Below are 51,774 nucleotides of genomic sequence, written 5' to 3'. Positions count from 1 at the left end.
TGCCCTTCATCCACTTCTTCGACGGTTTTCGCACCTCCCACGAGGTAAACAAGATCACCGCCCTGCATAGGGACGAAATTCGCGCCCTGATCGACAACGACTGGGTGCGGGCCCACCGTGCCCGGGCGCTCAACCCGGATCATCCGGTGATGCGCGGCACGGCCCAGAACCCGGATACCTATTTCCAGTCCCGCGAGAGCGTCAACCCCTTCTACGAAGCGGTACCGGCACGGGTGCAGCAGTGCATGGACAAGCTGGGATCCCTCACCGGCCGCCACTACCGGCTGGTGGAGTACCACGGTGCCAGCGACGCGACCGACGTCATCTTGCTGATGGGATCGGGGGCGGCCACCGCCCGCACGACTGTGGATTGGCTCAACCGGCAGGATCGCAAGACAGGGGTCCTGGTGGTGCGCCTCTATCGCCCCTTCCCTGTACAGGCGCTGCTCGATGCGCTGCCTGCCAGCGTGCGCCGGCTGGCGGTGCTGGATCGCACCAAGGAGCCGGGCGCAGGCGGCGAGCCGCTGCTGCTGGATGTGCAGAGCGCCCTGATCGATGGCTTGCAGCGCGGCCTTATCAAGCGGCTGCCGTGGCTCAGTGGCGGTCGCTACGGTCTCTCTTCCAAGGAGTTCACCCCGGCCATGTGCGCCGCCGTGTTTGAGGAGCTGGCATCCGATGCGCCGCGCCCACGTTTCACCGTGGGGATTGTCGATGACGTCTCGGGCCTCAGTCTGGCCTGGCACCCCATCGGCGATCTGGAGCCCGCCAGCCGGGTGCGGGCGCTCTTCTTCGGCCTGGGCGCCGACGGCACGGTTGGCGCCAACAAGAACAGCATCAAGATCATCGGCGAGCTGGAGGGCTTCCACGCCCAGGGGTACTTCGTCTACGACTCCAAGAAGTCGGGCTCGCGCACCGTCTCCCACCTGCGTTTTGGCCCCGAGTCCATAGACGCCCCCTGGCTCATCGAGCAGGCGAGCTTCATCGGTTGTCACCAGTGGAGCTTCACCGAATCGGTGGACTTGCTGGAGCACGCTGCGGAAGGGGCGACCCTGCTGCTCAATGCCCCCTATGAAGCAGACAAGGTGTGGGGCCAGCTGCCCGAGCGGCTGCGGGCCCGCATCCGCACCCTCAATATCCAGCTCTACTGCATCGATGGCGATCGGGTGGCCGAGCAAAACGGCATGGGCAATCGCATCAACACCATCATGCAGACCTGCTTCTTCGCGCTGGCCGGGGTATTGCCACGGGATGAGGCCATTGCGCTGATCAAGGAGAGCATCGAGAAGAGCTATGCCCGCAAGGGGCCCGAGGTGGTGGCGCGCAACTTCGCGGCGGTGGACGATACCCTGGCTCACTTAAGCAAGGTGGCGATCCCGGCCGGAGACGAGCAGATCAGCGATTATCCGCTGCCACTGGCACCGGGCGGCAGCGAGTTTGTCCAGCGGGTCACAGGCGAGATGCTGGCGGGGCGCGGCGATCTCATCCCCGTCTCCATGCTGCCGGTGGATGGCACTTATCCCACAGCTACCAGCCGCTTCGAGAAGCGGGATATCGCCCGCGAGATCCCTGTCTGGCAATCCGATATCTGCATCCAGTGCGGCAACTGTGTCTTCGTCTGTCCCCACGCGGCGCTGCGGGCCAAGTTCTACCATCAGGACTGGCTGGCGACCGCCCCCGAGGCGGCCCAGTCGGTGCCCGTTACCGCCAAAGGCTTCCCCGACAGCCGCTATACCCTGCAACTCTATCCGGAGGATTGCACCGGCTGCGGCCAGTGCGTGCAGGCCTGTCCGGTACGGGCCGGAGCGGATGCGGAACACGAGGGCGAGCGCGCCATCACCATGCTGGACAAGGCGCCCCATCTGGCCGGCCAAAAGCAGGCGCTGCGCTGGTTCGAGAGCCTGCCTTGGCCTGCCCGCGAGCGGGTGGACTTTTCCACCGTGCGCGGTGCCCAGTTCCTCGAGCCCCTGTTCGAGTTTTCCGGCGCCTGCGCCGGCTGTGGCGAGACCCCTTATCTGAAGCTGCTGACCCAGCTGTTTGGCGATCGCATGCTGGTGGCCAACGCCACCGGCTGCTCCTCCATCTATGGCGGCAACCTGCCGACCACTCCCTGGGCCAAGAACGGCGAAGGCAAGGGGCCGGCCTGGTCCAATTCCTTGTTCGAGGACAACGCCGAGTTCGGCTTTGGCTTCCGCCTCACGGCCGATCAGCATCATGGTCAGGCGGTGGCCGCCCTCAAGGCGATGAAGGGGGAGCTGGGGGGGGAGCTGGTCGAGTCGCTTATCAGTGCCCCGCAGCGGCTGGAGTCGGAGATCCGCGCCCAGCGGGGCAGGGTGGCGCAGGTGCGTGAACGACTGGAGGAGGTGAACTCGGGACCAGCCCGCGAACTGCTGTCCCTCATCGATCAGCTGGTGCGCCGCTCGGTCTGGATCGTCGGCGGTGATGGCTGGGCCTATGACATAGGCTCGGCGGGGCTCGATCACGTGCTCGCCTCCGGGCGGGATGTGAACGTGCTGGTGATGGATACCGAGGTCTACTCCAACACCGGTGGCCAGATGTCGAAATCGACGCCGCTGGGGGCCGTCGCCAAGTTCGCGGCGGGAGGCAAGACGCTGGCCAAGAAGGATGTGGCGCTGCAGGCCATCTCCTATGGCAACGTCTATGTGGCACGTATCGCCTTTGGTGCCAACCCGCAGCAGACGCTGCAAGCGTTGCGGGAGGCTGAGGCCTATCCGGGCCCGTCCCTCATCATCGCCTACAGCCACTGCATCGCCCATGGCATCGATATGGAGCTGGGGCTGACCCAGCAGAAACGGGCGGTGGACTCGGGCCACTGGCCGCTGCTGCGCTACAACCCGGTATTGCGCAGTGCGGGGCAGAACCCCTTCAGCCTCGACAGCCTGCGCCCCTCTATCCCCCTTGCCGAATACAGGGCAGAGGAGAACCGCTACCGGGTGCTGGCTCAGAGCCATCCAGAAGAGGCCGAGCGGCTGATGCAGGTGGCGCAGCAGGTGGCTTGGCAGAAGTGGGCCACCTACGAGGAGATGGCTACCCGTGAGGCCAGCGCCTTCCATCCTCCCGTCTGAGCCGGATCCTGAATGACGAAGCGGGCCTGTCGGCCCGCTTTTTTTATGACTGGAGAGAGGCGTGGTTCAGAGGCTGGTGGCACGCAGCACCTTGAGGTGCAGGCTGCGCTCCTGATGGGCCGCTATCTCCTGCTCGGTGAAGCGCATGGGCTGCCACTGCTGGCGGGCGAACTGCTCGGTCTGATCGGTGAAGTGCGGGCTCTCGGGGTCGTGGGACTGGCCGTAGCTCAGGAAGCGCTCCGCCTTGGGGCCGGCGGCATCGAACTGCAGGGCCAGCACGAAGCTGGAGCCGTAGTTGGCGCGATAACGCAGCTCGGGCTGGCCGTCACCGTCATCATCCAGGCTGCGCAGCGTGGTACCTGCCACGCTCTTGCCGGTCACTATGTTGGCGAGATCCGAGCTGCTGCGCGAAGGCAGATTGGTCTGCACCATGTTGAACAGCCCCTCGAACGAGTTGCCTCCCGGCAGCGGTATGGGGGTCAGCCCGGCCGCCTTTTGCACGAACTGCAGCGCGCCGAGCTCGGCATCCAGCGCGATACCGGCGGCCTGCAACCGCTGCTGGGCCTGAGCCTGTGCCAGCAGGGCGGGATCCTGATCCGGCGCGCCGCCCCAGAGGGCCAGTCCACTCGGGGTGGTGGCGCCTCGGGCCGGATCGAAGGGGATGGCAAACAGGGCATCCTTGATGTCTCTGTGGCCGCTGGTGCGAAACGCCGTCAGCCATTCGCGTATCAGGTGGGCGCCCCGGCTCTCCCGCTGATACTCGCCATCCCAGTTGGCGAGCGCATTGCAACTCGGGGTCAGGTCCAGTGGGCCGCTGGCCAGCTGGATCAGCGGATGGGCCTGGCAGCGGGCCAGCAGGGGTTCCCTCAGCTCGCGGGCAAACAGGGAGCCGTTGTGGGTCAGCACCCGTTGAAGCGCCGGCAGGGTGAAGCGGCGATCGGCCCCGGTCAGTCCCATGGTCTCTGGGGTGCTGATGAGCTGGGCGTTGTAGCGAGTACGCGGGCTGCGCACCGTCTGCTCCGGTCCGTAAAGGATGGAGTAACCCTCCAGCGGCGCCGCCAGGTTGGTCAGCCAGTGGCTGCTGTTGGCGTTGTAGACGTAGTCGCTGCGGGTCTGGCGGGGGGCCTGGCTCAGGGGGATAAGGCCGGGGGCCCGGGTCTGGCCGCTGTCGACCCACTCGAAGTCGGGATCGTTGCCCGGCAGCAGCACGCTGCCCTCGCCATCCAGCCAGACGGGGGCCAGCTGCGGGGTCTGGGAGGCTGCTCGCCACCAGGCTTCGGCCTTGGCGCCGAGGCGGGGCACCTGGGTGGCATCCACATAGCTGGCCTGGCCCGCCTTGTCGATCAGCAGGATATTGACCCAGGGTACCCCCTGATGCTCGGCCAGTGCGTCGAAGAAGGCCGGGGTACTCTGGGCCTTGGCCATGGCCAGCCACTGCTCCAGCATCTTGTAGTTGCCGGCATTGGCATCGCGGAAGCTGATGGCGCTGCTGCTGGTCCAGCCCAGGGTGGGCGAGAGGGAGGCGAGGTTGACCACGGGGCCGAAGTGGCTGGCATAGACGGTCTGGGCATAGGGTTGCAGGCTGCCATCTGCCTGACGCACTTGCAGCGTGACGGTTTTCTGGCTCATCTCCCGCCACTGGTCGCCGTAGCGGTAGCGCAGCGGATTGGCGGGATCCAGGGTGAGCTGATAGAGGGTGAAGCGCTTGGACTGGGAGACGGTATGGGTCCAGCCCAGCTGTTCGTTGAAGCCGATCAGGATGGCGGGAAACCCCATCATGGTGGCGCCGGTCACGTTGAGTTTGCCCGGGATCTGCAGGTGCTGTTCGTAGAACCTGAGCTCGCCATCCCAGGGGAAGTGGGGGTTGCCGAGCAGCAGGCTGTTGGCGTTGCTGCTGCGATCTGCCCCCAGTGCCCAGCCGTTGCTGCCGATCCCCTCGGCGGTGAGCAGCCACTCGGCTTCCGGGTCAGGCAGGGCGCGCGCCTGCGTCCCGCTGCCGGGGGGCTGGGCGCTCGCCATGGCACCGATGAAGCTGCGGCCGCTGGCGAGCTGGGCGAGATCCAGGTGATAGGCCAGCAGCTGGGTCGGGGTGATGGGCTCGACCCACTCGGCCCCACGGCAGGGGGAGGGATAGTCCGCCGGGCCGGCTCGTCCCGTGAGTGAGTGGTTGAAGCCTGCCACATAGCCCTCGATGAGATCGCGGGCATCCGGCGCCAGCTTGCCATACAGAGCAGCGGCCTGGGCGGGCAGATCCAGCGAGCGATAGCCCACGTCGGAGAGCAGGTTGCGCTGCTGCTCTCCCGCTCCCAGCCAGCGGGATTTTTCCCCCCGCAGCTTCATGATCTGCTCGCTCAGGGTGCAGAGGTTCTCCTCGGCATGGGCGTAACCTGCCCCGAAGCCGAGGCTGGCGTAGTCATTCGCCTTGATGTGGGGCACCCCCTGCTCCGTGTAGGTGAGGGTGACGTCATAGTGGCGAGCGGGATCCGGCTCGCTGCTGTTTTCCTGGCAGCCGGCCAGAACGAGGCAGCCGAGCAGGGTAAGGGGAAAGGGAGATCGCATTTGGGTTCCTTCTGTTGTCCGTGCTTGTTATGGTTCTGTTGCTTTTTGCCCGCAGGAGAGGGTATTTAAGAGCAGGGCGAGCTGGCTGTCGCTCCGCTGGATGGAACCGGTCATAGTTCCGAAAACAGAATAAAAACAAGGATAAACAGGTCCGTCTCGATGGAGCCGTACCTGGGGGAGCAAGCATATGCAGTGGGAAGAAGTGGCGGCCTTGCTCAGTCTGAGCCTGGCGGGCATGTTGTTGCTGGCGGCGCTCGGCTGGCAGTGGCGGGGACGCTGGGACTCAGCCTCCGGTTATCTGCTGGCCCTGCTTGCTCTGAGCAGTGTGCAGGCGCTGGAGTATCTCTACCATCAGCAGCAGCTGTTCGAACGTTGGCCTCATCTGCTCAAACTGGCGGATCCCCTGGTGGTGATGCTGCCGTTCTGCCTCTATGGCTATATCCGAGCCCTGCAGGGGGAGCTTGTACTCGGCCGCTGGCGTGACCGACTGGTGCACAGTCTGCCGCTGTTGCTGGTGGCCATGCTGGCGCTACCTTACTGGTTGCTGCCTGGCGCCGAGAAGGTGCGCTGGATCCTGCTCGGCAAGCATGGGGATGGGTTGTGGCCCGGCATCACCCTCTACGGCAATCGCTATCTGGCCATCATGGCCCTGCTGGGGCTGATCTACTGGTGGCGTCAGCAGCGGCTTGGGGTCGTCAGCCGCAAGCCGGCGCTGAGGGCCTGGGTGAGCCAGTTGCAGGGACTGCAGCTGTTGGTGGCCTTGTTGCTGTTGGGGCGGATCGCCCTGAGCTGGCTCGGCTGGCCGCTCTCCACCGTCTATCTGCAGGCCCCCGTCACCGCCTATCTGCTGTTGCAGGTGCTGGCCCATGCCCGCCTGCCACAACAGGCTGCTTCGGCAGAGATCACGCACCCCGGCGGGAGTGAGGGTCAGGCCTGCGTCATGAGCCCGGCACAGGACGCGAGCCAGCAGCCGCTGTTTGACGAGCTGGAGCGGCGGCTGAAGGAGGGGGCCTATCGGGATCCCGTGCTCTCTCTCGGCAAGCTGGCTGGCGAGTGCGGCCTGAGTACCCATCAGGCCTCCACCGCCATCAACGCCTGCTCGGGCGGCAATTTCTACGACTGGCTAAACCGTTATCGGGTGGAGGAGGCCAAACGGCTGCTACAGGCGGGAGACGAGACGGTGGCCAGCATCTGTTACAGGGCGGGCTTCAACAGCAAGTCCACCTTCAACACCGCCTTTCGCCGCCATACGGGGCAGACCCCGAGCGAATTTCGCCGTCAGGGCCTGCCAGTGTTTCGGACGGTTTCTCCATGACGAGACGATAAAAAGCCCGGCTTGAGCCGGGCTGGAGGGATAAGTTGCTTATCCGGGTATTCGTCGAGGCGTCTAATGTGGATGTTGTTTGAGGATGTCGTATATCTCCTCTTTCAGTTTGAGTTTCTGTTTTTTCAGATCCTTCACCTCGGAGCTGTAGTCGCTGGCATGATGCTTTTCCAACTTTCTAATCTCCGCATCCAAGTCGTTGTGCAAGTCAAACTTCTTCTGGAAATGGACATCACTGCTCTTCAGTTTCGAGATGAGATCTCTGTACTCTGGGAACATGTAATGAAGCCTCCTTGGTTTCGTTTGATTGTGCCTTCAAAACCAAAGTACCCCTTCCCCCCAGAGATAAATGTGATCCCGATCGAGTTCGGGACCAATGATTTGCTGCATGGGGAAGATGATTTTTAACTCATTGAATCACAAGCTGATAAGTCATTTGTAAGTAAGCATTTGAGCTTAAAACTGGAATCTCGATCACAGTTGTGACGGTTTGATGACGGCGGCGGGCTGGCAAGCGGGCAGCAAAAAGGGGCGCAAGGCCCCTTCTTGAGAACAGGCGTGGCGTTTACTCTTTTTTCTTTTTCTTCTCGGGCAGTGGCTTGCCATCGCGGGCGATGACCTTGCCCACTTCGAAGCCTATCTGCGCCGCCAGCTCTTCCAGATCCGGCGCCTTGGCTTCGTTGCCGATGGCGTACTGGTAGTTGGCTATGGTGATCTTCTCGGCCACAGGTGTGCCCGGCACTATGGGCTCACGCCAGCCCTGGCCGACATGCGCAACTAGCGTGCCGTTCATGATGAGCTCGCCGACGATTTCCTGGGTGGGAACGCCCTTGCCGTAGGTGAGACCCTGCGGGTGCTTCTTGCCGACCAGCGGCTCCGTGCTGGCAGGCATCAACTTGGTGCGGATCAGCCACTTGGGATCCTTGGTCTTGCCGAGTGCTTTGCCGGTCTGGTATTCGTTGATCTTGATGGTCTTGATCATCTGGGCTGTAAAATCTTTGGTCAGCGCCTTCTGGGCCTCGCTTGTCTCGTCGATGGCGATGGGTGCCACATACCAGGTTTTGGAGGCCTGCGCCTTGGGCGCTGCGGGCGCGGTTTGCGCCATGGCCAGCGGGCTGAGCAGGATGGCAGCCAACAAGAGTCCGATTTTCTTCATTGTGATTCCGCTTATGTTTCAACAAGAATTTTGTTTTGCCAGCGACGACTGCGCCAGCGCCAGAACATGGCCAGACCGCGTACCCACTCATCGCAGGCGAGCGCCAACCAGATGCCGACCAGTCCATAACCCTGCATGATACCAAGGAAATAGGCGAGCGGAACGGCAATCCCCCACATGGAGACGAGCGCCATGTAGAGCGGGAAACGGGCATCCCCGGTGGCACGCAGGGCGTTGATCACCACCAGGTTGAAGGTGCGGCCGGGTTCGAGGATGAGGCTGATGAGAAACAGCTGGGCCACCTGGGTGATGATGTCCGGATCATCGGTGAACATGCTGATGATGGCGCGGCCATTGAGGGCGGCAGCGATGGCGATCAGGGTAGTGACGATGAGGCCTAACTTGAGGCTCTTCATCAGCTGGTTGTAGGCCTGCTCGAAGCGGCGGGCCCCCGCCAGATGGCCGATGATGATCTCGTTGCCAAGGCCGATGGAGAGGCCGAACAGCAGAATGAACAGGCAGATCTGGAAGAAGTAGGACTGGGTCGCCAGCGCCTTGTCACCGAGCAGGCCGACGAAGGCGGTGACCACCATGAACTGCAGCATCCAGGAGAGGTTCTCCCCTGCTGCCGGCAGGCCTATGTGCAGCACCTTGTCCAGCATGACCTTGCTGGGGCGAACAATCTCGGGCAGACGCAAGCGGATGCCTGTCTTGCGCGCCACCAGCCACACCAGCAGCACCACGCCGACGATGCGACCCGCCACAGTGCTGATGGCGACCCCGGCCACCCCCAGCTGGGGCAGGCCGAACCAGCCGTAGAGCAGCAGCAGGTTGCCGACGAAGGTGATGAGGTTGACGGTCAGGGTCACGTACATGGCCTGACGGGTATGACCGTGGGCACGCAGGGTGGCTGCCAGGCAGAGCGCCGCCGCCTCTGGCAGCAGGCACAGGCCGATGATCTGCAGATAAAGGGTGGCATCGCCCATCAGATGAGCAGGCAGGTTCATCAGGGAGAGCATGGTGCTGGCGCCGGCGAGCACGCCGACCGCGGCCACCAGCCCCACCAGCAGGTTGAAGCCGATGGCGGTGTGGATGACGATGCGCGCCTTCTCCCGATCGCCGGCCCCCAGATACTGGGTGATCACCACGCTGGTGCCTATGCTGACGAAGCTGAACAAGGTGATGGCCAGATCGAACACCTGGTTGCCGACCGCCAGTGCCGCCACGCCCTGATAGGAGACGTGGCCCACCATGAAGGTGTTGAGGGCCCCGGTCAGAAAGTGCAGGGCGAGATCGATAAACAGCGGCCAGGTCAGGGAGAAGAGAGTGCCCGGGCCCGCGTGGGATTGAGTTTGCATGGGGTGTCCAAATACTGGGGATGGCCCTCGTCAGCGCCATCTGGACGGGCATTTAACACCAAGAGTCCGCAGGGTGCAATCCTGCCCTGAGCGGAGAGTGTGCCAAACCCTCCCAAGGAGAGTCTGGCGCCCGATCAGGCCGGGGTGGCGCCTGCCTCCTGCTCGGAGGGGAGCGTGAGCCGCGCCGAGTCCGGCAGCGCATCATCCTGGGGCCAGTGGGAGAGGATGGCGTCCGTGGTGCTCTCCACCACGGCATCATCCTTGAACACCGGCTCCCGGTAGCAGCGGGTCATGCGCAGCGCCTGATACATGTCGGGGCAGAGGATGATCCCCTCGTCGCCCACCCGGATCCCCGCCTGCTTGAGCCACTGGCTCATCTGGCCGTGGCGACCGGCCATCACCATGTGGATGCCGCGCCGTTTCAGATCCTTGTGCAGCTCCCCTACCATGCTCATCACGCTGATGTCCTGATGGGTGAAACAGGCCACCGCATCCACCACCAGGCATTTGGGGTTGTGGGGATCTTGTACCAGCAGCGCCAGCACCCGCCGCTTGAAGTAGGGGGCGTTGAAGTAGGTGAGCGGCGAGTTGAAGCGATAGACCAGGATGCCGGGAATGGCCTTGGCCTGCTCGTTGTCCCCCAGGGTGCGTACCACCCCCTCGTCATCCATGCCGAGCAACTGGTCGGTGGGGCGCATCACGTTGCGCAGGAACTGGAACAGACCCAGCAGCACGGCGAGGGTGATCCCCGGGATCACCCCCATGGCCAGCACGCTGACGAAGGTGATGAGCGCCAGCCAGAAGGCGGCCCTGTCGGAGTGGCGCAGGGCCCACAGGCCGCGAAAATCGGTGAGCGAGAGCGACGCCATCACCAGCACAACGCCGAGGGCGGCCGTGGGTATGTATTGCAGCGGCGCCGTCAGGTAGAAGGTGACCAGGGCGATGGCGGCGGCGGCTATGATGGAGACCAGCTGGCTCTTGCCGCCGTTGGCGTCGTTGACCGCGGTGCGCGAATCCGCCCCGCTGATGGCAAAGCCCTGGGAGGCGGCCGCCGCCAGGTTGGCCATGCCGAGAGCCCGAAACTCCTTGTCCGCATCGATCTCATAGCCGTTCTTGGCGGCGAAGCTGCGGGCGGTGAGCATCATGGAGACGAAGCTCACCATGGCGAGGTTGAGCGCCGGCAACACCAGCTCGCGCATCAGGCCAGGGGGAAATTCCGGCAACTGGAAGACGGGCATACCCGAGCCGATGGCACCCAGGGTGGCGATGCCGAACTGGCCGAGATCCAGTCCCCACACCAGGGCCGCCGTCACCACCATGGCCACCATGGAGGAGGGCCAGGCCGGCTTGTAGCGCTTGGCCAGCAGCAGGGTGAGCAAGGCGGTCAGGCTCATGGCCAGGGTCGGCAGATGGGTCTGGGTAATGTAGCTGGCACCGCTCGCGATCCGCTCTATGAGGTAGCGCTCGCTGAAGGTGAAGCCGAAGATCTTGGAGAGCTGGCCCACCATGATGGTGATGGCCACGCCGTTGAGCAGCCCCATCAGTATGGGGCGGGAGAGAAAGTCCGCCAGCACCCCCAGCTTGAAGCGGCTGGCGATGAGGCACCAGAAGCCGGTCATGGCGGTCATGGTCATCACCAGCTGCCAGTGGCGGGTGGCATCACCGGCGGCGAGCGGGGTCACCACGGCGGCGATCACGGCGCAGGTGGCGGCATCCGGGCCGACGATCAGCTGGCGGGAGGTGCCAAACAGGGCATAAACCAGCATGGGCAGTATGCAGGAGTAGAGGCCGACCAGGGGCCCCACGCCGGCGAGCTCGGCATAGGCGATGGCCACGGGCAGTGCCACGGCCGCCACCGACAGTCCAGCGCGCACATCCGGCATCAGCCAGGCCCGCTGGTATTGCAGCAGGGCGGCGAGGCCCGGTAGCCAGCGTTCGAGTGAGAAGAAGTCGCGCATTATTTAACCCATTGAGTTACAAACAGCTTTTCCCTAGTGTGCCCAAGGTTATCGAAAGATTGCAATCAGGTTATGGCCAGTTCACCACCAGGTCAGGCCACAGCCGTTGCCACTCCTTGGCCTTGACCCGCTCGGTAAAAACCCGGCTCTCCTGACGGCAGCGCGGGTTGGGATCCACCTGCAGGGACCAGTTGGGTGCAAAGCCGTAAGGGGCTAGCCACTCGAATCTATCATCTGTCAGCAGGCGGACCCCGATGCAGGTGGGCAGCTCCACCCAGTGGCTGAGGGCTTCCAGACTGCTGGCAAAGGGGGGAACCCGCTGGCGCTGGTGCATGCGGGCCTGATTGCGCACTTCCCAGCGCTGACCCGGCACCCTGGCGGCCAGCCAGGCCTCGTGATCCGCTTCGTGCAGCCCTTGCGGATCACCGCAGTCCAGATAGATGAGATCGATATCGTTGAGCGGGGTAGGGACTGATTTAGCGTGCTGATGATCCCAGACGAGGTTGCGGATAAAGCCGGCCCCCAGCGCCCAGTCGGGCAGGGCCAGCTGGCGCGCCGCCTGCAGGCAGGCCATGCGCTGGCCATTGGCCCGCAGCAGGATTTCGGTCTGCGCTTGCAGGCGGGCCTCTTGCGCGCACTGGCGATGCTGCGCGTCTTGCGTACTCTGACGCGTCTGTGCGTCAACCTGCATTGCGGCGCAGCCAGACGTCTATGTAGCTGCAGCTGGGCACTATGGTGAGCCCCTCCGCCTGGGTCCAGCTGTAGAAGGTGCGCGCCAGCTGATCGGCGATGCCCTGTACCCTGAGCTCCGGCGGGACGAAGGTGCTGTAGGCGTCTATGGTCTTGGCATCGAGCCGCCGGTAACGCAGTCTGGACTCCTTGCCGTCCACCACACAGATGAATTGTTGCTGGTTGGCCTGATGAATGATCTCGCTCATGCTTGCTCCTCGGTACGGGGAATGGGGTTATCTGACCACGTTGGCAGCCCTTTGCCAACTGCACGGGCTCGCTTACACTGCGAACCCGACCGGGTACATACCCGCTAGCCAAGGTATAGAACAGTTAACAGAGGATGGATCCCATTATGGCCTTCGCCACGCTGGAAGATCTGATTGGCAATACCCCCCTGCTGGCGCTGCGCCGCATCAATCCCTGGCCAGAGGTCACCCTGCTGGTGAAGCTGGAGGGCAACAATCCCGCCGGTTCGGTTAAGGACAGGCCGGCGCTGAACCTCATCAAGAGTGCCGAAGCGAGCGGTCGCTTGCTGCCGGGAGCCCGGCTCATCGAGGCTACCTCCGGCAACACTGGTATAGCGCTGGCCATGGTGGCGGCGGCGCGGGGCTACCGGATGCGGCTCATCATGCCGCGCACCATGAGCCAGGAGCGGCGCGATGCCATGCAGGCCTATGGCGCCGAGCTGGTGCTGGTGGAAGACGGCATGGAAGCCGCGCGGGATCTGGCGCTGGCCATGGAGGCACGCGGGGAGGGACTGGTGCTGGATCAGTTCAACAACCCGGCCAACCCGGATGCCCACTATCAATCGACCGGCCCCGAGATCTGGCGCCAGAGCGAGGGGGCGGTCACTCACTTCGTCTCGGCCATGGGCACCACTGGCACCATCATGGGGGTCTCCCGCTACCTCAAGGAGCAGAACCCGGCGGTGCAGGTGATAGGCCTGCAACCGGCAGAGGGGAGCCAGATCCCGGGCATTCGCCGCTGGCCCGCCGCCTATCAGCCCGCCATTTTCGAGCCGAAAAGGGTCGATCGGGTGCTGGACGTGACGCAAGAGGAGGCGCTGCTCATGATGCGCCGACTGGCGCGGGAGGAGGGGATCTGCTGCGGGGTCAGCTCCGGTGGCGCCGTGGCCGGTGCCCTGCGGGTGGCGGCAGAGATCAAGCAGGGGGTGGTGGTGGCCATCATCTGTGATCGGGGGGATCGCTACCTCTCCACCGGGGTCTTTACGCCGTCAGAGCAGGTAGACACCTAGCGTGACGCTTGGTGTTGCCTGATACTAAGGTGTTATTAATCAGTGGCTTGCTGATAATATTCTTCATGTACAGCTTGTAACAATCAATCCTGTTAGCAAGGTTGAATCCCTCCCTCTCCTGTCTGACACTCGGTGCCCTCTCGCGTTGAATCAAACAGGAGTTTCATCATGTCCGCTCGTTTCCTTCTGCCATCTTCCCTGCTTGGTCTTTGTCTGGCCCTGGTGTTGCCGGGCTGCACCGTCGAACCCTACGCCTACCAGTGCGGCGACAAGCACTGCGCCGTCATCGATCACAAGGGGGAAAAACATGAGCGGCCGCTGGATGAGATGAAACCCGTCTGGGAGCGCAACCAGGAGCGGGAAGAGGCCATTCGCCGCAACAAGGAGTCCATCTGGCGCGAGAAGACGCCGGAGGGAAAAGACAACTATGGCGCCGGTGCCACCATCAGCTGGTAGTAAGCGGCCCCGCCATGCGGGGCCTGGCCAAGCTGGCTATTCCCAGGCCAGCTCCAGCAGGCCGAGCAGCTGGGTCCGGTCGGCATCCTTGCGGTTGTAGAGCAGGGCGCCATCGTTGATGGCGAGATCCCGGATCTCGGGCAGCAGGGCCTTGTCGGTGACGCCGGCTTCGCGCAGGGTGCGCGGCAGCTTCACCGCCTGCCACAGGGTATCGCGCAAGGCGTACAGGGCCTGGATGCTGGCCTGTGCCCGCTCTGCGACCGGGGTCGCCGCGAAGCGCTCGGCGCCGACCAGGGGCAGCAGCAGGCGGGCCAGCTCCTCATCTATGCCCGGCCGGTTGTAGTCGAGCACGGTCGGCAGGAAGAGGTTCATGCACAGACCGTGGGGCAGGTGACAGCGGGCCCCCAGGCTGTGGCCGAGGGCGTGCACCAGCCCCACCATGGAGTTGGAAAACGCCATGCCCGCCAGGGTAGATCCTTCCGCCAGTTGCAACCGCAGGCGCTTGTCCTGCGGGTTGCTCAGCACCTGGGGCAGGGCACTGGCGATCTTCTCCACCGCCATCAGGGCCAGGGCGTCGCTGACCGGGTTTTTGGCGTTGCCGATGAAGGCCTCGATGGCGTGGGTCATGGCATCCATGGCGGTGGCGGCCGTGATGTTGAGGGGCAAGCCCTGGGTGAGGCGCGGATCCAGCACCGCCAGCTGGGGCAGCAGGAAGGGTGAGGTGAAGGGCACCTTGCGCCCGCTCGCCTCATCCTTGATCACCGCCACCAGTGTTACCTCGGATCCCGTGCCCGCCGTGGTGGGCACCACTGCCAGCGGCTGCAGGGGTTTGGTCAGGCAGCCTGCGCCGGCATAATCCAGCAGCCGATCCCCGCCCATGGAGGCGAGGATGTTGACCGCCTTGGCGGTGTCGATGACGGAGCCCCCGCCCAGCGCCACCAGGCTGTCGCATTTGAGCTCCCGATAGCGGGCCGCGATCCGCTCCACCACGGCGGTGGAGGAGTCGGCCGGGATCTCGTCCCAGATGTCGGCGACTGGCAGCTCCCCCTCGGCCAGCACATTGGCCAGCAGGGTGGCGAGTCCGGTGCCGCTGACCCCCTTGTCGGTGAGCAGCAGCGGGCGGCGCGCCCCCAATCCGGCCAGCTCGCTCGCGAGCTGCTCCAGTGCCTGTTCGCCCGCCATCAGCTTGACCGGGCAGAAAAAATCGTAATAGCGACTCATGGTGCTCATCCTCTTGTTCAGCCGGTCAACAGACCCAGGTAGATGTGGCAGGCGCGCGCCAGCTTGCGGCGCGGGTCAGGATAGTGGCGCAGCAGCGGTCGCGCGATGAAAGCGGGCAGGATCAGGGCCTGCAGCTGTTCCAGCGCCCGTACCAGGTGCATGGCGACGGTGAGATCCCCCTCTACCAGCAAGCGGTTTTCGCTGAATGCCTGATTGACTCCGAGCCGAAAGCTGAGGGCGCGAAAGGCGATGCCCGGATGCTTGAAACGCACTCGCAGCGGGTGCAGATCGCCGCTGGCATGGGCCGGTGCGCCGCACTGCCAGCGGCCTGCCGCCTTGTGGATGATCAGCGCCTGGCTGAGGCCCGCCACCTCCAGCCGTATGGTGAGGCCGTCGGGCAGGGGGGCGAGTTCTTGTCGCACCGCCTCATCGACCCGGGCGGCGCGGCACAGGGTGCGCCCTATGACCCAGAGCAGGGTGGCTATCCAGAGACGGCGGCCAAGGGCCGCCAGGGATTCAAGCGTCCGGTTTTGCATGAGGGTTCACTCCCGAGATGGCGGACCAGAACAGGGCGAAGGCACTGGCTTGCCAGTGAGCGTCCCGTCCCAGTTCAGGTTGGTCGACAAACAGGGAGGCGCAGGCCAGAAACTGGCTCTGGCACACCTCCAGCATCAGGGCCGGCGGGGCTTGCATCAGGGCTCCGCTGGCCTGGCCCTGGCTCAGCAGGCGCGGTAGAAAGCGCAGGGTATCGCTCAGGATTTGGCTGCGCAGGGGGCGCGCTAGCAGGGGGGAGTGGAAGAACCCCAGCACGAACTTGAGCTCGTTGGGATGGGCCAGCATCCACTGCATCGCCTGCTGCCAGTAATGGCTGGCCTGCTCGCGCAGGGGCAGGGCGGCATCCGCCTCCGTGATGGCGGTGCTGAGCCGCAGTTTGACATCCTGATAGAGGCACTGGATCAGCACTTCCTTGCTGGGGAAGTGGTGAAACAGGGTGCCGTTGGCCACCCCAGCCGCCTTGGCGATGCGGGCGGTGGCGGCGCCTTGCAGCCCATCCTCTGCGCACAGGGCGAGGGCGGCATCCAGGATCTGGCGGCGCTTGTCTGTCATGGGTTTGTGCATGCAGGTCTCCGGCGTCCGTCAGCGCAAAAACAGCGCCATCATCAGCCGCTGGTGCCAGCGCCGATAAGGGGGGTGAACCAAGGAGCCTGTGCTGAATCTGCCACGGCTCAACACGGTTTTCGCCTTGGAGAAGGTGAGAAAGCCTTCATGGCCGTGGTAGTGGCCCATGCCGGAGGCGCCGATGCCGCCAAACGGCACGTCATCGGCCGCCACCTGGAATAGACTTTCGTTGATGGCCATGCCGCCTGAGTGGGTTTCCCGGGTCACCCTGGCCTGCAGCGCCGGATCCAGGCTCATCAGATAGAAGGCGAGCGGGCGCGGGCGGGCGGCTATGTAGGCGAGCGCTTCGTCCAGGCTGTCGTAGGGCACCAGCGGCAACAGGGGGCCGAAGATCTCCTGCTGCATCAGCTGGCAATGGTTGGGCACCCCGGTCAGCAGGTGGGGCACCAGCCGGTGGGCGACGTCGTCCCGGGCCGGGCTGCCGCAGGGGTGCACCTGGGCACCTGCCTGCTCGGCCTCGGCCAGCCAGCCGGTGAGCCGCTCATATTGGCGCCCATTGATGATGGAGCCGTAATCCGGGCTCCCCAGCCCCTGGGGATAGAGGCGAGCGAAGTGGTTGCGGTAGGCCTCGATGAAGGCCTGCTCCTGGCCTCGTGGCAGCAGCACATAGTCGGGGGCCACGCAGATCTGGCCAGCGTTGAGGCTCTTGCCGAAGATCATCCGCTCCACCGCGAGCGCGATGGGCATGTCGGGGGCGATGAGGCAGGGGCTCTTGCCGCCGAGCTCCAGGGTGAGCGGGGTGAGCTGGGGGGCGGCGGCGGCCATTACCAGTTTGCCCACCGCGGTCGAGCCGGTAAACAGCAGATGATCGAACGGCAGGGCGCTGAATGCGGCAGCCACCTGGGCATCTCCCTCGACCACTGTGACCTCATCTTCATCGAACACCTGATCCAGCAAGGTGCGCAGCACGGCGTTGGTGTGAGGGGTGAATTCGGAGAGTTTGAGCATGGCCCGGTTGCCGGCGGCGATGGCGCTGATGAGGGGCCCCAGGCTCAGCATCACGGGGAAGTTCCACGGCACTATGATGCCGACTACCCCGAGCGGTTGATAGAACACCTCGACCCTGGCCGGGGCCAGCAGCAGCCCCGTGTGGCGGCGGTGCGGGCGCATCCAGCGCTTGATCCGCCGCTGGGTGTAGTTGATCTGCATGACGCTGGGAAGTATGTCGGCGATCAGGCTGTCATAGTCGCTGCGCTGGCCATAATCCCGGGCCAGGGCGTCACACAACAACTGCTTGTGGGCCAACAGGGCACGCTTGAGCTGGCTCAGATGGGCTCTGCGCTCGCTCAGGTCGGGCATGGGATTGGCCTGACAGGCCTGCCTGAGCCGGGCCAGCTTGCCCGGTAGCGACAGCTTGTCTGTGGTGGTGTCCTGCAACTGAACCGCTTCCATGGCATACCTCGCGCGTTAATTGACCGACTGATTGGTCGGTCTAAATCTAGCGGCTTGTTAATCGGCTGTAAAGTTTTGCCATCTGGCTTAGCATAGGGTCGCGGATGACTCACCTGTGAACTGTGCGACCCACCACAGTTTCGAGATTTGGTGGTTGGTGTCTTATCCAATTAGGGGTAGTTTTTTGGCCGTCAACCTACAAGGAGTGAACGACATGACCAGGGAACTGAACAGCTTGTTGGCCCGGCTTGATGATGTGGTCGAGCGGATGCCGGATTGCTTCAACACCTATGAATTTGCCCAGAAGCTGGCGCTGCAACACCAGCGCGAGTTCTTTGCCGCGGGTCACTCCCTGGCGGAGCAGGAGGGACGCTTGCTGCGGGTGCTGCATCAGAAGATTGCCGAGGCGCTGGCCAGCAGCGATACGGTGATCGAGGGGGCCTTGTTGCCATGCGTCACCCCCTGGGGCGAGAAAGCCACCTCGCCACGCTGGCATCGCAAGCACTGAGTCGGCAAACAGACAATGAGAAAGGCCCGTCACGGGCCTTTCTCATTTCTCATGGTGAGCGGGTCTCACTGCGTCAGACGGCGCGCCTGCCAGTAGCGGCTGTTCCAGTAGACATTGTCGAGGCGCGAGCGAATCACCCCCTTGCTGGTGGAGGCGTGGATGAACTCCCCGGCCCCCGTGTAGACACCGACATGGTATTGCTGCCAGCCGGTCTTGAAGAAGACCAGATCGCCGTGCTGCAAGCGGTAGCGATCGACCGGCGTGCCCAGGCTGGCCTGGGATTCAGTGGTTCTGGGGAGGTTGAAACCGAGCACCTGCTGGTAGGCAAGCTGGGTGAAGGCGGAGCAGTCGAGCCCGGCCCGGCTGGCACCGCCCATGCGATAGGGCACGCCGCGCCATTGCTGGTAGAAGCCGTCGAAGGCACTGCTCTGACGAGGTGGCGGCGGTTCGGGCGTGCTGGAACAGGCGGCCAGCAACAGGGCCAGCAGGGGCAGCAGTAACTTGCAATGCATGGGGGCTCCTTCGACTCGACGACCCGCTCATCATAAACGGGGTTTGGGGCTCGAACATAGCCTTGTTGGCAATAAACCACGCCTGAGCGGCTGGAAAGGGCATAGGCTGAGGGACGTCATATTATCGATTGTATTCATTTGAACAATATTTGGCGATTATCTTGAATGAGCATTTCAATATTAACGTAATTATTCTATTCAAGTTTAAATTATTTTATCATTAACGTTATTGACGTCATCGCGTGATCTGTGTCACGTTCTGATTTCAGGCTAATTCGTTATGATGAAATCGTATTACAGCTGGCAGCTAGACAAGCCACATCCGTCATCAATATGGTGGCAGAAAATTAGATATATATGGGTATATTCCCGAAACTGCCTCACATAATAATATTCGGTCAATGACTGGCGTTGGCTGACAATATCATCAGACAGAGGAGGGCAACCCCATGATATCGAGCCCATAGCAGTGAGTGTTTCCTCGCGGCAGAATGCCCAAGGCATCAGGCTCCCGCTGCATCGTTCAGGCCGATGAACAGGGACGCGAGGCTCAAGACAGGTGTCACCTGCATCCAAAGTGGGCAGTGCTATCACAGCGCGACAACTGTGTACTCGGCAAACAGTGTAATAGCATCGGCGAGCGCCGAATCTTCCACCTTAGACTGCATCTCAGTCCTTGTTTTGTCATATGAAATACTCGCCACGAACACGCTGTTAATTCACAGCGAGAAAAATGGTTGGCATTGATTGGCAAGCAAGCAGAATAACACCGTAATATAACCATCAATAATAGGGTTATGCTGTTCCACCTCATGGTGGAAATAGTCTGGTGTGATTCGACAAGGAGCTAACAATGAAAAACAAAAAACCACGCAAATTCATCACTCAGGCTCCCACTCTCAGTCTGCTCGCGCTGGCCTTGCTGGCAGGCAGCGTGCATGCCGAAGACATAGGCGAGCGTACCGATCAGGGCACCGCCATGCTGGCCAGCCTGCAATCGGAGCAGGGACTTCTCTACCTCAACGCCGGCGTCTGGCTGGATGAGCAGCAGGCCGCCAGCGTGCTGACACCTGATCAACTGCGCGAGCGCGTGCTGGGGCAGGGGGAGCGCGTCTTCATCGACTTCAGCGCCATCACTGACAAGGGCGAGCGGCAACAGGCCAGAAAGGCCATGGAGCAGCTGGCCGGCATCTCGTTCGATGCCGACTGGGTGCTGGTCTCCGCCTACAAGGGCGCGCTGCTGTTTACCCCGCTGGGGGGCGTCGATGATCCGGCCTTCTATCGGGTAATGGAGCGGGTCGAGAGTCTTGCGGGGCAGGGCAAACGCCACAAACGCTCCCTCACCCAGCCGGCCACTGCCGAGGCCGGCTTGCCGCACGTGGCCTTCTACCTCAACGTCAATCGCAAGATCAGCGATGCCGAGTGTACCTTCCCGCGCTCGCGCACCTGGGATCGGGGGGATCGGCTGTTCTGTGACTCGCCGAACATCTCGCTGGTCTATCGGGTGAACCTGGAGCGCTCCCTGCAATTTGGCAACACGGGCTCCGCCACGCCGGATGCCAAGATAGTGCGGATCTCGCTGGATGAGGAGTCGGCCGGTGCCGGCATCCAGCTCAACGAAGATCTCACCTGGAGCGAGAACTTTGCCGGTTACACCCTGCTCGACGGCTGGGCGCGGGACTATGCCACCGACGCCATCGCCCAGGACTACCGCTTCACCATCGAAGCCTCCAACGCCAAGGCGGCCGTGCTCAAGAGCCTGCCCACCAACCTCAACAGCAAGTATGAGCATCGCGAGATCTCCGGCTTCGAGGTGGGGGTGACCGGCGGGGTCGAAGTGAACAAGGACGGGCCCAAGGCCAAGCTGGAGGCCTCGGCCAAGTTCAGCCAGCAGCGCCAGCTCGCCTACAACACCCAGGACTATCGGGTCGAGCGCTCGGCTCCCAGCGCCCAGAAGGTGAGTTTCAGCTGGGTGCGGGATCAATACGCGACGGCGGAGTCTCTGCTCTCGTCCAAGACGGCCACAGTATGGGGCATGGGGTATGATGTGGATCACAATCGCATCCAGCCGCTGAGCTACAAGGGCTTCGTGCCGAATCTGGACGTCATCTACAAGGCGGCGCCCAACGAGCAGGGCAGCACAGAGTTCAAGATTGACTCCTCGGTCAACATCCGCCCCATCTACACCGGCATCTACAAGCACTATTACGTGGTGGGCGCCCATGTCTCCTTCCAGGGCTTCGAGGATGTCGACAAGCGCAGACGGGTGACCGCCTCCACCAGCTTCAAGGTGGACTGGAACCACCCGGTGTTTACCGGCGGTCGCCCGGTCAACCTGCAGCTGGGCGGCTTTGACAACCGTTGCCTGAGCGCCGATGCCCAGCAAGGCGTGAGCGCCGTGACCTGTGACGAGACCTCGGCCGCCCAGTCCTTCATCTATGACCAGTACGGCCGCTATGTCAGTGCGCTGGATACCCGTCACTGCCTGGATGGCAACAACCTGGGCCAGTTGCAGAGCTGCAGCCTGAGTCTGGGACAACGCTGGGAGTGGAAAGCGGAGAGCGATGCACTCAGCAACCTGAGCGCCCATCAGCTGCTGGGTCACGACAAGCAGACGGGCGCGCTGGCGCTCTATGACGAGAATGGCCAGCCTGGTGACGTCAGCCTGCGTACCCTGACCTCCTACACCCAGATCTTCGGGCCACCGACCGGCAACTGATTTAGTGTCAGAGTCATTGACCAATGAAAACGCCGGCAAGTTGCCGGCGTTTTCATGGAAGTCTGTCTAAGTTCAGGCCTTGGGTTCGATCAGCGGGGTGAGCAGCTCGGCCAACTTGTAGAAGGTCTGTACCCGAGTCGTGCTGGGGCGCCACACCAGCCCGATCTCGCGGTAGGGGTGCTCCCCTGGCAGGGGGATGGCCACCAGATCCGTGTTGTCGAGGATACCGGCATCTATGGCCATCTGCGGCAGGAAGGTGGTGCCAAGCCCGGCGCCGACCATCTGTACCAGGGTGTGCAGGCTGGTGGCGGCGAACGGGTTGATCTTGCTCTTGTCCCGCAACCGGCAGGCGCTGACCGCATGCTCGGTGAGGCAGTGCTCCCGCTCCAGCAGGAAGATGCTCTGATTGGGCAGCTCCTTGTAGTCGAACGGGGTGTGCAGACCGGCCGCCATGCTGGCGGGCATCACCATGTGGAAGGGGTCCTGGCCGACCATCTTGCAGTGGAAGCCGCCGATCTCCACCGGCAGCGCCAGGATCAGCAAGTCGAGCTGACCCTGCTCCAGCTGCTTGAGCAGGTTGGTGGTGGTGTCTTCACGCAGCAACAATTCCAGCTCAGGATAGGCTTTGCCACATACCTGCAGCAGCTTGCTGAGCAGGAAGGGGGCTATGGTGGGGATGCAGCCGAGCCGCACAGTGCCATGCATGACGCCGCCCTGATGCTGGCCGAGTTCCATCAGATCCCGTGCATCCGAGAGCAAATTGCGAGCCCGCTCGACGATTTCCATGCCGACCGGGGTCATAATGAAGCTCTTGTGGTCCCGCTCCACCAGTTGCAGATTCATCATGTCTTCCAGCGTCTGGATCCCGGTACTCAGGGTGGACTGGCTGACATGACAGGCCTTGGCGGCGCGGTTGAAGTTCTTGTGCTCGTCGAGAGCGACCAGATATTGCAGCTGTTTCAGGCTGGGCCAACGTTGCATAGGAAAACCCGATTAATGCTATCTATTTAATTTGATTTAACTAATCTACCACCGGGCCTATAGTTTGTCGCTTGAATTAGACGGACTTGGCTCTAGGTAGCCCAATCCTGACAGGATTGTTCACTTCACATAAAGAGGAATTGAATATGGTATTGGTAGGCCGTCCCGCACCCGATTTCACCGCTGCTGCCGTTCTGGGCAATGGCCAGATCGTTGACACCTTCAACCTGGCATCCCACATCAAAGGCAAGGCAGCCGTCCTGTTCTTCTATCCGCTCGATTTCACCTTCGTCTGCCCGTCCGAGCTGATTGCCTTCGATCACCGCCTGGAAGAGTTCAACAAGCGTGGCGTGGAAGTGATCGGTGTCTCCATCGACTCCGAGTTCTCCCACAACGCCTGGCGCAACACCAAGATCGAAGACGGCGGCATCGGCCCGGTCAAGTACCCGTTGGTTGCCGACATCAAGCACGAGATCTGCAAAGCCTATGACGTTGAGCACCCGGAAGCCGGTGTGGCTTTCCGTGGCTCCTTCCTGATCGACAGCCACGGCGTGGTTCGTCACCAGGTCGTGAACGATCTGCCGCTGGGTCGCAACATCGACGAGATGCTGCGCATGGTCGACGCCCTGCAATTCCACGAAGAGCACGGCGAAGTGTGCCCGGCTCAGTGGGAGAAAGGCAAAAAAGGCATGACCGCCTCTCCGGATGGCGTTGCCAAGTATCTGTCCGAGAACGCCGCTTCCCTGTAATAAGGTCTGCGTACCGGATACTGAAAAACCGATGCCTTGGCATCGGTTTTTTTATGTCTTTTTTTGCGCCGGTCTCGCTCCCGGCCAAATGCCAGCCATAAAAAAGCGCGCCCACAGGCGCGCTTTTGTTAATCAGGCCGTCAGGCTACTCGTCGAAGATACCGAAGTGATCCTTGGCGAAGTTGACTCGCTGCTCCACGTTCATCTTGACCTGGCCCAGCTTCTCTATGGTCTTGAGATTGGGCACCAGGCCGCGGCCGTTGGCAATCTGGATGGCGAGACCCGGCCGGGCGTTGAGCTCCAGCAGCATGGGGCCGCGGAACTTGTCCAGCACCATGTCGGTGCCGATGTAACCCAGGCCCGACATCTCGTAGCAGGAGGCCGCCAGGGTCAGCAGGGTGTCCCAGTGGGGCACCTTGAGCTCATAGAGATCGAGGCCGGTGTCCGGGTGGTGGCGCAGCGGGTTGCCAAACTGCACCGCCCGCAACGCACGGCCGGTACGCAGGCACAGGCCCACGCCCACGGCGCCCTGGTGCAGGTTCGCCTTGCCGTCGGAGGCTGCGGTGGAGAGGCGCATCATGGCCATCACGGGGAAGCCCTTGAAGATGATCACCCGCGCATCGGGTACCCCTTCGAATGAGTAGCCATCGAAGACATCATCGAAGTTGATGAGGCCTTCCACCAGCGCCACGTCGGGCTTGCCGCCCAGCGAATAGAGCCCGGCCAGTATGTTGGAGACATGGCGCTCCAGATCCTGACCATTGCTGGCGCTGCCGTTTGGCTTGTAGAAGAGGCCATCTTCCTGACGCAGGATCACCAGGATCCCCTTGCCGCCCGAACCGCGAGCCGGCTTGATGCAGAAACCCGGCCAATCCTTGACCAGCTGGGTGATGCGGGTCACGTCGTGCTGTTCGCGGATGGTGCCGATAAGCTCCGGCACAGTCACCCCCGCATCCAGCGCGATGCGCTTGGTCTGCAGCTTGTCATCCACCAAGGGGTAGAGGCTGCGCGGGTTGTAGCGGCTGATGTAGGAGTGGTTGCGTTTGTTCATGCCGAGGATGCCTGCCTGGGACAGGCTCCACGGACTGGTGTATTTTTCCCAGAACCACATCTGTTACTTGTCCTTACCCGGGGTGGCGCCAGACTTGATCTCGTTCACCAGCGGTTTGAAGCGCTTGAGCTCGCTCAGCTTGTAGCCGGTGTAGTTACCCAGCAGCAGCACGGTCGCCATCAGCACAAGTTGCAGGCCGAGGAAGTTGAAGGTCAGGTGACGGATCAGCTCGTTGTCCATGGCCAGGTAGGCGATGACCGCCACCAGCAGGGAACCACCGCCCTGACGGACGACCTCTTTCGGACCCTCTTCTTCCCACAGAATGGACATCCGCTCTATGGTCCAGGAGAGGATGATCATCGGGAAGAAGGTGATCTTCATGCCGTCGGTCAGCCCCAGCTTGAAGGCGAAGGCGGAGAAGATACCGATCATCGAGATCACCATGATGATGATCGCCGATATTCGGGCCACCAGCAGCAAGTTGAGCCGCGACAGGTAGGAACGGATGATGAGACCGGTGCCGACGATCAGCAGGAAGCCGATCAGACCCGTGATGAGGGAGGTCTGGATGAAGGCGACCGCGATCAGCACTGGCATGAAGGTGCCCGAGGTCTTGATACCGACGATGACCCGCAGGAACACCACCATCAGCACGCCGATGGGGATCAGCAGCAAGCCCTTGAACAGCGCCTGCTCTTCCAGCGGCAGACTGTGGATGGAGAAGTTCATCATCTCTGATTTTTCGAACTTCTGCGCCAGCGCCACGTTCACTGGTTGTTCCTGCTCGATCATCGAGAAGGTCACCTTGGAGTTGTGGCCGCCGGTCACGTCCAGCAGGGCGCCGGAGTTGTATTCCCACAGCAGCAGGTTGGCAGGGCGACCCTGTTCACCGGTTTGCGGGTTGAACAGCTTGTAGTCGGTCGGGCTGTTGAACACCTGCAGGTAATCCACCAGCTCCTGGCGACGGCGACCGTCTTCCAGGCTCAGGGCATGCACTACCCGGGCTGGAACCTCGGCGTTGTTGAGCAGTTCGGCGATCAGGTTGGCGCGGCTCTTGTGAGACTTCAGCAGCTCGGCGTTCTGCTCCTGCTTCTCGATCTCCTTGATGATCTCGCGGGTCAGGGTGTAGCCGTCGGCGGAGCGCTCCTGCGCCCGCTCGGAGATCTGCTTCATCGCGGTGGCGTAAGGCTCGCTCTCTATCTGCTTCTCGATGACGGGGGGCTGGGCCAGTGCCGCCGGTTTGGCGTGCTCGTCAGCCATCATGTCGACGCGGTAGTAAAGCTCCTGACGGCCGGAGGCGGTGCGAATGGACCACTCGGCACGGGCATCACCATCCTTCTCGACAAACGACAGGCCATAGCCCGGGCTCGCGGCATTCTCGTTCATCAGGGTGAAACCGGGCTGAGTGCCCGGAATGGCCAGGGAGGCGATCACCGGCTCGCCGGTGGCCTCGAACTCCAACTTGGCCTCGATGGACCAGATCTGGCGTTTTTCACCCGGCGTCAGCGGCACGTCCAACGCTATGTGGTGATAAAACGTCATCCCCAGGCCGACAATGTACAGCAGGGCGACCAGCAAATAGAACGGCTTACGGGAAACCATGGATTATTTCACATCCTTGAGCTTGGGTTTTGGTTGGATATATTCGCGGGCCACATCAACCACGGCGATGTCTTTCAAAAATTCGCGACCCAGCAGCACGGGGAAGGTCATGTCGCTGCGGTCTTTCAGGGTAAATTCAGCTTTTTCTGTCATGTCGCCGATCCGCACAGCCAGACGCACCACGGGACGACGGTCGAGATCGTCGGCGGACGCCTGACGCACCCGTACGTGACGCACCAGCGGCGCTTCGATCTGGATCTTGTCATCCATCTCCTGGTGGCTCAGGAAGAAGCGCACCCAGTTTTTGCCGTTGCGCTCGAAGATGGTGATGTCCTGGGCGCTGATGGAGGAGGTGGTGGCACCGGTATCGACCCGCGCCTGGAAGGCGTCATTGGCGGCGTCTACCCAGATCCACTCGGCTTCACCGACCAGCAGTTTGCCATCGACCGTGTGTCCCTGGCTTGGCGCCTGGCACTTCTCGGTCGGGATCGCCATGGGCTTGGGCGGCTCGGGCGGCAAGGATTCGAGCTTGCTGTCGACTTTTTTCACGGACTCTTTCATGTTGGTGACATCAGTGTTGAGCTGAACCAGCAGGTGCTGTTGCTGCACATACTGCTTCTGTTGCTGTTCCATGGATGTTTGCAGACGTTGCTCGCTCAGATTGATCTCGGTGCGAAGCTCGGCCAGCGTCAAGGTAGGTACCGGGGGCGCTTTCTCCATACTGACACACCCGCCGAGACTGAGCAGGGAGAGCAGGGTCATTCCTTTTAATTTGCTTTTCATGTCATTCATTTAACTGTGCTTCCTGGAATTGGGTCAGTGTAACTTCCACAGGCGCCATCGGCTAGTCTTTGGCCTTTCTGGCAATCAGTACGGCACGTTTCGGCGCCGGGTGTCCTTCCACCGTGAGCGCTGGATCTTGGGGGTCCAGATAATCGGTCAGGGATTCATTTATCATCCAGTCGGTACGACGCTGTTCGTCGGTGCTGGTCATATTCTCGTCGACAATCCGCACATCGGTAAATCCGCAGCGCTCGACCCAGAGCTTGAGGGCTGCGCTTGAGGGGATGAACCAGACGTTGCGCATCTTGCCGTAGCGATCGGTGGGCACCAGCACGTCGTTGACCCCACCATCGATCACCAGCGTCTCCAGCACCAGCTCGCCGTCGTCTTTGAGCTGGTTGCGCAGCTGCTCTATGTGCTCGATGGGGGACTTGCGGTGATAGAGCACCCCCATGGAGAAGACGGTATCAAAGGCGCGCAGCTCCGGCAGCTCCTGAATGCCGAGCGGCAACAGGTGGGCGCGCTGGTCGCCGTCGAGAAAGTGGCGGATGGCCTCGAACTGGCAGAGAAACAGCGGGCTCGGATCTATGCCGACCGCGAGTTTGGCGCCTTCCCCCACCATGCGCCAGAGGTGATAGCCGCTGCCGCAGCCCACATCCAACACATAGCGACCGGCCAGCGGGCTGATGTGGGGCAATACCCGATCCCACTTCCAGTCAGAGCGCCATTCTGTGTCGATGTGGATGCCGTGCACAGTAAACGGGCCCTTGCGCCAGGGCATGAAGTGGCGCAGCAGGCTTTCGACCTTCTTGCGCTCGCCCTCGCCCAGGCTCTCGGCATGGCCGATCTCGACCCCATGTTGCAGCTCGATGGGGCCGGGCGCGACCGTGGGCAGCTTGTTGAGGGCACGATTCCAGCGCGGCAGATCGCCGTGCTGGTTGTCATGCTGCCAGGCGTGCAACTGGGCGGGCAGGGTATGCAGCCAGTGGCTCAGCCGGTTTTTGGCGATCAGTTGATAAAAATTGGCAAAGTCGATCATGGCTTAGTTGGTGTCGCTGGATTTGATGGCAATCATTGAACCGAAGTTGAAGCACTGGAACCAGAGATCCTGGTGAACAAAACCGGCGTCCCGCAGGCGGGCTCTGTGTATCTCCAGGCTGTCGGTGCGCATCACGTTTTCGAGGGCGTTGCGCTTCTGGCTTATCTCCAGCTCGCTATAGCCATTGGCCCGCTTGAAATCCAGGTGCAGATCGATGAGCAGCTCGTTGACCGGCTCATCCTCGAAGCGGAACTTCTCGCTCAGGATCAGGATGCCGCCCGGGCGCAGCCCGTCAAAGATGCGCTGGATCAGGGTCATCCGCTTTTCGGGGTCCACGAACTGCAGGGTAAAGTTGAGCACCACCACGGAGGCGTTCTCGATCGCGACGTCGCAGATGTCCGCTTCCACCAACTCCACCGGCACCTCGGATTTAAATCCGGAGAGATGGGCGCGGGCGCGTTCGATCATGGGATGGGAGAGATCGACCGCCGTGATGTGGCAACCCGGCTGGGTCACGTGGCGACGCATGGCCTGGGTGGCGGCGCCCAGCGAACAGCCGAGGTCATAGAGCCGGCTCATCGGCTGGGCGTAGCGGGCGGCCATCATGCCGATGGCGGAGATGATGTTGCTGTAACCCGGCACCGACCGCTGGATCATGTCGGGGAAGACGTCGACGACCTGTTCGTCAAAGCAAAAGTCCCCCAATCGGGCGATAGGGGCGGCAAAAATCTGGTCTTTGGTATGCATGCTGGCGCAACCTGACAGCCGGTATGTGAACCGACTGCTTGTTCAATTGAGTCGTTGGGTGACACCCTTCTGGGTTGTTTTATCACCGGTTTACGAACGGGGTGGCTGGCCGTGAGATCCTTCGGGCCGGCCCTGTTCGCAATGGGCCATCATCCGTGCCCTTGATCCGGAGCTGCGCTGTTTGTTGCAACGAATTGCAGTGGTCAACGACAGGCCCCTTATATGGAGCCGCGCTGTTTGTTGCAATGAATTGCAGTGGTCAACGACAGGCCCCTTGCTTGGGGCGCTAGTGTAGAGGATTGATGGGCGTTTGTCTTGACGCCGAGCCCCGTCCAGCCACAAAAAAGCGGCTTTTTTTACGCATGCGCGATGGCCTGTGACATGGCTGACTAAAAGCGCAGCACGCCTTGGCGCGCGCGATCGTTTTCCCCTGGCCAGGGGGCCATCTCCTGCCCCAACAGGCGGGTTATCTGACGGGCAAGCTCGGGTGACTGGGCATTGTCGGCGGTATGTATAAAGAGGTAGAGATCCTTTCCCTCCGCCAGCCACTGACGCCAGTGGGGCAACCAGCTGGGCAGGAAGGGGTGATTGGCGGCCGGATCCGGCAGACCGATGAGCCGCACCACGGGGGCGCTGGCGGTGGCCAGTAGGTGCACCGGCAGTCTGGGCTTCTTGCCCTGGGCATCTATCATGGCTGCCGTGGTGGCTGGCACAGAGAACAGCGGCCGGCTGTCGAGCATGATGCGGTTGATGCCTTTTTCCATCAGCATCCGGTTCAGGCTGCGCTCCGCCTCGCCCTTGGCGAAGAAATCGGGGTGGCGCACCTCGAGGGCATAGCGAAACTGTGTCGGCAGCCGGTTGAAGAATTCAGCAAGGCGGGGAAGGCCGCTCGGGCCGAAGCGCGCGGGCAGTTGCAGCTTGAGCAGCCCCAGCTTGTCGTGAAGAGGGGCCAGCAGGCGAATGAAGTCGGTCACCTGCTTGTCTACGCTCACCAGATCGCTCTGGTGGCTGATTTCTTTCGGAAACTTGAAGCTGAAACGAAAGTGGGCAGGCACCGCATCGGCCCAGCGCTGCACTGTGTCAGGGGTGGGCGAGGCGTAAAAGGTGGTGTTGCCTTCCACTGTGTTGAACACCTGGGCGTAGTGGGCGAGATGTTCGGCGGGTTTGGCGCCCACACCCAATAATTGACCGGGCCAGGCCGGGTGCGACCATTGTGGCAGGCCCAAAAAGAGGCTCATGGCGGATCCTGTCTGCGGGTTTATCTCGGTTTATGCCCATTTTTTGCCTTGAGACGCAAAAAACAGGGCAAAGGAGGCTGCTGGCCATTTTACCCAAATGGGGGTTTTCCTCTATAATGCCAGCCCTTTTGTTTGCCAATTTGTTGTGACTCGCCCCGCTGTGCGCATATTGTGGCGACGGTAGCGGCCATGAATTGGCCAAACAACGATGCTTTCCGATGCCCTCTGACCGACTGCCCGGCCGCTTGCCAGCCGCCTCTGGTCGAGCCGATATCGGTGGCAGGTGTCCGATCCAGGGGGTCGGACGGTACGAGACAGATTTCAAACCGGGCAAGAACAAGACTCTGGCCAGCTGTGAGACGGACTGTGCTGCCAGTCGTGCCCGGCGGCTCAGGTTAACCGTCTCTCTACAATTTCGAAGGAAGAAGTCCATGCGCTCTATCTATTGCGGACAGGTCAATGAGGCCCATGCCGGGCAGACCATTACATTGTGCGGTTGGGTCCATCGTCGTCGTGACCTCGGCGGTCTGATCTTTATCGACATGCGTGACCGGGAAGGGATCGTGCAGGTGTTCTTCGATCCGGACAAGCCGGATGCCTTCGCCCTGGCCTCCGAACTGCGCGGCGAGTTCTGCATTCAGGTCTCAGGTGTGGTACGTACCCGTCCTGACACCCAGCGCAACAGCGACATGGCCACCGGCGCCATCGAAGTGTTCGCCCACGAGCTCACCATCATCAACCGCGCCGAGCCACTGCCGCTGGACTTCAACCAGGTCAACAGCGAAGAGCAGCGTCTCAAGTTCCGTTATCTGGATCTGCGTCGCCCCGAAATGGCCAAGTACCTGAAGACCCGTGCCAAGGCCAGCGCCTTCGTACGCCGCTTCATGGACGAGCACGGCTTCCTCGACATCGAAACCCCCATGCTGACCAAGGCCACCCCGGAAGGTGCCCGTGACTATCTGGTGCCGAGCCGGGTGCACAAGGGCAAGTTCTACGCCCTGCCGCAGTCCCCGCAGCTGTTCAAGCAGTTGCTGATGATGTCCGGCTTCGATCGCTACTACCAGATCGTCAAGTGCTTCCGTGACGAAGACCTGCGTGCCGACCGTCAGCCGGAATTCACCCAGATCGACGTGGAGACCTCCTTCATGACAGCGCCCCAAGTGCGCGAGCTGATGGAAGAGATGATCCGCAACCTGTGGCAACACGTGCTGGCCGTGGATCTGGGCGACTTCCCGGTGATGACCTTCGACGAAGCCATGCGTCGCTTTGGCTCCGACAAGCCGGACCTGCGTCTGCCGATGGAGCTGGTCGATGTGGCAGATCTGCTGACCTCCGTCGAGTTCGCCGTGTTCGCCGGCCCCGCCAACGACCCGAAAGGCCGTGTGGCGGCCCTGAAAGTGCCGGGCGGCGCCGAGCTGTCCCGCAAGCAGATCGACGAGTACACCAAGTTTGTCGGTATCTACGGTGCCAAGGGCCTGGCCTGGATGAAGGTCAATGCCGTGGCCAATGGTCTCGAAGGGGTTCAGTCTCCGGTTGCCAAGTTCCTCTCCGATGAGATAGTGCGCGAAATCCTGGCCCGTACCGGCGCGGCCGACGGCGACATCATCTTCTTCGGCGCCGACAGCAAGAAAGTGGTGGCCGATGCCATCGGTGCCCTGCGTCTGAAAGTGGGCCGCGATCTGGGTCTGATGGAAAACAGCTGGAAGCCGCTGTGGGTCATCGACTTCCCCATGTTCGAGGAAGACAGCGAAGGCGGCCTGGCGGCCATGCACCACCCCTTCACCGCGCCGAGCAACCTGGGCCCGAGCGAGCTGAAAGCCAACCCACTCAGCGCCTATGCCAACGCCTACGACATGGTCATCAACGGCTACGAAGTGGGTGGAGGTTCTGTGCGTATCCACAACAGCGAGATGCAGGCCACCGTATTCGACATCCTCGGTATCACACCTGCCGAGCAGCGCCTCAAGTTCGGCTTCCTGCTGGATGCGCTGAAATACGGTACCCCGCCGCACGCCGGTCTGGCCTTCGGCCTGGATCGTCTGAGCATGCTGCTGACCGGTACCGACAACATCCGGGATGTGATTGCCTTCCCGAAAACCACGGCGGCCGCTTGTCTGATGACAGACGCCCCCAGCTTTGCCAACCAGGCGCAGATGAGCGAACTGGCAATTGCGACGACCGTCAAGGGTGATGAATAAGCCGGCATCCGGCACAGTCCCGGCCGCGCCCAGCGCGGCCTACCCGGTCACTTTGTGTTATTGAAATCTAAAAAATATAACGGAGAGTCTCTATGGCAGGTCACAGTAAATGGGCCAACATCAAACACCGCAAGGCAGCTCAGGATGCCAAGCGCGGCAAGATCTTCACCAAGCTGATCCGTGAAATCACTACCTCGGCTCGTATCGGCGATCCGGATCCTGCCAACAACCCGCGCCTGCGTGCGGCGGTGACGGCAGCCCTGACCAGCAACATGACCCGCGAAACCATCAACCGCGCCATCGCGCGTGGGGCCGGTGGTGGCGACGGTGAGCAGCTCGAGACCATCGTTTACGAAGGTTACGGCCCGGCAGGCTCCGCCGTGATGGTGGAGTGTCTGACCGATAACCGCAACCGTACCGTGGCGGAAGTGCGTCATGCCTTCAGCAAGAGCGGCGGCAACCTGGGCACCGATGGCTCGGTCGCCTACCTGTTCAGCAAGAAAGGGCTGCTGACCTTCGTCGGTGTCGACGAAGATGCCCTGATGGATGCGGCACTGGAAGCGGGCGCCGATGACGTGGTGACCGAAGAAGATGGTTCCATCGAGGTGTACACCACCCCGAACGATTTCGGGACCGTGCTGGATGCGCTGGAAGCCGCCGGCTTCAAGGCACAGAACGCCGAAGTGACCATGATCCCTTCCACCGAAGCAGAGCTGGATGCGGAAACCGCACCCAAGCTGATGCGCCTCATCGACATGCTGGAAGATCTGGACGACGTGCAGGAGGTGTACCACAACGGCTCCATCTCCGACGAAGTCGCCGCGACCCTGTAATCCGGTCCGTGAACACTCAGGTGGCGACGCTCTGTTCGTCCCCGCTAAAACGGCAGCCTCGGCTGCCGTTTTTCTTATGATGAGCTGGCACCTGAAGATCGTGCCGACCATGGCATTGCCCGCCTTAATTTTCCCTTAAGTTTGGCGACTTAAGCTGCCTGCCGTGTCCGGGCGCCCCAGCCCCTTGCCGCGCTTGCCCTCAGGAAGAGGTGCGCGGCAAGCGAGCACTCACAACGGGTGCCCCCATGCAGGGGCCCCAGTCCTGCCTGGTTTGTCGGAGTATCGTTATGCGCATCACCCTGGGTGTGATGAAGGTGAATCTGTTGCTGGTGCTGCTGTTTGCACTGGTATTTAACTGGCCCATCTTCCTGCACTTTTACCGCATTCTCACCCAGTTGGAGCACGTCAAGGCGGGCTTTGCCCTCTCTATCCCCTTGGTGCTGCTGGCCGCGCTCAATGCGGTGTTTCTGCCCTTTACCTTTCGCTATCTGCTCAAGCCCTTCTTCGTGCTGCTGATCCTGATGGGCTCTGTGGTCAGCTACGCCATGCTCAAGTACGGCGTCATCTTCGACGTGAGCATGGTGCAGAACATAGTCGAGACCAACAGCGGGGAGGCGACGGCCTACCTCAATGGTTCGGTCGCGCTCTGGTTCCTGCTGACCGGCGTGCTGCCGGCGCTGGCCTTGCTGTGGGTGAAAATAACCTATCCTAGCCCCTGGTATAAGGGACTGGGGTTGCGCCTTGGCTCCATTGCCCTGTCGCTGCTGTTTCTGGTGGGGGTGGCCGCCCTCTATTACCAGGATTACGCCTCGGTCGGGCGCAACAACAAGTCCCTCGGCAAGGAGATAGTGCCTGCCAACTATGTGCACGGTCTCTATCGCTATGCCACGGATATACTGTTTGCCACCCCGATCCCCTATCAGCCGCTGGGAACGGATGCCAAAGTGGTGGGGCAGGGCGGCAAGCCGACCCTGATGTTCCTGGTGGTGGGGGAGACGGCCCGCAGCCAGAACTACTCCCTCAACGGCTACGGGAAGCAGACCAACAGCTTCACCGCTCAGGAGGCGGGCATGATCTCGTTTCGCAACGTGCGCTCCTGCGGCACCGCCACGGCTGTCTCCGTGCCCTGCATGTTCTCCAATCTCACGCGCCGGGAATATGACGACACCCTGGCCCAGTCGCGGGATGGCATGTTGGATGTGCTGCAACACGCCGGCATCTCCGTGCTGTGGAAGGAGAATGACGGCGGCTGCAAGGGGGTGTGCAAGAACGTGCCCACCATAGACATAGAGGCCAAGGCGTTTCCGCAGTATTGCCAGCAAGGTTCCTGCTACGACGAGGTGATGCTGGAGGGGTTGGATCGACAGATTGCCGACATGAAGGGCAAGCAAGGTAACAAGCTGGTGGCTTTTCATCTGATGGGCAGCCATGGTCCGACCTACTATCGACGCTACCCCGCCTCCGAGCGTTTCTTCGTGCCGGACTGCCCGCGCAGCGACATAGAGAACTGCAGCAACGAGGAGCTGGTCAACAGCTATGACAACACCATACGTTACACCGACAAGGTAGTGGCACGGCTGATCGCCAAGCTCAAGACGCTGCAGAACGACTACAACGTGGGGCTGGTCTACCTCTCCGATCACGGCGAATCCCTCGGTGCCATGGGGCTCTACCTGCACGGCACCCCTTACAAGTTTGCGCCGGACGATCAGACCCGGGTGCCGCTGCTGACCTGGCTCTCCCCCCAGTTGCAGGCAGATCGGCGGCTGAACATGGATTGCCTGCAGCAGGAGGCGGCCAGCCAGCGTTTCTCCCACGACAACCTGTTCCACTCAATGCTGGGGATCATGGATGTGCAGACCAAGGTATATGACGGGGCCCTGGATCTGTTCAAACCGTGCCGGGCGGGGTGAATGAGCAAGCAAGGTTGAGTGCACGTAACAACCTGTTGCCCCGCACCATGCTGGGGATCATGGATGTGCAGACCAAGGTGTATGACGGGGCCCTGGATCTGTTCAAGCCGTGTCAGGCAGGGCAAACCGGCGAACAGCACACAATAAAAAAACGGCAGCCACTGGCTGCCGTTTTTTTATCTCGCAAGGCCAGCGCCTTACTTCTGCTCCATGATGATCTGCAACAGATCACCCTCCAGCAGGGCCCGCTTCACCAGAGCGAAGCCGCCTATGGTGGGCTGGTTCTGGAAGCGCGCCTTCACGATGGGCAGACCACGGTGGAAGCTCGGCAGTGACTGGTGTTCGACACAGCGGCGGATGGCCGGGAACAGTATCTCTTCGGCGGCGGTGATTTCACCGGCGATCAGCACCTTCTGCGGGTTGAACAGGTTGACCGTGATGGCCACCGCCCGTCCCAGATGCTCACCCACGTTCTCGATCACGCTGCGGGCCAGTTCATCACCGGCCATGGCGGCCTTGCACACCTCCTGGATGGTGATGTGCTTCTCCTGCAGCGAGCTCAGGTGGCCGCGGCTGATGAGCTCCTTCACCTTGTCGACGATGGCCTCGTTGGAGGCGATGGTCTCCAGGCAGCCGAAGTTGCCGCAGTGGCAGCGCTTGCCGAGCGGTTCGACCTGGATGTGGCCGATCTCGCCGACGTTGCGGTTCTGACCGAGGAACACCTTGCCCTTGGTGATGATGCCGGAGCCCGCCCCCTGGTGCACGCTCACCAGGATGGAGTCCATGCAGTCGCGGGATTCACCGAAGAAGTGCTCGGCCAGCGCCAGCGAACGAGTGTCATTGCCCACGTAGCAGGGCAGGTTGAAGTGGTTCTCCAGCAGCTTGGCCAGCGCCAGATTGCGGATCTGGTACTTGGGGGTATAGATGACCATGCCCGATTCCGGATTGACCAGACCCGGCATGGTCAGCGCTATGCTGATGAGGTTGCGGCTGCGCTCCTGCTGGGCGTCGATGAAGGCACCAATTTCGCGCAGTAGCATGTCGACCACGGGCTGCTGGTCGATCTCGGTCACCTGGGTGATGTGCTGATCGAGCTCCTTGCCGTCGAGATCGTACAGGCTCAGTTGCAGATAGCCGCGACCGAGCTTGGCGGACACAAACTGAAAGCGATGCTTGATGGTGGTCAGGGAGATGGCGCGCCGCCCGCCGGTAGAGGCTTGCGGTGAGGTCTCCTTGATCAGGCCATGTTCGATCAGTTGCCGGGTTATTTTGGTCACGCTGGCCGGGGCCAGCTGACTCAACTCGGCAATTTTGACCCGCGAGATGGGGCCTTGCAGGTCGATGAGCCGATATACGGCCGCACTATTGACCTGCTTGATAAGATCTACGTTTGCTATTTGTCCGCCAGTCATAGTGTCACTGTGTTGTGTAGTGTCCGTTAACCACGGTCCCGCAGACCGTGAAGGCCTGATCAAAGACAGTCAGGTTGGCTATTTTTCCGACCTGGATACTACCGAGACGTGAGTCCCATCCAATGGCGCGAGCGGGATATAGGGTGGCCATTCTCAGTGCTTCATCGAGCGGTAATCCGACCTGTTTGACCAGATTCTCCACCCCTTCAATCATGGTGAGGGCAGAACCGCCGAGTGTACCATTCTCGTCGACGCACTGACCATCGCGGAAATAGACGGTTGCGCCACAAAAATCAAACTTCTCAAAGCCTTCCGGCGCACCGGCGGCAGCGGTGGCGTCGGTGACCAGCACCAGCCGATCCCCCAGCATCTTGTGGGCCAGGCGCACGTTGGCCCAGTGCACGTGATGCCCATCGACGATGACGCCGGCATAGACATCCTTGCGATCGTAGATGGCGCCCACCACGCCCGGCTCGCGGCCGTTCACGGTCGGGGTCATGGCGTTGTAGAGGTGGGTGGCAAAGCGGATACCGTTGTCAAAGCCGGCCATGGCCTGATCGTAGTTGGCGGCGGTATGACCGGCAGAGACCAGGATGCCCGCTTCCACCAGCTGGCGGATGTGCTCCGGCTTGTTGCGCTCCGGTGCCAGGGTGATCTTGGCGATGGCGTCGCTGTTGGCACAGAAGAAGTCGATCATCTCGTCGGCGGGCTGGCGGATCTGCTCGGCCGGGTGAATACCCTTGCGCTTGAGGTTGGTGTAGGGCCCCTCCAGATGCACGCCCAGTACCTCATTGGGGTGGGCAGCCATGTAGTCGCGCGTTACCGCAACTGCCTGCTTCATGTCCGCATCCGGACTGGTGATCAGGGTCGGCAGGAAGCTGGTGGTACCGGATTTCAGGTTGGCGGCCTGCATGGTCGCCAGGGTCTCGGTGGTGATGTGACCGTTGAACATGACGCCGCCGCAGCCGTTGAGCTGCACGTCGATGAAGCCGGCGCAGAGGTTGGCGCCGTGCAAATCATGTTGTTCTATGCCGGCGGGCAGTTCGGCCCGGCGGGAGATGGCGACAATCTTGTCGCCCTCGATCACCACCCCGTAACCGGTCAGCACACAGCTGCCGGTGTAGAGGGTGCAGTTGGTCAATGCGTACATGGTGGCTCCTTACAGACGGCCGATGTTGGCGGCTTCCAGCTGCTGGAAGTAACGCACCGTCTTGACCTTGAGCTCCATGGTGGAGGGCTCGTCGCACACCATCATTCCCTTCGGATGCAGTTGCAGGGTGGAGATGGTCCACATGTGGTTGACGCTGCCTTCTACCGCGGCTTGCAGGGCCTGGGCCTTGCCGTGGCCGGTCACCAGGATCATGATCTCTTCGGCGTCCATCAGGGTGCCGACACCCACGGTCAGCGCCAGCTTGGGCACCTGCTCCATGTCGCCGCCGAAGAAGCGGGAGTTGGCGATGCGGGTGTCTTCGGTCAGGGTCTTGACCCGGGTGCGGGAGGAGAGGGAAGAGGCCGGTTCGTTGAAGGCGATGTGGCCGTCATTGCCGACCCCGCCCATAAAGAGGTTGATCTTGCCGTAGGACTTGATCTTCTCCTCGTAGCGCTTGCACTCGGCCACCAGATCCGGGGCGTTGCCGTTGAGAATGTTGATGTTCTCGGGGCGGATGTCGATGTGACAGAAGAAGTTGTTGTGCATGAAGCTGTGGTAGCTCTCGGGGTGATCTTCCGGCAGGCCGACGTATTCGTCCATGTTGAAGCTGACCACGTGCTCGAAGCTCACCTCGCCCGCTTTATGCAGCTCGATCAGACGCTTGTAGGTGTTGAGCGGGGTGCCGCCGGTGGGCAGGCCCAGTACGAAGGGGCGATCGGCAGTGGGTTTGAACGCATTGATACGGTCAACGATGTAACGGGCAGACCACAGGCCCACTTGGCTGGCAGATTTCAACGGGATCAGGCGCATTGTAGATACCTCTGTACGGGTTGCTGCCGGGGTGTCGGCGGCAAATAGGCTGAGACGGATTCAAGTTGTTTTATAGCGTAAATAAAGATTGCGAACTAAGCCACATGTATCCGCTACCTTTATCTCGTTTGGGTGATAATGATCACGAATATACGTTTATTAATTTGCGCAGCGAAATAAAAGCCCTAGACTGCCAAACAAGCCTTGATGGCTTATGCGTCAAACGTGATAAGCACTTAATTTCTAGAAAAACATTAACTAAGGAGAGGAACCGTGAACATTCTCGGTTATTTGCAAAAGATCGGCCGTGCCCTGATGGTGCCGGTAGCGGTATTGCCTGCCGCCGCGATCCTGATGGGGGTTGGCTACTGGATCGATCCGAACGGTTGGGGTGGTGACAGCGCGCTGGCTGCCTTCCTGATCAAGGCGGGTGCCGCCATTATCGACAAAATGGCCATCCTGTTTGCTGTCGGTGTCGCCTATGGCATGTCCAAGGATAAAGACGGTTCCGCCGCGCTGGCCGGTCTGGTCGGCTACCTGGTCGTGACCACCTTGCTGAGCCCGGGTGCTGTATCGCAAATCCAGCAGATCCCGCTGGATCAAGTGCCTGCAGCATTCGGCAAGATTGAGAACCAGTTCATCGGTATCTTGACCGGTGTGATTGCCGCCGAGCTTTACAACCGCTTCAGCAGCGTCGAGCTGCACAAGGCGCTGGCCTTCTTCTCCGGCCGTCGTCTGGTGCCGATCGTGACCTCAGTGGTGATGATCGTCGTCGCCTTCATCCTGATGGCCGTCTGGCCGGTCATTTACGGTGGTCTGGTGAGCTTTGGTGAATCCATCGTCAACCTGGGCTCTACCGGTGCCGGTATCTACGCCTTCTTCAACCGTCTGCTGATCCCCGTGGGTCTGCACCACGCCCTGAACTCCGTGTTCTGGTTCGACGTGGCCGGCATCAACGACATCCCGAACTTCCTGGGTGGCCAATCCTCCATCGACGCCGGTAAAGCGGTTGTGGGTGTCACTGGTATGTACCAGGCTGGCTTCTTCCCCATCATGATGTTCGGTCTGCCGGGCGCCGCGCTGGCCATCTATCACTCCGCCAAGAAAGAGAACAAGGACAAGGTTGCATCCATCATGATCGCCGCCGCCTTCGCCGCCTTCTTCACCGGTGTGACAGAGCCGCTCGAATTCTCCTTCATGTTCGTGGCACCTGTGCTCTATGTCATCCACGCCTTGCTGACCGGTCTGTCCGTGTTCATCGCCGCCAGCATGCAGTGGATTGCCGGTTTCGGCTTCAGTGCCGGTCTGGTGGATATGGTGCTCTCCAGCCGCAACCCGCTGGCGACCCACTGGTACATGCTGCTGGCACAAGGTCTGGTGTTCTTCGGCCTCTACTACGTCATATTCCGTGCCGTCATCGTCAAGTTCAACCTGAAAACCCCGGGTCGTGAAGATGACGAAGCCGTACCGGTACAGGCTCAGACCACAGACCGCACCGAACTGGCTCGCCAGTATCTGGAAGTGCTGGGTGGTCAAGAGAACCTGGTCACCATCGATGCCTGCATCACCCGTCTGCGTCTGACCCTGAAAGACCGCAGCATAGTGGATGAGCGCAAGCTGAAAGCCCTGGGCGCGGCCGGTGTGGTCAAGCTCGGTGAACAGAACCTGCAGGTGATTCTGGGCCCATTGGCCGAAATCATCGCCGGTGAGATGAAGGCCCTGCGTTAATCGGGCGCCAAGCTCGCCTCAAGTCTAAGTCCATTGTTGACATAACTAGGGCCCCGCCTCGGGGCCCAATATAAAAAAAGCCAAGAAATTCCAACCTTTACTTCAAATGAGAGCAGCAGTTATGAACTTGAAACATTCTCTGTTAGCCATTGCCATGTCTACCGTTTTTGTCAGCCAGGTACAGGCAGCCGATGCCGCCAAGCAAGCCGTGGTCGATTCCCTCGCCAGCAACCTCGTCGTCAAGTACGAAGTCGTCACCAACGACGGTGCCGGCACCGGCCTCGATTGCCAGGCGCTGGGTTCCGAGTGGGCGAGCTGTGGCGTTGCCAAGCTGCACCTGACCAATACTGGTGCTGACGTGACCTCCAAAGACTGGAGCATCTATGTCTCCTCCATCCGTCGCATCCAGCGGGTCGACAACGACCAGTTCACCATCACCCATCTGACCGGCGACCTCTATCGTTTGACGCCAACCGAGCAGTTTAAGGGCTTTGCCAAGGACGCCACGGTCGAAGTGCCGCTGGTGGTGGAATACTGGGTACTGTTCGAATCTGATATCATGCCGAACTGGTATGTCGCCAGCGAAGGTGCCGAGCCGAAAGTGCTGGCCAGCATGAGCAACATCGACGACGCCAGCACCTACGAGAAGCCGATGCCGGCCGATGGCTGGAAGCGCACCAAGGATGACAACAACATCCTGATGAACAGCGAGACCCGTTTCGCCGCCAACCTGACCAGCAGCCTGCTGCCGGCCAGCAAGATTGATGACCAGATACTGCCGACCCCGATGAAGCAAGTGATCAAATCGGGTCCGCAAGTGGACTTCTCTACCATCAAGCTCAACGCGCTGGATTTGCCAAGCGATCGCGCCGAAGCCCTGAAGGCTCAACTGACCAAGCTGGGTGTTACCCTCTCCGACACCGGCTATCCAGTGACCGTCAAGCTCGGCAGCAAGCTCAAGCAGGCCGAAGGTTATGACCTGACTATCGGCAAGCAGGGCACTGTGATCCAGGGGCACGACATCGAGGGTGCCTTCTGGGGCGCGCAATCCCTGCTCTCCCTCTTGGGGGTCAACGACAAGCTGGTCAGCCAGATGAGCGTCGAGGATGCGCCACGCTTTGAATACCGCGGCATGCAGACCGACGTGGCCCGTCACTTCCGTAGCCTCGAAACCATGAAGAAGCTGGTTGACCAGATGTCAGCCATGAAGCTCAACAAGTTGCACCTGGGGCTGACCAACGATGAAGGCTGGCGTCTGGAGATACCGGGTCTGCCGGAGCTGACTGACGTCGGCAGCCAGCGCTGCCACGATCTCTCCGAGAGCAAGTGCCTGATGCCGCAACTGGGTTCCGGCCCGACCAGCGACAACCAGGGTTCCGGTTTCTACAGCAAGTCCGACTACATCGATTTGGTGCGTTATGCCAAGGCCCGTGGTGTCACCGTCATCCCCGAGATCAACATGCCGGCGCACGCCCGTGCTGCCGTGGTTTCCATGGAGGCGCGCTACCAGCGTCTGATGAGCGAGGGCAAAGAAGCGGAAGCCAACCAGTTCCGTCTGACTGACCCGGCAGATACCTCCAACGTTACCTCGGTGCAGTTCTACGACAAGATGTCCTTCATCAACCCTTGCCAGCCGGGTGCTGCCACCTTCGTGAGCAAGGTGATGGATGAAGTGGCCCAGATGCACCAGGCCGCCGGTCAGCCGTTGACCGCCTGGCACTACGGTGGTGATGAGGCGAAGAACATCATGCAGGGCGGTGGCTATCAGGATCCGGCCGTCACCAAGAAAGAAGAGCTGGTCGCCTGGAAGGGCAACGTCGACTCCAGCAAGCAGGACAAGCCGTTCGGCAAATCGCCGGTCTGCCAGAAGATGATCGATGATGGCAAGATCAAGGACGTGGCCGAGCTGCCGGTTTACTTCGCCAAGGAAGTGAGCGAGCTGGCGAAAGAGCGTGGTTTCTCAACCCTGCAGGCGTGGGAAGATGGTCTGAAATACGCGAGCAGCGCCAAGGATTTTGCCACCGACAAGACAGTGGTCAACTTCTGGGAAACCCTCTACTGGGGTGGCTTCAACGAGGCGATGAAGTGGGCGCACAAGGGCTATGACGTGGTGCTCTCCAACCCGGATTACCTCTACTTCGACTTCCCGAACGAGGTGCACCCGGCCGAGCGTGGCTACTACTGGGCAACCCGTTTCAATGACACCCGCAAGGTGTTTGCCTTTGCCCCAGAAAACCTGCCACAGAACGCCGAGACCTCGGTTGACCGCGACGGCAACGCCTTCGTGGCCAAGGGTGACCAGGATCCGGTCAAGTTCCGCGGTATCTCCGGTCAGCAGTGGAGTGAAACCGTGCGGACCGATGCCCAGTACGAGTACATGGTCTACCCGCGTATCTTCTCCGTGGCCGAGCGTGCCTGGCACAAAGGTGGCTTCGAGCTGAACTATGTGAAGGGACGCGAGTTCTCCGGTGAGACCAAGCATGTCAACAAGGCCACCCTCAACAAAGAGTGGAACCAGTTCGCCAATCTGCTGGGTCAGCGCGTGCTGCCGAAGCTGGATCAGGCCGGTGTTGAATACCGCCTCTCAGTACCGGGCGCCAAGGTCATCAACGGCAAGCTTGAAGCGAACGTGGATCTGCCAGGCTTGCCTATCCAGTACAGCCTGGACGGCACCACCTGGGCTGCCTATGACGCCGCGGCCAAGCCGAGCGTGACCGGCAAGGTCTACCTGCGTACCACCAGTTTCGATGGCCAGCGTACCAGTCGCGTCACCGAGCTGAACTGATAGCAGCCAACCGCTAACACCAGGCGGGTCGCAAGACCCGCCTTTCCCAAGGCCGACACTGCGTCGGGTTTGGGAAAGGTTGACTGTGCGTGTGAGCCTTTGTTGTGTGTGTGTATTGTCTGTTTTTGTTTTTCATCACCTTGAACCCCGCCCAGTGCGGGGTCTTTTTTATCCGCGACCAGATGATGGCGGCTGGATCACCTCGTTTTGGCGTGCCAAGGGGCCGGATTGGCCAAATTCAGGTTGAGGCAAGGCGCGTAATGAGGGATCATAACCGGCTTGATGGCGGGGGGATGAGGGTGCCAGCCGGCACAACTTCCGCCAGTGACGCATTTTTGAGGTGAGCCATGAGTCAGGCGAACAGCCCAACTAACTTTATTCGTCAGATCATTGATGAAGATCTGGCCAGCGGTAAGCACAACCACGTGCATACCCGTTTTCCGCCCGAGCCGAACGGTTATCTCCATATCGGCCACGCCAAGTCAATCTGTCTGAACTTTGGCATCGCCCGTGACTACCAGGGCCAGTGCAACCTGCGTTTCGATGACACCAACCCGGTGAAAGAAGACATCGAATACGTGGAGTCCATCAAGCAGGACGTGCAGTGGCTCGGCTTCCAGTGGAGCGGCGAGATCTGCTACTCCTCCGACTATTTCGACAAGCTGCACGGCTACGCCATCGAGCTTATCGAAAAGGGTCTGGCCTATGTGGACGAGCTCTCTGCGGAGCAGATGCGCGAGTACCGCGGCACCCTGACCGAAGCCGGCAAGAACAGCCCGTTCCGCGATCGCAGCGTGGAAGAGAACTTGGCGCTGTTTGCCAAGATGAAGAACGGTGAGTTCGCCGAAGGCAGTGCTTGCCTGCGCGCCAAGATCGACATGGCGTCCCCCTTCATGGTGATGCGCGATCCGGTTATCTATCGCATCAAGTTTGCCCACCATCACCAGACCGGTGACAAGTGGTGCATCTATCCGATGTACGACTTCACCCACTGCATCTCGGACGCGCTGGAAGGGATCACCCACTCCATCTGTACCCTGGAGTTCCAGGACAACCGTCGTCTGTATGATTGGGTACTGGACAACATCACCATCGACTGCCACCCGCGTCAGTACGAGTTCTCTCGTCTGAACCTCGAATACACCGTCATGTCCAAGCGCAAGCTGAACCTGCTGGTGACCGAGAAGCACGTGGATGGCTGGGACGATCCGCGCATGCTGACCGTTTCCGGTCTGCGTCGTCGTGGCTACACCTCTGCCTCCATCCGCGAGTTCTGCAAGCGCATCGGCGTGACCAAGCAGGACAACATAGTCGAGATGAGCATGCTGGAAGCCTGCATCCGTGACGATCTCAACGAGAACGCACCGCGCGCCATGGCCGTGCTGCATCCGGTGAAGGTGGTCATCGAGAACCTGGCGGCCGATGAGGTGCTGACCGCACCGGCGCACCCGAACAACGCCGAGATGGGCACCCGCGAGCTTCCCTTTACCCGCGAGATCTTCATCGATGAAGCGGATTTCAAAGAAGAAGCGAACAAGCAGTTCAAGCGGCTGGTGCTGGGCAAGGAAGTACGCCTGCGCAACGCCTATGTGATCAAGGCCGAGCGGGTCGAGAAGGATGCGGATGGCAAGGTGACCTGCATCTACTGCTCCTACGATCCCGATACCCTGGGCAAGGATCCGGCGGATGGTCGCAAGGTGAAGGGCGTGATCCACTGGGTCTCCGCCACTCACTCCCTGCCGGCCGAAATCCGTCTCTACGATCGTCTGTTCAAGATGCCGAACCCGGGTGCCGAGGCTGACTTCGAAGGGGCGCTCAACCCGGATTCGCTGGTGATCATCGAGGGTGCCCGCGTCGAGGCTTCCCTCAAGGATGCCAAGCTGGAGTTTGCCTACCAGTTCGAGCGCGAAGGCTATTTTTGCGCCGACAACAAGCTCTCCAGCGCCGAGCGTCTGGTGTTCAACCGCACCGTGGCCCTGCGCGACGTCTGGGGCAAGGCCGAGGCCTGACAAGCAGAGGGCAGGGGAGACCCTGCCACTCTTGTCCGGATTACGGACACAAAAAAGCCAGCGCTATGCTGGCTTTTTTATTGACCGGTGCAAGACGCCATCAGTCGTCGTGCTTGCAGTCGCCGTTGGCGCAGTGGCCGTACAGATAGAGGCTGTGATTGGTCAGGCGAATATTGTGATGCTTGGCGATATCGCGCTGGCGCTGCTCGATCACTTCGTCGGAAAACTCGATCACCTTGCCACAATCGAGGCAGACCAGGTGGTCGTGGTGTTCCTGGGTGGCCAGCTCGAATACCGACTTGCCACCTTCGAAGTGGTGACGGGTAACAATACCGGCATCATCAAACTGGTTGAGAACGCGATATACGGTAGCGAGACCAATCTCTTCACCCTGGTCGATCAGTCGTTTGTACAGATCTTCCGCACTGGTGTGCTGGCAATCCGGCTGTTGCAGGATTTCCAGGATTTTGACGCGGGGCAAGGTGATCTTGAGCCCGGCCTTTTTTAACGCTTGGTTGTTGTCTGCCATATTCTACTTATTCGCATTCTCGAAGGTGTGGTTATTCTGATTGACTGCCGCTGGAATGGCAACCACGAACTCGCTTGGCCTGTCATTATAGGTCGTAGCCAACCTAAAAATAAACCCAGTAATTCAAGGGCTTTAGCGCAAAGTCCGCCATCTGGCCGAATTGGTGAAATCGCGGCACCGGCTTGCTCGCCCGTCGAATGTTGATAAGATGTAACCTTCTTCATTGTCTGGTCGGATGAGATCCATGGATTGGCTTTTTGACAACGCGGCCTGGGTGCGCCGCGCCCTCAACGCCTGGCCCCCCTTCTGGGGCGCAGGCATCAAGATAGAGATGCTGAGCGATGATTTTCGTTACTGCCGGGTGACGCTCAAATCCCGCTGGTGGAACAAGAACGCCAACCGCACCCAGTTTGGCGGCAGCATGTTTGCGATGACGGATCCCATCTACCCGCTGATGCTGATGGGGTACTTCAAGAACCGCTATTACGTCTGGGACAAGGCGGGCAGCATCAATTACATCAAGCCGGGCAAGGGCAAGCTGGTGGCCGAGTTCAACCTGACCGACGGCAAGCTTGCCGAGATTGCGGCGGCGACCGAGGGGGGCAACAAGCACTTCCCCGAGTTTGAGGTCACGGTGCAGGACAAGAGTGGCGAGCTGGTGGCCCAGGTCAAACGCACCCTCTATGTGCGTGCCAAACCCGAGCACAGAGGTGGCTGAAAAGGTCAGATCGCAAAAACAACAAGGGCCCCGGCGGGGCCCTTGTTGTCAGAGGTAGCTGGCTTGCCGGATCACTCCAGCTCGGCCAGGCACATTTCTTCATGCAGCTGCTTGCACCAGCCCTTGACGCGCTCGGCGGTCAGTTCCGGCTGGCGATCTTCGTCGATACCCAGACCGACGAAGTGCTTGTCATCCACCACAGCCTTGGAGGCTTCAAACTCGTAACCGGCGGTTGGCCAGTTGCCGATGATGATGGCGCCTTTGGCTTCGACTATGTCACGCAGGGTGCCCATGGCGTCGAGGAAGTACTCGGCATAGTCTTCCTGATCACCGCATCCGAAGATGGCGACCAGCTTGTTGGTGAAGTCGATCTCTTCCAGCTCGGGGAAGAAGTCATCCCAATCGGCTTGGGCTTCGCCGTAATACCAAGTCGGGATACCGAACATCAGCAGATCGAAGCTGTCGATGTCGGCCTTGCTGCTCTTGGCAATGTCACGGACTTCAATCAGTTGTTTGCCCAGTTCTTTCTGGATCATCTTGGCGACAGCTTCGGTATTACCGGTATCGCTGCCGAAAAACAGACCTACACTAGCCATAGTGTTTAGTTACCCGTATCTGGTGTTAATGCTTAACGGTCAGATTGCGATGCCTGCTGCGAAAGCAGACTCAATCTGTTGCTTCAGGATAGATTGGATCAGCTCGGCTCGGCTGACGTTCTGTTGTAACGCAAGTTGGTTCAGGCGCTCCAGCAACTCGGCCTCCACCTTTAACTCGACCCGTTTCAGGCCGTTCTCGCGATCGCGCTTAAGCTGGTTGCGCTTGTTGATCTTGAGTTGGGTCTCACGGGGGAGTGGATTGGTCTTTGGCCTGCCGGGGCGCTTCTCATTTGCGAACAGATCCAGTGTTGTTCGATCAGTTTGCTGTTTGGCCATACATCACAGATGAAAATAAGTTAGCCGATCCCTGAGCCTTCCCAGCCCAATTCGATCAGCCCCTTGGCGACAAAACCCGCGCAACCCAGACAGAGTACCAACCAGACGATGACTCGACCAAAACGGGGCACGTTGCCGCGTTTGAGTACGTCGTGAATGGCCAGGCCAATCAATATGAAAATAGCCAGCAAGAATAACTTCAGGCCCAGACTCTCAATCAGATCGATATGTTCACTTAGCATGGATTGCGCACACTCCTTATGACGGGCGCACTATATCACAAAGGATTTGAAACTGTTAACCGCCTGTCGACAGGAAATCCACAACCAATTTGTTGAACAAAACCGGCTTTTCGGCGTGCAGCCAGTGACCTGTTCCGGCGATGATGCGCGCCTTTGCCGCCGGGAATTGTGCCATCACAGTGTCGGTATATTGGGGCTGCATATAGTCCGAATCGCCGCCCTTGATAAAGAGTGTCGGCCCTTCGAATCGACGCTGGTTGTCGGGCCAGCCCATGATGTTGGCGTAATTGCGCTCAAGGGCCGCTACGTTGAAACGCCAGCCCCAACCGGACTCTCCCTTGACGAAGGATTTGAGCAGGAACTGGCGTACGCCGGCGATCTCGATGTGCTCGGCCAAAATGGCCTCTGCCTCGCTGCGGCTCTGCACCGGCTGGTTCAGGGTGGCGTTGAGACCGGCGAACACATTCTGATGGCGGGAGTGGGGATAGGCGACAGGGGCTATGTCGGCCACCACCAGTCGGGCGACCCGGGCGGGAGCCTGCTTGGCCAGTTGCATGGCGACCTTGCCGCCCATGGAGTGACCGATCAGGGATACCTGATCCAGTGCCAGGGCATCGAGCAGGGCGAGCACGTCGGCGGCCTGCTGGGGGTAGCTCATCTCGTCGCTGTGAAAAGAGGCGCCGTGGTTGCGCAGATCCACGCTGATGACGCGATAGTGCTCGCCCAGGGCGCGGGCCAGCAGCCCCAGGTTGTCCAGGCTGCCGAACAGACCGTGGATCAGCACAACGACCGGGCCCTGGCCCTGTTCCTTGAAGTTCAATAATGGGTTTTGTTGCAAAATGACACCTTGTCGGTCGTGGGCTTTTTTGCCTGATTTTTTAACACACTGAAAGAAAAGGATTTCATTCCTTGAGGGGCATTTTTTTGTGGTTTTTTTTCAAAAAAATGACTCCGGATGCGCTATCAGTGCGGAGGATCACACACTTGGCCCCGTATTATGCCGTATTCTCGATGAGATTCATGCACATCTGCCAGCCCTTGGCTTGGGCTGCCGGGTTTGCCTATGTATAATCGCCGCATCCGAATTTCGACGAGTCCAGCGCATCCCTATGAAAACCATCGAGCTTGATGACGATCTCTATTTCTATATCGCCAGCCAGACCCGGCACATTGGTGAGAGTGCCTCCGATATCCTGCGCCGTCTGCTGGAACAGCCCACGCATATAACAGTGCAGGTTGCCGAGCCTGTGGACCTCCCCCAGCCGAGCGTCGCCACCGATGCCATGGGGCTGCAGGCCCTGCTCGACTCTGGCGAGCTGCAAAAAGAAGAGAAGTCCATCAACCGCTTCATGCAGGTGCTCAGTACCCTCTATCGGGATAATCCGGTCGGGTTTACCCAGGCCACCGAAATCAAGGGGCGCAAGCGCGTCTATTTCTCGCGGGATCCAGAGGCACTGCGTGCCAGCGGCAGCACCACCAAGCCCAAGCCGGTGCCGGATACCCCGTTCTGGGTGATCAGCAATACCAATACCAGTCGCAAGCAGAACATGGTGGCCCAGATGATGGCCAGCATGGGCTACGACGAGGCGCTGATCGCCCAGGTAAGCAGCGCGATTTAACGGTTCATCAAGTTCAGGCCTTGCCCGGCAAGGCCGCCATCAAGCAAGGATAACGCCATGGCTCAGCATTCCCACGCCGGTCAGCCGGCTCGTTTAAGTGACCTGACCAACATTCCCCGTCTGGTCAGCGCCTACTACCTCAACAAGCCTGACATGAGTCGCCCCGAGCAGCGGGTGGCCTTTGGCACCTCTGGCCACCGTGGCAGCGCGCTGCACAACGCCTTTACCGAATCTCACATCCTGGCGGTAACCCAGGCGCTGGTAGAGTATCGCCAGCAGGCCGGCATCACGGGCCCGCTGTTTGTCGGCATGGATACCCACGCCCTGTCCGAATCTGCTTTTGCCAGTGCGGTGGAAGTGCTGGCGGCCAACGGTGTCGAGACCCGCATCCAGGCTGGTATGGGCTTCACGCCGACGCCGGTCATCTCTCACGCCATCTTGCGCCACAACGCTAGTAAACCCGCTGCGCGTGCTGACGGTGTGGTGATCACCCCGTCCCACAATCCGCCGGAAGATGGCGGCTTCAAGTACAACCCGCCCCACGGTGGCCCCGCCGAAGGGGAGATCACCAAGTGGGTGGAAGACAGGGCCAACGCCATTCTGGAAGCGGATCTGGCCGGCGTGAAACGGATGCCGTTTAGCGATGCCCTCAAGAGCCCCTTCGTGGTTGAGCACGACTATGTCACCCCCTATGTGGACGACCTGAAAAACGTGCTGGATCTGGATGCCATCAGAGAGGCCGGTATCAAGATTGGTGTCGACCCGCTGGGTGGCTCCGGCGTCGCCTACTGGGACGTCATCGCCAAGACTTATGGTCTGAACATCGAAGTGGTCAACTATCGTGTCGACCCTACCTTCTCCTTCATGACCCTGGATAAAGACGGCAAGATCCGGATGGACTGCTCCAGCCCGTTCGCCATGGCAAGCCTGATTGCCCTCAAAGACAAGTTCGACATCGCCCTTGGCAACGATCCTGACTACGACCGTCACGGCATCGTCACCAAGTCCGGCCTGATGAACCCGAACCACTATCTGGCGGTGGCGATCCAGTATCTGTTTACCCATCGCAGCGGCTGGCCCAAAGCGGCGGCCGTTGGCAAGACGCTGGTCTCCTCTTCGATGATCGACCGGGTCGCCGGCGAGATTGGCCGCACCCTGAAAGAGGTGCCGGTCGGCTTCAAGTGGTTTGTGGATGGTCTCTACAGCGGCGAGTTCGGTTTCGGTGGCGAGGAGAGCGCTGGTGCCTCCTTCCTGCGCAAGGATGGCACCGTCTGGACCACCGACAAGGATGGCTTCATCCTGGCGCTGCTGGCCGCGGAAATTCTGGCTGTGACCGGCAAGGATCCGCAGGCTCACTACGACGCGCTGGAAGCCAAATTCGGCCGCTCCAGCTACCGTCGTATCGACGCGCCGGCCAACAGCGCCCAGAAAGCCGTGCTCTCCAAGCTGGATCCGGCACTGGTCGAAGCCTCTACCCTGGCCGGTGAGCCCATCATTGCCAAGCTGACTCGTGCGCCGGGCAACGATGCCGCCATCGGTGGCCTCAAAGTGGTGACCGAGAACGGCTGGTTCGCGGCGCGTCCCTCCGGTACCGAGTCCATCTACAAGATCTACATGGAGAGCTTCAAGGGCGAGGCACACCTGGATTTGATCCAGCAAGAAGCCCAGCAGATTGTCTCCGCCGCCTTGGCCAAAGCGGGTGTCTGAGTCAGCATCAACCCACTGAAAGCTAAATAAAAACTGACTGAAAACCAAAAGAGGAGCCATCACGGCTCCTCTTTTTTATTCCTCTCGGCCAAGGCGGTCTGGCGCTCACGCCTTGTCGCACTGGCCAGTGCTCGCCCTGCGGGCCTGCCAGCGCTTGAAGAAGGGCCGCGCCGGCAGCTTCATCAGGAAGAGGGAAAGCAGGATCACCCCGATGCCAAGCCACTGGCGGCCATCCAGGGTCTCGCCCACCATCAGCACGCCGCAGGAGACCGCCACCATGGGATTGGTGAGGGCCAGCATGCCCATCACCTCGGGGCCGTGGCGCTTGAGCCCCCACAACCAGGCCCAGTAAGCCAGCGCCGTGTTGAGCAGAATAAGCCAGATCAGCCCTGGTGCACTCGCCGAATGGGGCAGCGGCATGGGGCCGGCCAGCCACCAGGCGAGTGGGATCAGCATCAGGCCGCCGAGCAGCAGCTGCCATGCGGTCAGCGCCAGCAGATCGCTCACCGGCCAGCGTTGCATCCAGCGGCTGGATTGGCCGATGAGCAGGGTTGCCAGCAGGGCGCAGGTCACGCCTATGGGATCCAGATTGGCGGAAGGGTTGAGCAGCAACAGGACCCCGGCCAGCCCCATCAATCCCAGCAGCAGCCACTTCAAGCTGGGCCGCGTGCCATCCTGCAACCAGGCCAGCAGCATCAGCACCAGCGGCAGTGTGGCGCCGAGGGTGCCCGCCACGGCCCCCGGCAGCCGGAAGGCGGCCACGAACAGCAGGGCGAAGAAGGCGGCTATGTTGCAAAACGCCAGAAGGAACTGCTTGCCCCAGGGCAGGGGCGGCAGGCGCGGGTGCAGCAACAGCAGTAGCAGCCCGGCGGGCAAGGCGCGCCACACCGCCACCCAGTAGGGGGAGTAGTCGGTCAGGTAGAGGCTGACAACGGCATAGGTGCTGCCCCACAACAGGGGAGCCAGCAGGGCGATCAGCAGAGGCATGATTTATCTCTTCGTAAAGTATCTTTAAGTAAAGATAATATGACCCCGAATTGGTTTACTATCAAGTATCTCGATGAAAAGATAAGTGACCTGAGATGGACAGTGATCATGTAGACCTGCTGCTGGCGCAGTGGGCCCGGCAGAGACCGGATCTCGACTGCTCGCCCATGGGGGTGCTGGGTCGGGTGGCGCGGATGGCGGCGATCGCCGGACGCGAGGTGAGCGATGAGCTCAAGGAGTGCGGCCTGCTTGGCAGCGACTTCGATATTCTGGCGACCCTGCGCCGTGCGGGTGAGCCGCTGACGCCGACCGTGCTCTATCAATCCGCCATGCTGAGCTCGGGGGCCATGACAGCCCGGCTCGACAAGCTGGCCGAGCGGGGGCTGATAGAGCGGCAGGCGGCGCCAAGCGACAGACGCAGCCTGCTGGTCTGCCTGACCGAGTCGGGCAAGACGTTGATCGACCGGGCGGTCGAGCTGCATGTGGCCAACGAGCGGCGCTTGCTGGCGCCACTGAACGAAGCCGAGCAGGCACAGCTGGCGGCCTTGCTCAAACGCTGGCTGCTGGAAAACGAATGACGAAAACGGGCCCGCGGGCCCG

45 protein-coding genes are annotated in these 51,774 nt (G+C 61.0%); 17 read left to right on the top strand and 28 right to left on the bottom strand.

Annotated elements, in window-relative coordinates; all coding sequences use genetic code 11:
- Nucleotides 1-3,083 (top strand): pyruvate:ferredoxin (flavodoxin) oxidoreductase (gene nifJ, locus BN1128_RS21275; protein WP_042872549.1); only part of this gene is annotated, 3,083 nt, incomplete at its 5' end.
- A gap of 66 nt (nucleotides 3,084-3,149) precedes the next feature.
- Here the strand turns inward: nifJ and BN1128_RS21270 are convergent.
- A complete protein-coding gene (locus BN1128_RS21270) occupies nucleotides 3,150-5,642 on the bottom strand; it encodes a penicillin acylase family protein (protein WP_042872547.1) in 2,493 nt (830 codons plus the stop codon).
- 187 nt (nucleotides 5,643-5,829) lie between these two features.
- On the opposite strand from BN1128_RS21270, the gene BN1128_RS21265 reads away from it, so the two are divergent.
- Nucleotides 5,830-6,957, top strand: a complete 1,128-nt coding sequence (locus BN1128_RS21265; RefSeq protein WP_042872545.1) for a helix-turn-helix domain-containing protein — start codon at nucleotides 5,830-5,832, stop codon at nucleotides 6,955-6,957.
- 72 nt (nucleotides 6,958-7,029) lie between these two features.
- Here the strand turns inward: BN1128_RS21265 and BN1128_RS24970 are convergent, their stop codons facing one another.
- From BN1128_RS24970 to BN1128_RS21235, 6 genes are all read right to left on the bottom strand, one after another.
- Entirely contained in the window at nucleotides 7,030-7,245 is a 216-nt protein-coding gene (locus BN1128_RS24970; protein ID WP_005313020.1) for an HP1242/YdcH family protein, read from the bottom strand.
- 286 nt (nucleotides 7,246-7,531) lie between these two features.
- Nucleotides 7,532-8,122 carry a hypothetical protein gene (locus BN1128_RS21255; RefSeq protein ID WP_042872540.1) on the bottom strand — a complete coding sequence of 197 codons (591 nt, stop codon included), beginning with the start codon at nucleotides 8,120-8,122 and terminating at the stop codon, nucleotides 7,532-7,534.
- Nucleotides 8,123-8,133: 11 nt separating this feature from the next.
- A complete protein-coding gene (locus BN1128_RS21250) occupies nucleotides 8,134-9,480 on the bottom strand; it encodes an MATE family efflux transporter (protein WP_042872539.1) in 1,347 nt (448 codons plus the stop codon).
- A 134-nt stretch (nucleotides 9,481-9,614) separates the two neighbouring features.
- Complete coding sequence (locus BN1128_RS21245; protein WP_042872537.1) at nucleotides 9,615-11,438, bottom strand: SulP family inorganic anion transporter; 1,824 nt, start codon at nucleotides 11,436-11,438, stop codon at nucleotides 9,615-9,617.
- Nucleotides 11,439-11,508: 70 nt separating this feature from the next.
- Complete coding sequence (locus BN1128_RS21240; protein ID WP_042872535.1) at nucleotides 11,509-12,129, bottom strand: nucleotidyltransferase family protein; 621 nt, start codon at nucleotides 12,127-12,129, stop codon at nucleotides 11,509-11,511.
- Entirely contained in the window at nucleotides 12,119-12,376 is a 258-nt protein-coding gene (locus tag BN1128_RS21235) for a GNAT family N-acetyltransferase (RefSeq protein WP_011705401.1), read from the bottom strand. The genes BN1128_RS21240 and BN1128_RS21235 overlap by 11 nt, the downstream gene beginning before the upstream one ends.
- A gap of 134 nt (nucleotides 12,377-12,510) precedes the next feature.
- Between BN1128_RS21235 and cysM the strand changes: the two genes are divergently transcribed.
- Complete coding sequence (cysM, locus tag BN1128_RS21230) at nucleotides 12,511-13,425, top strand: cysteine synthase CysM (RefSeq protein WP_042872534.1); 915 nt, start codon at nucleotides 12,511-12,513, stop codon at nucleotides 13,423-13,425.
- Between the two features lie 168 nt (nucleotides 13,426-13,593).
- Nucleotides 13,594-13,881: a hypothetical protein gene (locus tag BN1128_RS21225; RefSeq protein ID WP_042872532.1), complete on the top strand. Its 288-nt coding sequence runs from the start codon at nucleotides 13,594-13,596 to the stop codon at nucleotides 13,879-13,881.
- Nucleotides 13,882-13,917: 36 nt separating this feature from the next.
- Here BN1128_RS21225 and BN1128_RS21220 read toward each other — a convergent pair whose 3' ends face one another.
- From BN1128_RS21220 to BN1128_RS21205, 4 genes are read right to left on the bottom strand one after another with little or no spacing between them, the layout of a single operon-like run.
- Nucleotides 13,918-15,102, bottom strand: coding sequence for an iron-containing alcohol dehydrogenase (locus BN1128_RS21220; protein WP_042872530.1), 1,185 nt, complete (start codon nucleotides 15,100-15,102; stop codon nucleotides 13,918-13,920).
- Nucleotides 15,103-15,119: 17 nt separating this feature from the next.
- Complete coding sequence (locus BN1128_RS21215; RefSeq protein WP_042872529.1) at nucleotides 15,120-15,638, bottom strand: SCP2 sterol-binding domain-containing protein; 519 nt, start codon at nucleotides 15,636-15,638, stop codon at nucleotides 15,120-15,122.
- The gene (locus BN1128_RS21210; RefSeq protein WP_042872525.1) at nucleotides 15,619-16,221 is read right to left on the bottom strand and encodes a TetR/AcrR family transcriptional regulator; all 603 of its coding nucleotides are present in this window, start codon (nucleotides 16,219-16,221) and stop codon (nucleotides 15,619-15,621) included. The genes BN1128_RS21215 and BN1128_RS21210 overlap by 20 nt, the downstream gene beginning before the upstream one ends.
- Before the next feature lie 18 nt (nucleotides 16,222-16,239).
- Entirely contained in the window at nucleotides 16,240-17,673 is a 1,434-nt protein-coding gene (locus BN1128_RS21205) for a coniferyl aldehyde dehydrogenase (protein ID WP_042872524.1), read from the bottom strand.
- Nucleotides 17,674-17,887: 214 nt separating this feature from the next.
- On the opposite strand from BN1128_RS21205, the gene BN1128_RS21200 reads away from it, so the two are divergent.
- Nucleotides 17,888-18,181 carry a hypothetical protein gene (locus tag BN1128_RS21200; protein ID WP_042872521.1) on the top strand — a complete coding sequence of 98 codons (294 nt, stop codon included), beginning with the start codon at nucleotides 17,888-17,890 and terminating at the stop codon, nucleotides 18,179-18,181.
- A gap of 65 nt (nucleotides 18,182-18,246) precedes the next feature.
- On the opposite strand, the gene BN1128_RS21195 is transcribed toward BN1128_RS21200, so the two are convergent.
- Nucleotides 18,247-18,693 carry a C40 family peptidase gene (locus BN1128_RS21195; RefSeq protein WP_042872518.1) on the bottom strand — a complete coding sequence of 149 codons (447 nt, stop codon included), beginning with the start codon at nucleotides 18,691-18,693 and terminating at the stop codon, nucleotides 18,247-18,249.
- An 853-nt stretch (nucleotides 18,694-19,546) separates the two neighbouring features.
- On the opposite strand from BN1128_RS21195, the gene ahh1 reads away from it, so the two are divergent.
- Nucleotides 19,547-21,412, top strand: a complete 1,866-nt coding sequence (gene ahh1 / locus BN1128_RS21190; protein WP_042872516.1) for a hemolysin Ahh1 — start codon at nucleotides 19,547-19,549, stop codon at nucleotides 21,410-21,412.
- A 72-nt stretch (nucleotides 21,413-21,484) separates the two neighbouring features.
- Here the strand turns inward: ahh1 and BN1128_RS21185 are convergent, their stop codons facing one another.
- Nucleotides 21,485-22,393 carry a hydrogen peroxide-inducible genes activator gene (locus tag BN1128_RS21185; protein ID WP_042872514.1) on the bottom strand — a complete coding sequence of 303 codons (909 nt, stop codon included), beginning with the start codon at nucleotides 22,391-22,393 and terminating at the stop codon, nucleotides 21,485-21,487.
- Nucleotides 22,394-22,539: 146 nt separating this feature from the next.
- Between BN1128_RS21185 and BN1128_RS21180 the strand changes: the two genes are divergently transcribed.
- Nucleotides 22,540-23,142, top strand: coding sequence for a peroxiredoxin C (locus tag BN1128_RS21180; protein WP_042872512.1), 603 nt, complete (start codon nucleotides 22,540-22,542; stop codon nucleotides 23,140-23,142).
- A 145-nt stretch (nucleotides 23,143-23,287) separates the two neighbouring features.
- Here the strand turns inward: BN1128_RS21180 and BN1128_RS21175 are convergent, their stop codons facing one another.
- The 6 genes from BN1128_RS21175 to BN1128_RS21150 all read right to left on the bottom strand — a co-directional run bounded on the left by BN1128_RS21175 (nucleotide 23,288) and on the right by BN1128_RS21150 (nucleotide 29,602).
- Nucleotides 23,288-24,253, bottom strand: a complete 966-nt coding sequence (locus tag BN1128_RS21175) for an alpha-L-glutamate ligase-like protein (RefSeq protein ID WP_042872510.1) — start codon at nucleotides 24,251-24,253, stop codon at nucleotides 23,288-23,290.
- Between the two features lie 3 nt (nucleotides 24,254-24,256).
- Complete coding sequence (locus tag BN1128_RS21170; RefSeq protein ID WP_042872508.1) at nucleotides 24,257-25,795, bottom strand: inactive transglutaminase family protein; 1,539 nt, start codon at nucleotides 25,793-25,795, stop codon at nucleotides 24,257-24,259.
- Nucleotides 25,796-25,798: 3 nt separating this feature from the next.
- On the bottom strand, nucleotides 25,799-26,587 hold the full coding sequence (locus tag BN1128_RS21165) for an ATP-dependent zinc protease family protein (protein WP_042872506.1): 789 nt from the start codon (nucleotides 26,585-26,587) through the stop codon (nucleotides 25,799-25,801).
- A 52-nt stretch (nucleotides 26,588-26,639) separates the two neighbouring features.
- Nucleotides 26,640-27,617 carry a tRNA 5-methoxyuridine(34)/uridine 5-oxyacetic acid(34) synthase CmoB gene (cmoB, locus tag BN1128_RS21160; protein WP_042872504.1) on the bottom strand — a complete coding sequence of 326 codons (978 nt, stop codon included), beginning with the start codon at nucleotides 27,615-27,617 and terminating at the stop codon, nucleotides 26,640-26,642.
- A gap of 3 nt (nucleotides 27,618-27,620) precedes the next feature.
- Nucleotides 27,621-28,364, bottom strand: a complete 744-nt coding sequence (cmoA, locus tag BN1128_RS21155) for a carboxy-S-adenosyl-L-methionine synthase CmoA (RefSeq protein ID WP_042872502.1) — start codon at nucleotides 28,362-28,364, stop codon at nucleotides 27,621-27,623.
- Nucleotides 28,365-28,753: 389 nt separating this feature from the next.
- On the bottom strand, nucleotides 28,754-29,602 hold the full coding sequence (locus BN1128_RS21150) for a DUF72 domain-containing protein (RefSeq protein ID WP_042872499.1): 849 nt from the start codon (nucleotides 29,600-29,602) through the stop codon (nucleotides 28,754-28,756).
- A gap of 431 nt (nucleotides 29,603-30,033) precedes the next feature.
- Between BN1128_RS21150 and aspS the strand changes: the two genes are divergently transcribed.
- From aspS to BN1128_RS21135, 3 genes are all read left to right on the top strand, one after another.
- The gene (gene aspS / locus BN1128_RS21145) at nucleotides 30,034-31,800 is read left to right on the top strand and encodes an aspartate--tRNA ligase (RefSeq protein WP_042872497.1); all 1,767 of its coding nucleotides are present in this window, start codon (nucleotides 30,034-30,036) and stop codon (nucleotides 31,798-31,800) included.
- A 92-nt stretch (nucleotides 31,801-31,892) separates the two neighbouring features.
- A complete protein-coding gene (locus tag BN1128_RS21140) occupies nucleotides 31,893-32,633 on the top strand; it encodes a YebC/PmpR family DNA-binding transcriptional regulator (protein ID WP_005313105.1) in 741 nt (246 codons plus the stop codon).
- A gap of 287 nt (nucleotides 32,634-32,920) precedes the next feature.
- Nucleotides 32,921-34,546 carry a phosphoethanolamine transferase gene (locus BN1128_RS21135; protein ID WP_042872495.1) on the top strand — a complete coding sequence of 542 codons (1,626 nt, stop codon included), beginning with the start codon at nucleotides 32,921-32,923 and terminating at the stop codon, nucleotides 34,544-34,546.
- A 197-nt stretch (nucleotides 34,547-34,743) separates the two neighbouring features.
- Here the strand turns inward: BN1128_RS21135 and nagC are convergent, their stop codons facing one another.
- From nagC to nagB, 3 genes are read right to left on the bottom strand one after another with little or no spacing between them, the layout of a single operon-like run.
- Nucleotides 34,744-35,958, bottom strand: coding sequence for a DNA-binding transcriptional regulator NagC (nagC, locus tag BN1128_RS21130; RefSeq protein WP_042872493.1), 1,215 nt, complete (start codon nucleotides 35,956-35,958; stop codon nucleotides 34,744-34,746).
- A gap of 4 nt (nucleotides 35,959-35,962) precedes the next feature.
- A complete protein-coding gene (nagA, locus tag BN1128_RS21125) occupies nucleotides 35,963-37,108 on the bottom strand; it encodes an N-acetylglucosamine-6-phosphate deacetylase (protein WP_042872492.1) in 1,146 nt (381 codons plus the stop codon).
- Nucleotides 37,109-37,117: 9 nt separating this feature from the next.
- Entirely contained in the window at nucleotides 37,118-37,918 is an 801-nt protein-coding gene (nagB, locus tag BN1128_RS21120; protein WP_042872490.1) for a glucosamine-6-phosphate deaminase, read from the bottom strand.
- A 273-nt stretch (nucleotides 37,919-38,191) separates the two neighbouring features.
- On the opposite strand from nagB, the gene nagE reads away from it, so the two are divergent.
- The 3 genes from nagE (at nucleotide 38,192) to glnS (ending at nucleotide 44,440) form a co-directional block, all read left to right on the top strand.
- Nucleotides 38,192-39,646: an N-acetylglucosamine-specific PTS transporter subunit IIBC gene (gene nagE, locus BN1128_RS21115; protein ID WP_042872488.1), complete on the top strand. Its 1,455-nt coding sequence runs from the start codon at nucleotides 38,192-38,194 to the stop codon at nucleotides 39,644-39,646.
- Nucleotides 39,647-39,767: 121 nt separating this feature from the next.
- The gene (locus BN1128_RS21110) at nucleotides 39,768-42,431 is read left to right on the top strand and encodes a beta-N-acetylhexosaminidase (RefSeq protein ID WP_042872486.1); all 2,664 of its coding nucleotides are present in this window, start codon (nucleotides 39,768-39,770) and stop codon (nucleotides 42,429-42,431) included.
- A 347-nt stretch (nucleotides 42,432-42,778) separates the two neighbouring features.
- Nucleotides 42,779-44,440: a glutamine--tRNA ligase gene (gene glnS / locus BN1128_RS21105; protein WP_042872484.1), complete on the top strand. Its 1,662-nt coding sequence runs from the start codon at nucleotides 42,779-42,781 to the stop codon at nucleotides 44,438-44,440.
- A 100-nt stretch (nucleotides 44,441-44,540) separates the two neighbouring features.
- Here glnS and fur read toward each other — a convergent pair whose 3' ends face one another.
- On the bottom strand, nucleotides 44,541-44,969 hold the full coding sequence (gene fur / locus BN1128_RS21100) for a ferric iron uptake transcriptional regulator (protein ID WP_005309693.1): 429 nt from the start codon (nucleotides 44,967-44,969) through the stop codon (nucleotides 44,541-44,543).
- Between the two features lie 244 nt (nucleotides 44,970-45,213).
- Between fur and BN1128_RS21095 the strand changes: the two genes are divergently transcribed.
- Nucleotides 45,214-45,687 carry a DUF4442 domain-containing protein gene (locus tag BN1128_RS21095; protein ID WP_042872481.1) on the top strand — a complete coding sequence of 158 codons (474 nt, stop codon included), beginning with the start codon at nucleotides 45,214-45,216 and terminating at the stop codon, nucleotides 45,685-45,687.
- Nucleotides 45,688-45,758: 71 nt separating this feature from the next.
- Here BN1128_RS21095 and fldA read toward each other — a convergent pair whose 3' ends face one another.
- Genes fldA through BN1128_RS21075 form a run of 4 tightly spaced genes read right to left on the bottom strand, consistent with a single transcriptional unit; the run spans nucleotide 45,759 to nucleotide 47,681 of the window.
- Nucleotides 45,759-46,283, bottom strand: a complete 525-nt coding sequence (gene fldA, locus BN1128_RS21090; RefSeq protein ID WP_017412672.1) for a flavodoxin FldA — start codon at nucleotides 46,281-46,283, stop codon at nucleotides 45,759-45,761.
- 39 nt (nucleotides 46,284-46,322) lie between these two features.
- A complete protein-coding gene (ybfE, locus tag BN1128_RS21085; RefSeq protein ID WP_005309699.1) occupies nucleotides 46,323-46,619 on the bottom strand; it encodes a LexA regulated protein in 297 nt (98 codons plus the stop codon).
- Between the two features lie 20 nt (nucleotides 46,620-46,639).
- On the bottom strand, nucleotides 46,640-46,861 hold the full coding sequence (locus BN1128_RS21080) for a DUF2788 domain-containing protein (protein ID WP_005309702.1): 222 nt from the start codon (nucleotides 46,859-46,861) through the stop codon (nucleotides 46,640-46,642).
- A gap of 55 nt (nucleotides 46,862-46,916) precedes the next feature.
- Nucleotides 46,917-47,681, bottom strand: a complete 765-nt coding sequence (locus BN1128_RS21075) for an alpha/beta fold hydrolase (RefSeq protein WP_042872478.1) — start codon at nucleotides 47,679-47,681, stop codon at nucleotides 46,917-46,919.
- 289 nt (nucleotides 47,682-47,970) lie between these two features.
- On the opposite strand from BN1128_RS21075, the gene seqA reads away from it, so the two are divergent.
- Nucleotides 47,971-48,480: a replication initiation negative regulator SeqA gene (gene seqA / locus BN1128_RS21070; RefSeq protein WP_042872477.1), complete on the top strand. Its 510-nt coding sequence runs from the start codon at nucleotides 47,971-47,973 to the stop codon at nucleotides 48,478-48,480.
- 57 nt (nucleotides 48,481-48,537) lie between these two features.
- Nucleotides 48,538-50,187 carry a phosphoglucomutase (alpha-D-glucose-1,6-bisphosphate-dependent) gene (gene pgm, locus BN1128_RS21065; RefSeq protein ID WP_042872475.1) on the top strand — a complete coding sequence of 550 codons (1,650 nt, stop codon included), beginning with the start codon at nucleotides 48,538-48,540 and terminating at the stop codon, nucleotides 50,185-50,187.
- A gap of 105 nt (nucleotides 50,188-50,292) precedes the next feature.
- Here the strand turns inward: pgm and BN1128_RS21060 are convergent, their stop codons facing one another.
- Nucleotides 50,293-51,174 carry a DMT family transporter gene (locus BN1128_RS21060; RefSeq protein ID WP_042872473.1) on the bottom strand — a complete coding sequence of 294 codons (882 nt, stop codon included), beginning with the start codon at nucleotides 51,172-51,174 and terminating at the stop codon, nucleotides 50,293-50,295.
- Between the two features lie 95 nt (nucleotides 51,175-51,269).
- On the opposite strand from BN1128_RS21060, the gene BN1128_RS21055 reads away from it, so the two are divergent.
- Nucleotides 51,270-51,752 (top strand): MarR family winged helix-turn-helix transcriptional regulator, encoded by a 483-nt coding sequence (locus BN1128_RS21055; RefSeq protein WP_042872471.1) that lies wholly within the window; start codon nucleotides 51,270-51,272, stop codon nucleotides 51,750-51,752.
- Nucleotides 51,753-51,774: the final 22 nt, after the last annotated feature.

This window comes from Aeromonas piscicola (assembly GCF_000820005.1).
Lineage (GTDB): Bacteria > Pseudomonadota > Gammaproteobacteria > Enterobacterales > Aeromonadaceae > Aeromonas > Aeromonas piscicola.
The sequence above is the reverse complement of the archived record's forward strand: the minus strand, read 5'-3'. Positions and strand labels throughout refer to the sequence as shown.

Coding starts and splice junctions, on each gene's coding strand:
- pgm (WP_042872475.1), top strand. CDS start 48,538: ATGGCTCAGCATTCCCACGCCGGTCAGCCGGCTCGTTTAAGTGACCTG.
- BN1128_RS21165 (WP_042872506.1), bottom strand. CDS start 26,587: ATGAATGACATGAAAAGCAAATTAAAAGGAATGACCCTGCTCTCCCTG.
- BN1128_RS21055 (WP_042872471.1), top strand. CDS start 51,270: ATGGACAGTGATCATGTAGACCTGCTGCTGGCGCAGTGGGCCCGGCAG.
- BN1128_RS21170 (WP_042872508.1), bottom strand. CDS start 25,795: ATGGTTTCCCGTAAGCCGTTCTATTTGCTGGTCGCCCTGCTGTACATT.
- BN1128_RS21215 (WP_042872529.1), bottom strand. CDS start 15,638: ATGCAAAACCGGACGCTTGAATCCCTGGCGGCCCTTGGCCGCCGTCTC.
- BN1128_RS21255 (WP_042872540.1), bottom strand. CDS start 8,122: ATGAAGAAAATCGGACTCTTGTTGGCTGCCATCCTGCTCAGCCCGCTG.
- BN1128_RS21235 (WP_011705401.1), bottom strand. CDS start 12,376: ATGAGCGAGATCATTCATCAGGCCAACCAGCAACAATTCATCTGTGTG.
- BN1128_RS21270 (WP_042872547.1), bottom strand. CDS start 5,642: ATGCGATCTCCCTTTCCCCTTACCCTGCTCGGCTGCCTCGTTCTGGCC.
- BN1128_RS21225 (WP_042872532.1), top strand. CDS start 13,594: ATGTCCGCTCGTTTCCTTCTGCCATCTTCCCTGCTTGGTCTTTGTCTG.
- BN1128_RS21135 (WP_042872495.1), top strand. CDS start 32,921: ATGCGCATCACCCTGGGTGTGATGAAGGTGAATCTGTTGCTGGTGCTG.
- BN1128_RS21180 (WP_042872512.1), top strand. CDS start 22,540: ATGGTATTGGTAGGCCGTCCCGCACCCGATTTCACCGCTGCTGCCGTT.
- ahh1 (WP_042872516.1), top strand. CDS start 19,547: ATGAAAAACAAAAAACCACGCAAATTCATCACTCAGGCTCCCACTCTC.
- BN1128_RS21205 (WP_042872524.1), bottom strand. CDS start 17,673: ATGGAAGCGGTTCAGTTGCAGGACACCACCACAGACAAGCTGTCGCTA.
- fldA (WP_017412672.1), bottom strand. CDS start 46,283: ATGGCTAGTGTAGGTCTGTTTTTCGGCAGCGATACCGGTAATACCGAA.
- BN1128_RS21185 (WP_042872514.1), bottom strand. CDS start 22,393: ATGCAACGTTGGCCCAGCCTGAAACAGCTGCAATATCTGGTCGCTCTC.
- BN1128_RS21220 (WP_042872530.1), bottom strand. CDS start 15,102: ATGAGTCGCTATTACGATTTTTTCTGCCCGGTCAAGCTGATGGCGGGC.
- BN1128_RS21200 (WP_042872521.1), top strand. CDS start 17,888: ATGACCAGGGAACTGAACAGCTTGTTGGCCCGGCTTGATGATGTGGTC.
- BN1128_RS21150 (WP_042872499.1), bottom strand. CDS start 29,602: ATGAGCCTCTTTTTGGGCCTGCCACAATGGTCGCACCCGGCCTGGCCC.
- glnS (WP_042872484.1), top strand. CDS start 42,779: ATGAGTCAGGCGAACAGCCCAACTAACTTTATTCGTCAGATCATTGAT.
- BN1128_RS21060 (WP_042872473.1), bottom strand. CDS start 51,174: ATGCCTCTGCTGATCGCCCTGCTGGCTCCCCTGTTGTGGGGCAGCACC.
- BN1128_RS21250 (WP_042872539.1), bottom strand. CDS start 9,480: ATGCAAACTCAATCCCACGCGGGCCCGGGCACTCTCTTCTCCCTGACC.
- BN1128_RS21245 (WP_042872537.1), bottom strand. CDS start 11,438: ATGCGCGACTTCTTCTCACTCGAACGCTGGCTACCGGGCCTCGCCGCC.
- BN1128_RS21265 (WP_042872545.1), top strand. CDS start 5,830: ATGCAGTGGGAAGAAGTGGCGGCCTTGCTCAGTCTGAGCCTGGCGGGC.
- BN1128_RS21210 (WP_042872525.1), bottom strand. CDS start 16,221: ATGCACAAACCCATGACAGACAAGCGCCGCCAGATCCTGGATGCCGCC.
- seqA (WP_042872477.1), top strand. CDS start 47,971: ATGAAAACCATCGAGCTTGATGACGATCTCTATTTCTATATCGCCAGC.
- nagB (WP_042872490.1), bottom strand. CDS start 37,918: ATGCGCCTGATCCCGTTGAAATCTGCCAGCCAAGTGGGCCTGTGGTCT.
- cmoA (WP_042872502.1), bottom strand. CDS start 28,364: ATGCATACCAAAGACCAGATTTTTGCCGCCCCTATCGCCCGATTGGGG.
- BN1128_RS21095 (WP_042872481.1), top strand. CDS start 45,214: ATGGATTGGCTTTTTGACAACGCGGCCTGGGTGCGCCGCGCCCTCAAC.
- nagA (WP_042872492.1), bottom strand. CDS start 37,108: ATGTACGCATTGACCAACTGCACCCTCTACACCGGCAGCTGTGTGCTG.
- BN1128_RS21110 (WP_042872486.1), top strand. CDS start 39,768: ATGAACTTGAAACATTCTCTGTTAGCCATTGCCATGTCTACCGTTTTT.
- nagC (WP_042872493.1), bottom strand. CDS start 35,958: ATGACTGGCGGACAAATAGCAAACGTAGATCTTATCAAGCAGGTCAAT.
- cmoB (WP_042872504.1), bottom strand. CDS start 27,617: ATGATCGACTTTGCCAATTTTTATCAACTGATCGCCAAAAACCGGCTG.
- ybfE (WP_005309699.1), bottom strand. CDS start 46,619: ATGGCCAAACAGCAAACTGATCGAACAACACTGGATCTGTTCGCAAAT.
- BN1128_RS24970 (WP_005313020.1), bottom strand. CDS start 7,245: ATGTTCCCAGAGTACAGAGATCTCATCTCGAAACTGAAGAGCAGTGAT.
- BN1128_RS21080 (WP_005309702.1), bottom strand. CDS start 46,861: ATGCTAAGTGAACATATCGATCTGATTGAGAGTCTGGGCCTGAAGTTA.
- BN1128_RS21240 (WP_042872535.1), bottom strand. CDS start 12,129: ATGCAGGTTGACGCACAGACGCGTCAGAGTACGCAAGACGCGCAGCAT.
- aspS (WP_042872497.1), top strand. CDS start 30,034: ATGCGCTCTATCTATTGCGGACAGGTCAATGAGGCCCATGCCGGGCAG.
- BN1128_RS21175 (WP_042872510.1), bottom strand. CDS start 24,253: ATGTGGTTCTGGGAAAAATACACCAGTCCGTGGAGCCTGTCCCAGGCA.
- BN1128_RS21140 (WP_005313105.1), top strand. CDS start 31,893: ATGGCAGGTCACAGTAAATGGGCCAACATCAAACACCGCAAGGCAGCT.
- fur (WP_005309693.1), bottom strand. CDS start 44,969: ATGGCAGACAACAACCAAGCGTTAAAAAAGGCCGGGCTCAAGATCACC.
- BN1128_RS21195 (WP_042872518.1), bottom strand. CDS start 18,693: ATGCATTGCAAGTTACTGCTGCCCCTGCTGGCCCTGTTGCTGGCCGCC.
- cysM (WP_042872534.1), top strand. CDS start 12,511: ATGGATCCCATTATGGCCTTCGCCACGCTGGAAGATCTGATTGGCAAT.